The following is a 57,671-nucleotide window of genomic DNA, read 5'->3' as shown; positions in this document are numbered from 1 at the left end:
TTCTTTATCAAACTTATTCTGACCAATTTCGCTTTTTATATATTTAATGTACGTTTCCGCTTCATACGTACTTACTTTATTCTCACGTGTACTTAAAATCGTCGCAATACGTTGTGTATCATTATTCTTCACTGCATTCGCTAAGATTTTTGCTTGTGCTTCTGGTGTATTGAAATTTCTTAACAAGAAAAACAGAATAATCAATAAGATAACGATAAAAATACCGATACCCCACGGCACCATTTTACGTAGATTCTGATTTGTGCGCATACGTTGTTCACGCGTTTTGCGGCTTTCATTAGAATCCGGCTTTTCGGATTGCCCCATTGACAGTTCACCTCGTTTCAATACTTTCAAATTTTACTCACATTTCCCAGGAAATGTTGAAACTAACTTGATTTTCTATGTAAAGAATGTTTGTTTTTCTTAAATTTTATGTAACCCGCACAAATTTTACAGGTATTGCACAAAAAAGTAAAACTAAAACCGACATTTCTTCTGTAAAACTGTTGGATAGTTCTATTATAATAGACTACACAATAAAATTATATCAGTATTTAGCCTTATGTCCTTTTTTAACAGTAATTATGACAAAAATCGGTACACTTTGATAAGGTACCGATTTTTATCAATGCTATTTGATTTATCGAATTTTAGAAATATATTCTTTAATACGTTGATCGATAATTCTTAAGTTTTTAGCTGTTTCTTCTATTTGTGATTGTGATATATCTTGAAGCAAGTATGTAGAAACATCATTTACAATCACTTTAGTACGTTCTATATATTCGCGACCATTGTCAGTAAGTCTCACATACTTCAAACGTTGGTCTACGTTTTCATTTTGTTTTACAAGTTCAACTAATTCAAGATTAATTAACTTTTTAATTCGACGACTGATGGCAGCTTTATTGACACCTTGTTTTTCAGTAATTTCTGAAAGTGTCAAAGATTTATTATTGTCTAGTAAAAATAAAGCTTGAGATTGTTCAATCGAAATATGATATTCCTTGCGTAAACCTTCTAGCAAACTTGCCATGAGGGTATTAATATCTTCGATAAACATTGCCATAAACTGCGTGTGTTGCTCAATGTTTTCCATGATTTTCTCCTTCATAACTATAAAAATTTCTTATTGCATCTCAGTATGAGAACCTTTTTATTCTACATATTAAACAATCCGTATATCTAATCATATCATATCTAAAGTAACATAAGGCGAAATAGGGTAAGATTAGAAGAAGGAAATTTATTATATAGAGGTTAATTATGCTATTACTTTCACTCATATTAAGCCTATTGATTTTATGTAGTTATATCTATTTATACTTTAATCACTATCGCTTTTTAAATATACAATCCTTTTTCATTACTCTGGTCTTAGGATTCATCATATTATTTATTCATTTAATCACGCGTACATTGCCTTATGATTTAGCCAGCGTATCAATAATAGGTGCCTTACTTTTATTATTCAAGCATCGGGCTATTTTAGTTTGGAAAAGTGCACGTATGTTCTTCACAAGAATTTTGGGTCTGACTTTAGCTGTTACTTTCTTAGCATTGGCTTTAAATTTATTAAGTCATATTCCAGTACCCGTGCTGAATGCACTTTTCTTATGGATCGGTTGGATTACTATCAGTACACTCTTTGCCTTAGTCCACTATTTAAGTTGGTCTTCAGCATTTAGTATGGTCTTACTGCCAGAACCGATTGATGTAATCATTGTACTAGGCGCAGGTTTATATCGCAATCAAGTGACACAAATGCTGGCTTGGCGCTTAGATCGCGCAGTTGCTTTATATCAAAATCATCATGGCAATCCTTACATTGTAGTCAGCGGCGGGACTGGTGAAGGAGATAAAGTATCAGAGGCTGAAGCCATGCAAGCGTATTTAATTGAACAACACATTCCAGAAGATTGTATTATTTTAGAAGATCAATCACATAGCACTTTTGAAAACCTGAATAATACAAAAGCACTTATCAGCAATCAAGCTTTTGAACACATCGCTATTGTCACGAGTCAATTTCACATATTACGCGCCTTGCGTTTTGCACAAGTTCTTAAGATGAACGCAGTCGGTGCTGGTAGTCGCACACCTTATCCATTTTTTGATACAGCATTAATCAGAGACTTTTTTGCTTTGATGTATTGTTATAAACTGTTATTAACCATTTATTTCGGTGCTTTGTTCATTGGCAGTATGTTCATTAAGCACCCTATATTACTTGAATTCTTTTTATCTATGTTCTAACTCATATAATGCTATGTATATAAATAAAAAAGTTGGGGTCTCACCTATTTTAGGTTTGACCTCAACTTTTTTTACATTATTTCCCCTTAATAATGTTTCCCCAATTAACGCGATTAATCATTGGCTACTATTATGAGCGTTAATTATATTTGACTGTGTTTATACTTCTTCACTGTCATCTTTTTTATTAATAATTTTACCATCGAACAAGTCAATGACACGGTCTGCATAATCAAAGAGTCTTGTGTCATGTGTGATAAGAATTCCGACCATATCTTCATTTGTGATACGTTCTCTGATCATTTCAGTTACTTCTGTTGCACGGTGGGCATCTAAGCTTGCTGTTGGTTCGTCTGCTAAGATGATTTTTGGATTATTCATGAATGCACGCATAATCGCAACACGTTGTTTTTCACCGCCAGATAACATGAACGGATAAGCATCTAAACGATGTTTCAAACCGATTTGGTCTAATAATTGTTCTGCACGTGCTTTCGCATCTTTTTTAGACATGCCCGCTTCTTGTCCTACTAATGTCAATTGGTCTCTAACTGACAAGTAAGGTACTAAATGTGAAGCTTGGAAGATAAAGCCGATTTCAGTTAAACGCATATCTGAGTTTGTTTTTTCTTTTGAGAACAATGGCGCACCATTGTAGATAATTTTACCTGTATCTGGATTCTGTAGACCACCTAAAATTGTTAATAACGTTGATTTACCTGAACCTGAAGCACCGCTCAAGATAACGAATTCTCCAGTTTTAACTTCAAAGTTAACACCTTTTAAAACATCTGTTTTAGCTTGGCCAGTACCGAATGATTTTGTAATATCTTTAACTTCTAAACCCATTATCCTTCACCTCCGATTGCTTCAATTGGATTTACTTTAACGAGTTTAATGAATGATAATGCTGCACCGATAATTGCAACGACTACGAAGACGCCTACTACAAGTAACATGTTGCCTGCAGTTAAGTGGAACGGCATACTTACTGGCATTATCATACCTAAGCCACTAATAATCAGTAATGAAACAACCACACTAATCATTGTAACAAGTAAGATTTGGAATACTAATGATGATAACAAGTGTCTTGTTTTAATACCGATAGCTTTTAAAATACCGATTTCAGAGATTTTTTGAATTGTCATAACGTAGAAGAATGCACTTAAGACAATTGCTGAAATCACGTATAAGCTGACAATCATCATTGTTAATGGTGCTTGCTCTGCGTTGTAACTTGGAATATTGTCAGTTAAGTCTTTTTCAGTTACTACTTTTGCACCGTTAATGTCATTAATTTTTTTCTCATCTGCTTTAGATACATCTTTTAATGGATAGAATGTTGCTGCTTTTGGCACTAATTTTTCAAACGTATCGCCTGTTGTCATCACTGCAGATGTGTGTGAATACATTGTGTCTTCTAATAGACCTACAACTTTATAATCTTTGTCACCATTCTTGAATGTTACAGTGTCACCTTTTTTCACACCATCAGCTGTTAATTTTTTATTAATAACAACTTCATTATCAGCTTTTGGATAATGACCTTCTGATAAAGCTGGTTTGAAGTCTTTACCAGGGTTAATCAACATGATATCTAGGTCATTTGAATTCTCGCTTTTCATTGATTGCATTCCGATTTGGAATGGCTCTGCGTTGACTACATTCTCGATGTCTTTTTTCTCGTCTGGTTTAAGCGCTGATTTTTCAATCACCGGCTCTTTCATATCTTGTACGACGTATTTTTCAGCATTCATATTATCTAACATAGAAATGTTTTCGCGTCCAAGCCCTTGTGCGAGTCCGCTAATGAATAATACCATGCTAGCCAGTAACAAGATAATCAGCATTATTAAAATATATTTGAACTTATAGAATACGATCTCTTTCCATGCTAACTTCATATTATTGACTCCTTTTTCTTTTATGATACTTATATTGTAAGCAGACTTTATGAACTCAATATGAACAAACCGAAACTTTTGTTCATTTGATATATTTGTGTCACTCAGTTACTGAAAGGTATAATTAATCTAAATGATTACTAGGAGTGATAAGGATGACAACATGTCTCATTGTCGATGATGATTATCAAATCCTTCATTATGTATCTTCCTATTTAGAACGTGAAGGTTTTAAAACATCCACGCATTCCAATGCGCGTGATGCCTTAAACTATTTAGAAACACATCAAGCTGATATTGCGATTGTCGACATTATGATGGATGGCATGGATGGCTTTGAATTATGTAATGAAATAAAAGCTTCTTATGAAATGCCGGTCATTATGTTGACCGCACGTGATGCTTTAAGTGATAAAGAAGAAGCTTATTTAACGGGTACTGATGACTATGTAACCAAACCTTTTGAAGTACAAGAACTCATCTTCCGGATCAAAGCTGTTTTAAGACGCTATCAAATTAATGCGGAAAATGAATTAACCATTGGTAACTTAAAACTGAACCAATCTTATTTAGAAATTGCTTGCGATACAAAAACAATGACCTTACCGAATAAGGAATTTAACTTACTCTTCTTATTAGCAAGTCATGAGAAACAAGTTTTTTCACGAGAAGAATGTATTGAACGTGTATGGGGATTTGATTATGAAGGGGATGACCGTACGGTTGATGTGCATATCAGACGCTTACGTAACCGTTTAAAGAAAATCGGCAGTAATGTCACGATTGAAACGGTCAGAGGCTTAGGTTATAAGGTGGAAGTTCATGTTTAAATCACTTTATACACGGATTGCAGTCTACACAATTGTCATTTTATTACTCAGCGCTGTCGCAAGTTTTATTTTGACCAACGTTTTGTATCACGTTGCTTTGAAACCCTCAAATGACCATAAGATTATGACCACCTTACAAGAAGCTAAAAAGTACCAAAAAGAATCCCATACAACTAATATGAAAGCCTACTTCAAACATTTAAGCGAACTGAACTTCCAGCTTGTCACTGTCGATCAAAAAGGTCATAAAACTTTTTATGGCGCAAGTTTCAGACGCGATACACTGACTCAAGAGACCATTGATAGTGTATTAAAAGGACATAATTATCACGGAATTAAAAACCATCCCTACCAACTCTTTGTGACAGGTTTCTTTGATAATGAAACCAACAATACTGTCGGCACTCGCTTTAAGACACCAGAAGGTAATGTAGCAGTGTTTATGCGTCCTGATATCGGTAAATCATTCAGTGAGTTCCGTGTGTTCTTAGCAGTATTAATTGTGTTATTACTCATTATTGCGATGGTACTGATTATCAGTTCAACTTACACGTTAATCAAACCAATTACACAACTTAAAAATGCGACTAATCGTTTGATGGAGGGTAACTTTAGCACACCGATAGAAACGACACGTCACGATGAACTTGGTACACTGCAATATCGTTTCGAACAAATGCGTGTGTCACTTAAACAACTTGATGACATGCGTCAGCACTTTGTTCAAAATGTTTCGCATGAAATCAAAACACCTTTAACGCATATCCATCAGCTGTTAGATCGTCTCAGTCAAGCGAAAGACGACGAAACGAGACAGTATTATATAGATGAAATTCATGCGACAACGAGTCGTCTCAGTAATTTAACGCGAGCATTGTTATTGCTTGCAGAGTTAGATAACAACGACCACTTAGATTATGACGATGACGTTGAAATTACTCAGATGCTGCGTTTAATGGTGCGTCACGAACAGTATGCGATTGACGCCAAAGACTTATTAATTATGACTGATCTTGAACCAATTACAGTCAAAGGTAACTATCGTCTGCTTTATCAGGCATTTCATAATATATTGACCAACGCAATTAAATATACTAAACAAGAAGGCAGTATTGATATAGATGTATTCTCTGAAAATAATACAACTATGATTTGTCGTATTACAGATGATGGTCCAGGTATGTCAGAGGATGTACAAGCTCATCTTTTCGAACGTTTCTATAAAGGAAATTCTTCTGCGACAAGCAATGGCTTAGGTCTAGCCATCGCACAAATGATTATGCGTTTGCATGGTGGAGATATTAAAGTGGAAAGTACTCTAGGTGAAGGCAGTACCTTTATTTTAGGTATGCCGTTATCACAAGCAGATAACACACCTACTTTGGAACCATTAAATCAATAATAAACAAAAAGCGCTTCAGTATCAGAATTAAATCTGACTGAAGCGCTTTTTTTATGGCTTATTTTTGATTATTTAATTTCAAATAATGTTCAACATCCGCTTTAACTTCTTTATATAACTCTGGGTTTTCCGCAAGTTTTTGACCGAATGATGGAATCATTTCTTTAATTTTTGTTTCCCACTCTGGGAATTCATGTTTATAGCTGCGTTGTAAAATATCTAACATTACATCCACCGCTGTAGAAGCACCTGGTGATGCGCCAAGTAATGCGGCAAGCGAACCGTCTTCAGAACAAATAACTTCTGTACCGAATTGTAATGTACCTTTACCTTTGTCTGTATCTTTGATGACTTGAACACGTTGGCCTGCTACGACAATATCCCAATCTTCTTTCTTCGCATTCGGGATAAATTCACGTAACTCTTCAATACGTTCATCATCTGACAACATTAATTGTGAAATCAGATATTGTGTTAATTTCATTTCTTTCGCACCTGCAGATAACATCGTCAATAAGTTGTTGGGTTTAACTGACTTGAATAAGTCCATGTTTGAACCTGTTTTTAAGAACTTAGGTGAGAATCCTGCAAATGGACCGAATAATAATGACTGTTTACCGTCAATATAACGTGTATCTAAATGCGGAACTGACATCGGCGGTGCGCCTACTTTAGCTTTACCGTACACTTTCGCATTATGTTGACTTACAATTTCAGGATCTTGGCAGACTAAGAATAAACCGCTGACTGGGAATCCACCGATATGTTTCGATTCTGGCAGATGTGTTTTTTGAAGCAATGGCAAGCTAGCGCCTCCAGCTCCGATAAATACAAAGTCAGTAATATAAGTTGTTGTTTCTTCTGTTTTTAAGTCTTTCACTTTAACTTTCCAAGTACCATCTTTACGTTGTTTTAAGTCTGTAACTTGATGCTCATACTCTACATCGACTTGGTTTTGTTGTAAGAAGTCAAATAGTTTTTGTGTTAAAGCACCAAAGTTAACATCTGTACCTGTCTCATCACGGCTGACTGCAACAGGAATATTGTTATTTCTGCCTTCCATCATTAAAGGCAACCATTTTTCAATTTGGTTTTTATCTTCTGTCATTGTCATTTCATTAAATAATACATTTTCTTTCAATGCTTTGACACGACGTCTTAAGAAATCTACATTACGCACACCGATACAGAAACTCATATGCGGTACCGTATGAATGAATGCTTCTGGCTGTGTCAAATTACCGTGTTTTACTAAATAAGACCAGAATTCTTTAGAAACTTGGAACTGTTCATTAATTTTTAAGGCTTTAGAAATATCCAAAGAACCGTCAGGCATTTCTTTCGTATAGTTCATTTCGCATAGTGCAGAATGCCCTGTTCCCGCATTATTCCATGCATTTGAACTTTCTTGTGCAGATGCGTCCAACTTCTCAAATACTTTAATTTCTTTTTCTGGTGCAACTTTTTTTAGTAATGTACCCAATGTCGCACTCATGATTCCGCCACCAATTAAGATGACATCTGTTTTGCTATGTTGTGAACTCATAACAAATACAGCCCCCTTTTTCATAATGAAGATGACACCTTCTTAAGTATGTCGTTCTCTTCTCTCAACCCTCTCTTGAGAAAGCGCTTAATTAAACACTTAAAAAAATAACACACCTAAGTCATGCCTGGATATTGTTGCTAAATGATTTCGTTCTATTCCTTTATTATATACATAAACAGATTAAGACAAAAGGGGGAAGGTGCTTAAACACGAAAATACGATTCATTTTGTTTTAAGTGCAGGTTAAAAATATATTGCAAAGCATGTACCTTTGTATTGCATAGTTTGAATTATGCTATAATTAAACAGAAATATACAGGAGGGGTGACACCACGTGAAATCTATCACTTTTTTAATGCACAACATTTATTCAATGGGCGGTACTGTCAAGGCCGTAACACAACTCGCAAATGTGTTGGCAGTGAAAGGTCATAAAGTGGAAATTATATCAGTTTTCAAAGGAAGTAAAGCACCTTATTTCAAACTGCATCAAGATATAGAAGTCAAAGCATTGGCCGATTATAATTTAAAACCTCATAACTTAGTAGATATCTTGATGAATCGTCTACGTAAATGGACACCATTCCTCAAGCCGCAACTGATCACTCAAAATGAACCTGGCTTATCGCAATTTTCAAGTCATGTTGAAAAGAAAATCGTTCATGCGATTCAACATGTAGAAACAGATGTGTTAGTCGGTACACGTGCCAGCTATAATTTGCTGCTTGCAGATTATGCACCTGACCACGTCCTAACTGTCGGCATGGAACATATGAACTGGGAGGCTTACACTAAGAGTTATCAACAAGAAATTAAATCTGCTTATGAACGCTTAAATCGTATTACAGTCTTAACGGATGCTGATCGCAAAGCATTCAAATCAATCATTGACACCCCTGTCTATGTCGTTCCAAATATGATGAATGAACCTCGTATTGAAATTCCAAAGAAACCGCAAATTATTGCGGCCGGAAGATTAGAATATGAAAAAGGTTTCGATCTTTTATTACGCAGTGTAGAAATGATTCAAGACAGTTTACGTGAAATGAATTTCACTGTACATATCTATGGTGATGGTCAACAAAAACATGACCTCGAAGAATTCATTTCACAACATCAATTAAAAGATATTGTACAGTTGCATCCTGCTACATTGCATCTGCCATTACGTTTGGCTGAAAGTATGATTACAGTAGTACCATCTCGTAATGAAGGGTTTGGTTTAGTCATTTTAGAAGCCATGAATCAAGGCAGCATCGTAATCAGCTTTAAAGGTAATACAGGACCTGAAACTTTAATTCAATCTAACCAAAATGGATTCCTGGCTGAGTATCAAAATATATCTTCCCTTTCAGAACACATTTTAAATGTAATGTCTGCACCACCTTCTGAACAAGGAAAGATTATCGAAAATGCTTTTGCGACTGTTGAAACTTATTCAGCAGACAGTGTCTATCAAGATTTTGCGAAAGCATTAGAAACATCTGAATAATTAGTTATTGTGATAAATATAGAAGCGGAGCCGAAATAATTTCGACTCCGCTTCTTTTATTTTCATTGTTACCTATTACAAAATTAAAGATAAGATTAATGTCCAGATACAGATGAAGATTAACATGCCTACACTGTAACGTAATGACATTTTTAAGAGTTCAGACTCTTTACCTACTTGTTTAACGGCTGCTGTCGCAATCGCAATAGATTGTGGAGAAATAATTTTTGCTGCTACCCCACCTACTGTATTTGCTGCAACTAATAAGCCGCCGCTAACGCCAATTTGACTAGCAACTGAAGCTTGAATTGGTGTGAACAATGAGTTGTTGTTAACTACTGAACCTGTCATGAATACACCGATCCAACCTAACACTGGTGAGAATAATGGGAAGATACCGCCTGCTTTAGAAATACCTTGTCCCATTGCAGCACTTAAACCGCCATAAGTTGTTAATTTTGAAACAGCTAAGATGAAACAGATTGTGACAACTGAAATCCATAATTCTTTAAATGTTTCACCTAATAAACTAAATGCATCTTTAAAACCAGTTGTTTTAGATAACAATACAGTAATAATAATTGTTAATAAAATTGCTGTACCTGTATAACCTAAGATATTCAAGTTCAACACAATAGCTTTTTTAGTCACTTCACTATAAGTACCTGGCACTGTAAATTTAGCTGCTAAGAAGCTTAATGGTTTGCCCGGTAAGAATAAGCCTTTAAAGAATGGCATACTCCAAAACATAATTAAGATTGTCAAAATGTAGAATGGACTCCATGCATACATAATTTGTTTAAAGTTTAATTTTTGTGTAACCGGTGGTTTCACGTTTTCGTCAATACGGAAGATATGTTTCGGCTGCATTTTACGACTCATAATAGCTAAAGCACCCATTGCTGCTAAAGGTGGTAACACGTCTGCTAACTCTGGACCTTGGAAGAATGTTAACACACCTTGGAAACCAGCATATACCACTGAAACCGTTAAGATAAATGGTAGTGTTTCTTTAATACCTTTGAAACCATCAATGATAAAGACAATTAAAAACGGAACAAAGAAGTTGATGAATACTAAAGTTAATGTTGAATAAGTTGAAACTTCATGTGCAGTAATACCGCCATGTAAATTCAAAGTATCAATAACGGCAACAGGTAAACCAATAGCCCCGAATGCTCCTGCTGCTGAGTTAGCGACCAAACATAACATCGCTGCTTGTAATGGTTTAAAACCAAGATAAATTAATAAAATCGCACAGATTGCAATCGGTACACCGAAACCTGCAACTCCTTCTAAGAACGCGTTAAAACAAAAACCGATTAACAATAATTGCACACGTTGGTCTTGAGAGATTGTAGCGATACTATCTTGAATCATACTGAACTGACCAGTTTTTGTTGAGAGTTTATAAAGCCAAACTGCCATAATAACGATATAACCAATTGGGAACCAACCTTGGAAGAATCCCTCGATAACCGCCCCAGTGGCCATCGCTCCAGGAAGTTTAAAGATAAATACTGCAACAACCATTGTGATGATTAATGTTGTTAATGCAGCATAAATTCCTTTCATTTTGAAGATTGTCAAACATAGCAAGAATAAGATAATTGGCACACCTGCTACGAGACTTGAAATAAGTAAATTGTGGAATGGATCAAATGAAGATACTAACATTTCTGTCGCTTCTTTCTGTAGTTTATTTTGTGTTTATATTTATTTGCAAAATCAAATTCAGTCTTGTGATTTATTTCACATATAATATAACACGATTTATGGAGCTGTTCAATTAGTTTTTCATAATTTTTTCAAACTGTTTTTTGCTTGGAAACCCTTACATATCAATGTATTCGCTTACATCATAAAATGTTATGAATCATCTGTATTAGTCAAAATTTAAATTATAATAGTACAGTTTAATTAATAACGTATACGTCTTGTCATTCACAGTTTGCAGTCAAAATGTTAAAATATAGTTTAATATAATCAAACTGAGGTCATAATATGAAAATATTAACAACAGAATATCAATCAAATGAAAAAATGCGCATTAACCTTCAAGAAGCCTTAGCTAAAGGTTACACGCATTTTATTCCTTCTGATTTAAATATAGATATTTATCCTGATCAATTAGAAGCATTGAAACACCATGAAACACAAAACTCAATCGTTGTTGACTACACCATCGATCAGTACTATCAAAATGACTGTCGCTATTTTGGAGATCAGACAATCAACTTTAATACTTGGATGAATAATATTAATCACTTTCCTAATCTTATTTTCAGTATTCAGCAAGTATTAGACGTTATAGATGAAGTACACTGTGAAACGGCTTTTGATTTAGCAATTGGCCTGTTATTAAATCAAAACGTAGAAACAAATGGTCACGTAATCTTTGATTTTAAACATACAATCCGTACTTCCCAAACATTCTATCAAAGTATTAAACAACATGAATATAACGCAATTACACAATTTAATTTAAATAAATTAGCTTACTTACATCATCAAAAACCACCGTTTAAGTTCCGCAATTTAGCTTTACCTGAGCCTGAACGATTTGTCGATTCACTACTTTGGAAGACACATTTTATGTTGCCGCACTTTATAACACGTTCAGTACTCAGTCGCAGTATTGAAAAGCATCAAAGCATGAGCAATATTTATGAAAAACAAGCAGTGGAATTAAACGGTGCTGTCGTTTTCTTAGGATTTGATTATGGCTTTAGAGGCAACTCTCGCTATTTATTTAATTATTTTGCTAAGCATTACTCTAAATATCCTGCTTTCTTTATCACAAATGATGCCACAGGCCCGCACTTTGTATCACCAGAACATGAAGAAGCACAAGAACTAATTGAAAATGCGGAAGTTGTCGTCGCTGAAAGTTATATACCCGATCACATCAAACCGAACGGTACAATCATTCAATTGTGGCATGGCACGCCTTTAAAACAGTTATTCTTAGACAGCTCAGAACCTTATCAAAATAAAGAAATTTATAATTATCGTGCACGAAAATACAACAAGTGGCTACATCAAAATTACTTTATATGTGATAGTTCTCATGCAGCTGATTTGTTTAAATCAGCCTTCCCTATGCAATATACAGAAGTTGTCGCATGCGGTTACCCACGTGTCCGATACTTATTAGATAAATATAAAGAACAAACTTATGTTCAATATATGAAACAACAACTTAAATTAGACCCTAACAAACCGACGTTACTTTACTTGCCGACATGGAAAACAGATCCACAACCAAACGATATGTTACCACTTTCTGAGTCATTGCTTGACCATTATAATGTGATTTATCGTGGCCATATCGAAAGTAAAGAAGCTGAAACACAATTACCGCAAGCAGTCATTCAACCTGCTGCTCAAATTGAGACACAAGATTTATTACTTGCTTGTGATGTATTAGTCAGTGACTATTCGTCAGTTGTCTTTGATGCATTAACTATTGATAAAACCGTTGCGCTTTATACTCCAAACCTTAAACACTATCAAGCAGAACGCGGTTTATACCTAGAAGTTTGGCAAGACTTTGATAAAGTCACGTATCAAGATGCTGAATCATTAACCAAAGCACTCATAATCCAAGAAATTCCTCATATTGCAAGTGCATATATTAATCGAGATAATCATTCATTTGAAACTATCGCAAGCTTGATTGTGCAACATTTACCTAAACGTCAAAAAAGACGTAAAAACTAAAAAAAATATTAAAAAGGCTCAGCATATTTTGTGCTGAGCCTTTTGCATGATTATCTTATGTTCTAATTATTTGAACTTAAAACTAAATACTATATTATTGACCTGCTTGATACGCTGGATCTAAAATTGCTGCTTTACCTTGTTGGTCGACTCTAACTAATGCATATGTGCCAGGTTGTGCTTGATTTGCGAAACTGAACACATAAGAATAGCTGCCGTCACCATTATCTTGTACGCCAAAGTCATTGTAAGGGTTAGATTGACCATTTAAGTTGTTGATTTCATTTTGTGCAGTTTGTAGTGATTGCGGGAAGTTCGGCAATACTTTTAAAGTAGATTGATCTACTGGTGCTTTACCAATTGTACGTGCTGCAGGTGCTGTATTTTGACCTTGATAAGGTGCTACATAACCTGTTTGATTTGTACCTTGGTTTGATGCTTGGTTAGCATTTGTTTGATTTGATGTTTGCTGTGTTGCTTGTTGGTTATTGTTGCTATTTTGACCATCATTGGCACCTGATGTTTGAGAAGCTTGTTGATTGTTATTTGATTGTTCAGAAGTCGCATTTTGATTGCTGTCATTGTTTTGCGCATCTGTTGATTGTGACTCGTCTTGTTGCGCTTTGTCATTGTTTTGTTCATCATTTGCTTGTTCATTGTTTTCTTTTTCTTTATTGCTGTCTTTATCTTTGCTGCTTTCGTTGTCTTTGTTCTTTTCTTTGTCTTGATTAGATTTGCTTTCTTGTGTTGTTTGATCTTTGTCTTTGTTGTCTTCCTCTTTCTTGCTGTCATCATTTCCACAAGCTGCTAGCACTAAAGATAGCGTTAAAACGCTGGCAAATAACTTTTTCATTCTGTTCTCCTCCTTGAGTGGCTTTCAATCTTTTAAATGTATTATCCCTTAACTTATACACTTCCATTATATTCTATAAACATCAAAATTGTAAAAATTCTTTTAAGAAAATATTATTATGACAGATATTTATCATTTAGCTACAGCAACCTGTTTGTTGTTCTGGCTACTTCGTGATACTATCGCTTTAGTTTATTTATTTGAAAGGGTTGATAAAGATGCCTGAGACATTTAAAGCATATTATGCAGAAAAAGAAGGCAAAGAAATCCATACTGAACTTAAAGATTTACCCATGGATACAATAGATGAAGGGAATGTATTAATCAAAGTTGCTTACTCCAGCATCAACTATAAAGATGCGCTAGCAGCTAAAAAAGGTGCGGGAGTCGTTAAAAACTATCCGATTATTCCAGGTATAGATTTAGCAGGTACAGTTGTAGAGTCTGAAACTTCTACTTATAAAGAAGGCGATCAAGTTATTGTGACAAGCTATGATCTAGGTGTATCTCATCATGGAGGACTTAGTGAATACGCACGTGTCAAAGAAGAATGGATTGTACCGCTTCCTAAAGACTTAACATTAGAAGAAGCCATGATTTACGGTACTGCGGGCTATACTGCAGCGTTAGCCATCCAAAAATTAGAAGACAATGGCTTAACAGTAGAAGGTTCACCTGTACTGGTACGTGGCGCAAGTGGCGGTGTCGGCAGTTTAGCTGTCATGATGCTAAGTAATATCGGTTATAAAGTCATCGCAAGCACAGGCAATAAACAAAATGCAGATTACTTAAAATCTATCGGCGCAACAGATGTGGTCCCACGTGTCGAAGATACCTCAGACAAACCATTAAACAAAAGAGAATGGCAAGCAGTGATTGATCCTGTCGGCGGCAAACATGTCGGTGACATTGTGAAACGCCTGCAAAATAGAGGCAGTATTGCGTTAATCGGCAATACAGCAGGTCTGGCATTTGAGACGACAGTCTTACCATTCATTTTACGTGGTAACAGTATTTTAGGTGTGGATTCAGCAGAAACACCTATGAAAGTCCGCAAACAAATTTGGCGCAGATTAGCTACTGACTTAAAACCAGAAGCACTGCACTCTATTAAACAAATCATTGATTTCAATGACGTGCCAGAAGCAATGGATAATTTATTAAATAATCATAGTGCTGGTCGTTATCTCGTGAAGATTAACGAAAATTAATTTAAATACTCAATCAGACAACTCTTATTTTGGAGTTGTCTTTTTTTACTAAAATGGTAATTGCATTTAATTCTATTTTACTTTATTGTACTAATGGAAATATATTGATATTTACTTTAATTTTATGAAAGCGTATACTGAATTTACGATAAAAATAACCAGGAGGACTCATAATGAGTAAAACGTTTAACAAAAACCTCATCTTTTTCATTGGTGCACTAGGCGGATTACTATATGGCTATGATATGGGTATTATTTCAGGTGCCCTGCTTTATATTCCAGATGAAATCCCGCTAAACGGTACCACACAAGGACTTGTCGTTTCATCAATGCTGATTGGTGCAATCTTCGGTTCAGGGTTAAGTGGACCTTCATCAGATAAATTAGGTCGACGTCGCGTCGTCTTTATTATCGCAATTATTTACATAGTAGGTGCATTAGCTCTAGCACTTGCGCCTAACTTAACTATGTTAGTCATCGGTCGTTTAGTAATTGGTTTAGCAGTCGGCGGTTCAACAGCTATTGTGCCAGTTTATCTATCCGAAATGGCACCGACAGAATCACGTGGTTCTTTAAGTTCATTAAACCAATTAATGATTACAATCGGTATTTTAGCATCATACTTAACAAGTTACGCTTTCGCAGGTGTCGAAGGCTGGAGATGGATGTTAGGACTTGCGGTTGTCCCTTCTGTCATCTTATTAGTCGGTGTTATCTTTATGCCGGAAAGTCCAAGATGGCTGCTTGAACATCGCGGTGAAAATGCGGCACGTAAAGTAATGGCTTTAACGTTCCCTAAAAATGAGATTGATCATGAAATCTCAGAAATGAAAGAAATCAATGCGATTTCAGAAAGTACATGGAAAGTATTAAACTCACCATGGTTACGTCCAACGATTATCATCGGCTGTGTCTTCGCATTGTTCCAACAAATCATCGGTATTAACGCAATTATTTACTACGCACCGACTATTTTTGTTAAAGCAGGTTTAGGTGACTCTGCTTCTATCTTAGGTTCAGTCGGTATCGGTACAGTCAACGTACTTGTGACAATTGTAGCGATTATGATTATTGATAAAGTAGACCGTAAGAAATTATTAATTATCGGTAATATCGGTATGGTCGCCTCATTAGTCATTATGGCATTACTGATTTGGATCATGGGTATCCAATCAGCAGCTTGGATCAGCATTGTTTGTCTTACAATCTTTATTATTTTCTTCGGCTTCTCTTGGGGCCCTGTACTTTGGGTAATGTTGCCGGAATTATTCCCAATGCGTGCACGTGGTGCCGCAACAGGAATCGCTGCTTTAACACTTTCAATCGGAAGTTTAGCAGTCGCACAATTCTTCCCAATGTTAACTGATGTCTTACCAACACATGGTGTCTTCTTAATCTTCGCCGTAATTGGTGTGTTTGCTTTATTCTTCGTAGCAAAATACTTACCAGAAACTCGCGGACGCAGCTTAGAAGAAATTGAAGCAGAATTACGTGAACGTACTTCAGCTACAACACCAGATTTAAATAAATAGATATAAACATTTAAAGGGATGTCCTCTCACGTTCGAGAAGACATCCCTTTTCTACTGTTATGATTCATTATATTGTTTAATAATTTCTTTGTTTTCTTCTTTAAATGCCTCATTATGACTTGAGACATAGCCTTCTTTCGCTGCCTCAGGTTCAATATATTGTTTTGCGAGGTTTGCGGCGTTCCCTGCATCACTGAAGGCACTCGCAATCAAGTGTGCTTTGGCATCATGATGAATAATATCACCACAAGCAAAAATACCCGCTTCACTCGTTTGTGCGTTACCTTGTCCTTTAATTTGATAATCATTCATCATTTCTAGTTTAGTTGAAGCATCTTCTAACAATGGATTTTCAATATCAAAGCCATGACTGATAATGACATCATCGACTTCTAAAGTTTCCGCTTCTCCTGTCGCACTATTTTCAATGACTACTGAAGCAATACTCTCTTGTGCTTCATCCCCGATCAAAGCAGTGATTTGACTATTTGGATGTTGAATCACACCAAATGTTGCGAGCTTATCTTGCATCGCTTCAAAGCCTTTTAACTGATCCTTACGATATATCAAATGTACACTTTCTGCATATGGCGCTATTTCACACGCCCAATCTATCGCAGAATTGCCAGAGCCGGAAATTAATACACGTTTATTTCTAAAGCGTGATAATTTTTGTACGACATAATGCAAGTTTGAGATTTGATAACGACTCGCATCTTTAATATCTAAGGGTTTCGGATGGATAATTCCTCCACCAATAGCAATAATGACTGCTTTAGATTCATATACATTGCCTTGATCTGTTGTCACTTCAAAATGACGTTCTGCAACTTTATGAATATCCATCACACGCTCTTGTAAGCGTACTTCTGGATTGAAATGCAGGCCTTGATCAATAATATCTTTCGTAATTTCAAAACAAGGTTTCGGTGCGACACCACCGATATCCCAAATGATTTTTTCAGGATATAAACACATCTTGCCACCTAACTCTTGTTGTACATCTATTAAACACACACTCATGCCGCGCATACCTGCATAAAAGCTTGCATATAAACCGGCAGGTCCTCCGCCGATAATAGTTAAATCTTTCATAGTTATGCTTGCCTCCTAGTTTTTCTCTGTGCTGCATAATCATTAATTGAAAATTGTTCTCACTTATATTTTACATGATTTAGTTGTATGAGGAAAACTTTAGCTATTAAAAAAAGAGACACAACACAAATAGTCGTATCTCTTTTAAAAATAAAGATTAAAGTTTTTTATTTTGGTTGGTTTGTCCTTCAATCGGATGTGTTAAAATTGCTTTTTTCAATAGGAAGAACAAGATAATAAAGCCGGCTGATAACGTCATGTGACCTAGTCCTGCAATTCCAGCAATACCTGGTGAAACACTTGCGCCAGTCACTTGCATTGTCCCTTTAATGCCTTGTAGTGCGACTGTCACAATCAAGCCGATATTATAAACATAATAGAACCAGTTAAATAAGTAGTATTTACTGATTGAGAACAGTTTTTCAAAGACTAATAAGATTAGGAACATAAACATACCAAGCATTAGTATGTGTGTATGCACAATCGCAAGTTGTGTTTTGCCTGTAAACTCAAAGGCTTTTGTCAATTCACGATAATAAACACCTGATAATAAGCCTATAATTGTATAAGTTAAAAATGTATACAGAATTCTACGCATACCTAAAAACCCTCCTTTTTGCATCACTCATTATTATAACTGACAGCAACGCTTTCAGAAAGTATCGCGTTATTATTCACGAATTATACACAACTAGAATTCTTTATCTTCTTCATTTAAGGTATTTAGATTATCTTTCATTTTAAATAATATCTCTTTTAATGCCGCTTGGTCAGCTTTTGGAATGTCTAAAAATAAAGTAGATTCCACTTCATCTAAGATTTCAATAATTTCTCTGACATCTTTTTTTGCGACTGCAGTTAAGACGACATCTTTTTTACGTGTATCATTTTTGTCACTGATACGTTCTATTAAGTTTTTATTTTCTAAACTTCTCAATGCGCTGCTCACTGTTGGGCCTTTACGATTAAAAATATGAATTAAATCATTTTGCGGAATGACGCCTGTGTCACTTTCAAAAATATAACGTAACGTTTGCGCTTGTTCTAACGTAATATCGTATACACCTAACAATTGGTCAGCTTTTACTTTCATTTCATTTGTAATCATACGTAATAAGTATTGGATTGTCGTTGCCATGTGTCGCATCTCTCCTTATTTAGACTACACAAATCATTAAATTATGGTACTATAATTAAGCACATATCAAATAAATCGAGCAAAGCGTTCTCTATAGTTTTAACTTAAACGATAGATGTTAAACCTTGCATGTTTGATTTACACACAGAAAGGAAGCTTCAGAATGATTACAGCTTATAAACATAATGTTCATCAAGATATTCATATCACTTCCTTAGAGGAAGCTTTATGGATTAATATTACCGAGCCCTCGAGAGAAGAAGTAGAATCTTTGATTGAGCGCTTTAATATTCCAGAAGACTTCTTAAAAGACCCCTTGGATGCGGATGAAAGCGCACGTGTCGAATTTGATGACGAAACAGGTTATTCTTTAATCATCATCGACTTTCCAATCGTCAATAATACGAACAATAAAATTATTTCGTTTATGACAATTCCACTGGGTATTATTATTGGACACAGACGCATTATGACGATTTGCGATCATGAAGTTGATTTCTTAGATCACTTTGCGAAATCTAGTCAAAATCTGCATTATCGCAGTCAATTTGCGTTGAATATCTTATTAACCATTTCAAACCACTACAACCGTAATTTGCGTTTATTGAATAAATCAAGATTACGCATCGAACGTGAATTGAAGAAAAAAGTAACGAACAAACAACTTTATAACTTGATGGAAGTTGAAAAGAGTTTGGTTTATTTCTTAGCTGCATTGAAAGGTAATGAAGATGTCTTCAATAAACTTTTCAAACTGCCGCCGATTAAACGTTTCGAAGAAGATGAAGACTTGATTGAAGACTTATTTGTCGAAACAAACCAAGCCATTGAAACAACAGAGTTGCATACACGTATCTTAGAAAGTATCACGACTTCATATGAATCTCTGCTTTCAAATGATATGAACAATATCATGAAGACTTTAACACTCTTTACAGTCTTCTTGACGTTACCGACTTTAGTATTCAGTTTCTTCGGTATGAACGTACCGCTTCCGCTTAACGATCATAGCCCGACTTCTTGGATTGCGACACTCGGTATCTCTATGATTATCGTTGCGATTGTCTTTTTACTTTTATGGCGCAAAGGCAAAATCTGACCTAGTTTCAAACTAAAAGATAGACATCATGTATCAAAGTAATCATTATTTTGATACATGATGTCTATTTTATTTATATTGACGTATATGCGGTGGCTGATAGTCTCTCAAAAAGGCTGCTAATGTTTCAAAATCATTTGTGAATAAAATCAAATCTCTGTCTGCCTGACTTAAAAAACCTTCCTCAACCATTTGGTCATAAAACGCTTCGATTTTGTCATAATAACCATTCACGTTCCAAAAGATACATGGATTAGCATTTTGACCGATTCTTGCCCAAGAAACCATTTCCGTAATTTCTTCTAACGTTCCTGGTCCCCCAGGTAAAGCTAAACAAGCATCCCCTTTATCTAACATAGCTGCTTTACGCTCAGCCATGGTATCAACAATTATCAATTCATCTAAACCTTGATGTGCAATTTCTTTTTCCTCTAAGAATTTCGGCATGACACCTACCACATGGCCTTGATGTTGTTTAACCGTATCTGCGAGATGTCCCATCAAACCGACATTGCCGCCGCCATAGACTAAGCCATAATTGTGTTGTGCCATCCATGTACCTAACGCTTCTGCTACCTTTAAATACACTGGATTTTGTCCTGTGCTTGCACCGCAATAAACAATAATATGCATCGTGCTCTCTCCTTTTGACAAAGTTACACTTCATTATAACAAATATAACCATGTTGTTATTCATTGCTTTTTTTATCATTTTTCGGTATATCTATTAACAGATAAAGAAAGGAGTTTCACACATATGAAAAAGAATGGTAAAACATTAGGTATATCACTGATTGCACTTCTAACAATTGCATGTATCGTATTAGTTATTATGATCTTTGCTTCTGGTGAAAAAGAAACATATTACGGGATTATGAAAGATAATCAAACGGTTGAAAAAATGATCAGTGAAAAAGATAATCACATTGAGAAGAATGTTAAAGTTGATTCTGACGATCAATTCAAGCCTAAAAAAGGCGACTTTGTGGTACTTGTTAAAAAAGTAGGTACTGACGAGTTCAGTAAGAAAAAAGTGGTAGAACATGATGATATTCCACATGGTTTAATGATGAAGATTCATGATATGCATCATTAAGCATACGAAAACACCGACGTTTTTACGCCGGTGTTTTTTTAATAGTTTTACAAATATTATGTCAGAAAATTTAAATTTAGAGTCAGGTTTTAACAACCTCTCTATACGTGTGTATTGCTTAAATAGATTTTAAGTAGTCTTCAGATTTTTGTTTATCGAAGACATTTTCCCATTTCGCAATAACGACTGTTGATAATGCGTTACCGACTACGTTAACGCATGTACGAACCATATCCAGAATACGGTCCACACCGATGATTAATGCAAGACCAGCTGCTGGTAAGCCCATAGAACCTAATGTTGTTAAAAGTACAACGATTGAAGTTCCCGGCACCGCTGCCATACCTTTTGATGTAATCATCAATGTAAAGATTAATACAAGTTGTTCACCTAAACTTAAGTGAATACCATACATTTGTGCAACGAACAATGCGGCGATTGATTGATACAGTGCTGAACCATCTAAGTTGAATGTGTAGCCGATTGGAATTACAAATGATGTCACGTCTCTCGGAGAACCGAAGTTTTCCATTTTTTTCATCATAACTGGCAATACTGCTTCTGAACTTGAAGTTGAGAATGCCAATAAAATTTCACTTTTCAATACTTTTATAATATCAAATACACTGATGCCGCATAATTTAGCTACAATGCCCAATACTACTACTACAAAGAAGACCATTGCGCCGATAACAACAGCCACTAATTTCAATAGTGGAACCAATGCTGAAGCACCAAATGTCATAATTGTTACACAAATAAATGCGAATACGCCTAGAGGCGCGAGTTTCAAGATTTTATTGATCATCCAGAATGTCGCTTCTAACACTCCGCTTAAGAAAGCTTTAACAGGCTCTCCTTTTTCTCCGATAGCTGCAATTCCTAATCCAAAGAATACAGCGAAGAAGATAATCGGAAGCAATTCGCCTTTAGCTAATGCTTCGAAAAAGTTCGTCGGAATGATATTAACAATGGTATCAATAAAATGATTGCCATATGTAGAATGTTCAGCTGCATGTGCTGATGATTCATATTTAGTAATATCACCTTTTGGTAATTTGTTCGGATCTAGTCCCGTCCCCGGTTTAAAGATATTCGCGAACAAAACACCTAATGCAATTGCGATAGTTGTAATCACTTCAAAGTAAATAATTGTTTTAAGTCCATAACGTCCAACTGTTTTAGATTCACCTACACCTGAAATAGATAAGGCAAGCGAACAGAAAACGACTGGAATAACAATCATTTTAATTAAGTTTAAAAATATATCACCAAGCGGTTGTATATAATTCGCGATGTCTTTTTGTCCATAAAGCAATAGTCCTACAACAACACCAAGAACAAGCGCGATCATAACCTGCACTGGTAAACTTATTTTTCTCTTAAATATAGCCATTGATGCATCTCCCCTTTTTCTGACATTGTTTAATTATATCAGAAAATAAATAATTAGGATAGAAAAATTTAAAACTTCAAGATGATTTTACACTAAATGTTCAAAATTATATTAAATAACAGTGTAAAATAACATATTTTGAAGCAATTATCTTTCTATCCTAATTATACCGCTAGTCTTTGACGACTGCTAAGAAGATTACCATTAATACGATTAATGCGACACCCATAACTTGCCAAGCACCGAATGATACGCCTAACCATACAACAGATAATAAAATCGCTGTTAACGGTTCGATCGTACCAAGTACACTGGCTTCTTGCGGGAATAAGAATTTCAAGCTGGAAATAAATAGCCAGAATGCAAACATCGTACCAATAATCACTGAAATGAATAAATACACAATGACTTTTACATCCCAATTTGATGTATCAACTTTCCAAATCGGATGTAAGAAGTTTAAGAATATACCTGCGATTAACATCGCCCAGCCTACAACATTGACCGTTCCCCACTTAGCAAGCAATTGTACGGGGAAGATGGTATAGAATGCCATCGCAAAAGCTGACATTACACCCCAAATAATTGCTGGCATCGGAACAGATAATGTTGCAAGCGAACCATTCGTTAATAGGAAGAATGTACCACTTAGTGCCAATGTGACTGCGATACCTTCTTTCCATCTGAAACGGATGACTTTAGCTGCAACTAAATACAAGATAATAATGACAGGACCTAAATATTGGAGCAACGTCGCTACTGCTGCGTTACCATAATGAATGGTCGCCATAAAGCAGTATTGCACACCTAACATACCAATGAGTGAGTAAATAAATAATTTGAGCGTATCTTTTTTATCTGCCCAAATGGTGATTGTCTTCTTACCTTCTAAAAAGAATGACATTATAACTAAAAGTAATCCAGATACTAATAAACGAACACCCACGAACCACGTGACCGGTAATTGTTTATTTTCAAACAACCATTGTGATACTGTACCGCCGACGCCCCAGAATATAGAGCCAATAATCACGAGTACAAAGCCCGGCCAACGTTTTTGATTTCTGTGTGTCATGCCGTCCCTCCTATCATGTTTTTTCTCTATGCTGATACTAAAGGTGTTATATCCATTTTTGATGATAATAATCAATTTTTGATAAGTTGTGATAGAGTTTTCATACTCACACAACTATCCTTGTAACGCAAATAAGACACTAAACACTATTCATCGTGTTTAATGTCTTAATCACATTTATTCTAACATACTTAATCGGTTATTTAAGCTTATAATTGTCATCAAAGAAATTATGTTTAGCTTTTTTGATATGCTTTCTTGTTTGCGTATCAAATGCTTGTGCAAATAATCCCTTTGAAGTCCCCATCGGTTGAATCACATACGTTAATTGCGGTTCATCTTTAAAGACAACCTCTTTATAATAAACGCCGTCTTTCGCATTGAATTTTTTCTTTTTTGATTTGATATCATCTTGTAATTGATGTTCAGCAATATACTGATCCACCAATTTTAAATTTTGCTTACCTTGATAGGTTTTCAAACCAAAGAAGAATACTGTTGCGATAATTAAGGAACCGATAATAATTAAAATCAAATGAAAAACTCTTTTACTCATAGCCAGACTCCTTTAGCCTTTAAACTTCATCCATATAAAAATATATTATCTATATAATTATGAATGAAGTTTCCCTTACTTGTCACACATTTAATTACATTGTAACAAATTTGTCGATGATTACATTAGAAATAACGTCTGAAAGCATCTACATCTAAACGATACGTATGATGTGCTGCTTGATCTGCCTTACCTACAGCAACCACCATTACTGGAACATAGCGTTCAGGATCTAAACCTAAAATAGAAGCAATATTTTCTCTATCGAAACCGCCGATTGGATTAGTATCATAGCCATGCGCTTTTGCGACAAGCATGAACTGCATCGCAAACAAGCTACAGTCGATATTTACGATAGATGTCATTTGCGGCAAGCTTAACCCTTTATAAAATGGTAGAAACTTAGATAATAAGTCATCTTTAGTTTCTTGAGGCATATAGCCTTTATCAACGTTACCTTGATAGATTTGTTCACCATACTCGTAGTTGCGTAAATCACCAAAAATAACAACCATCGCAGCAGATGTATCATTTTGTCTTGTATTGAATTGCATAGCAGGACGGACTTTTTCTTTTCCTTCTTCACTATCTACTACAACAACTCGCCATGGCTGCATATTAATTGAAGAAGGTGCTAGTGCTGCTTTCCCTAACATTTCATCCATTTCTTCATGTGAAATCTTCACATTTGGGTCATAAACCTTTACTGATTTACGTGCTCTCAGCACATCATCAAACCATTGTTTTTCCATTATATTTTTTGCTCCTTTATCTATTATGTTTATTTTTCGAACAAAACGGAATCTATTTGAATATTTTCATACTACAAAGTTTAAACATAGTAAATTATAGGCACGAAATTTATTCTTGACAAGTGATTGCGTTCATAATATCGTTGTTTTAAATAAGGAGTGATTTAATTGCATGAACCTAACAACTTTTTAGATAAACAATTATGTTTTTTATTCTATGTGTCGTCTAAAGAGATAATTAAGCGTTACACCCCGCATCTTAAGAAATATGGGCTGACATATACTGGCTATATTGTTCTACTCGCTATAGAAGACGATGAATTTATCAACATCAAATCTTTAGGGGAAAGATTATATTTAGATTCTGGAACATTAACACCTATGATTAAAAAGTTAGAAAAACAAGGACTTGTCAAACGCCTTAGACAGCCATCAGACGAAAGAAATCTCCTTGTCTCTTTAACTGAAGAAGGTGTTAACACTCGCCACGAAATCTCACATATTGCGATGGAAGTTTTCAATGATTTAGACATTTCAATGGAAGATGCGAAAACAATTAAATCTATCCTATCGAAATTTATCGTTAATAACTTTTCTGAAGCCTAACACTACAATCCTCTGATTATCTATCAGCTCCTGGACGTGATATAATTAAAGTCAGAACTCGCTGAATACTCAGTAAGATTGCCTTACAAGAATTCGGGTATGAATGACTAAAGCGAGCTTTAATTAAACAATGAAAAGGAGCGATTTTATATGCCTTTCGAAAGTAAACCCACTGACATTTTCAAAGAATTCGGACGCCAATTTATAGATCAAATCCCAACAGTAAATGCTGTAAAAACAGATATTAAAGAAAAAGATAACCAATATATTGTTGAAGCAGATTTACCAGGATTTGATAAAAAGAATATCAACCTTTCTTATAATGAAGGTACACTGAAAATCAGCGCAAAACGCTCAATTGAAAGTAGTACTGAAAATGAAGAAGGTCGCGTAATCCAAAGAGAACGTAGCACTGACAGTGTCAGCCGTGAATTCTCTTTCAGTAATATCGACAGCGACAAGATTTCAGCATCTTACAAAGATGGTGTCTTAACTGTTGTATTGCCTAAGAAAGATGAACAAGACTTAGCAGGTTCTAATATCACAATCGATTAATAATTATTTTTCGCAGCATTCCTTTAAGGGATGCTGTTTTTTTACGTCAAAAAGCGAGTCCTCTTTAAGAACCCGCTTCTCTTATCAAAATGACATCTCATATTGATTTATAACATTTATTTTTAGTTACTACGTAATTCAGCTAACAATTTTTCCGCTTCAGCCATATTCGCAGTGTCTGCTTGTTTTAAAGCATCGGCTACCTGTTCAATTTCGTTACCTTTCGCACCTGCGACAATCGCCAATGATTTATACTGCAGACTCATATGACCTTCTTGAATACCTTCAGATACTAAAGCACGACACGCTGAGAAGTTTTGAGCCAAGCCGACTGCTGCCGCAACTTCACCTAATTCTTGTGCAGAATCCACATGCAAGATTTCTTGTGCTAAACGTGCAATCGGAACCACTTTTGTACCACCGCCGACAGTTGCGAGTGTCATCGGAATTTCAATCGTTCCTCTTAAACGACCTTTATCTTCTAAGTACTCCCATTTTGTCATACTGCGATACTGTCCTTCTTTACATGCATATGCGTGTGCGCTGGCTTCAGCACTGCGTGTGTCATTGCCTGTTGCTAATACTACTGCATGAATACCATTCATGACACCTTTATTATGTGTCACTGCACGGTATGGATCGACATAAGCTAAAACTGAAGCAGCTTCCAAACGTTTCGCAACTGTTTCACCGCTCATCTCACCACGTGCTAAAGCTGAAACATCAATTTCTCCTGAGACGCGCACAAGTGACGCTGTAGCGTGATTAGACAAAATACTCATTAGGACATTGATTTCTGGCCATTCGCCTTTCAGGAAGCCAGAAATGCCTTCTAAGATGGTATTCATCATATTAGCGCCCATCGCATCTTTCGTATCAACATAAACTTTTAAAGAAACTAGTTGTTCTTTTTCAAACGTATCGACATCAATTTTACGATAACCACCGCCACGTTTTAAAATCGATGGATAACTTGCATCTGCGACTTGATGAATTTGTGATTCTTTCTCAATTAATTGTTCAGCTAATTGTGCTGGATCTTCTACTTCCATAAAGACAATTTGTCCAATCATCAAACGTTCACTCGATTCAACTTTGAATCCGCCAGTTTGATTGACTAACTTCGAACCATAACTTGCGGCAGCTACGACTGATGGTTCTTCTACCATCATCGGCACCGCATAATGTTTACCGTCTACAATAATGTCTGGTAATAATCCGACAGGCAATGCACCTTGTGTAATCACATTTTCAATCAGACTATCAGCCACTTCTTCAGAAAGCAGCGGTATATCTAACAATTCTTGATGACTTTCTTGTGAAATCCAACCATTGTCTTCTAAACGCTGTAATTTATCTTGACGTGATAAGTGTCTGAAATCTTTCCCCAATGCTTTCATGTTGCTTACTCTCCTTTTTCAACTTCTAATGCGATACCTAAACCGCCGCCGATACATGCTGTTGCAATACCGTTGTGTTTATTTTCTTGATGCAGTTCATGAACTAATGATGTCACTAAACGCGCCCCTGAAGCACCGATTGGGTGACCGATTGCAACTGCGCCGCCATAGATGTTCAATTTCTCATCTGGAATGTTCAAATTCTCTTTAACCGCAATACTTTGAACTGAAAATGCTTCTGTCATTTCTACTAAATCAATATCATCAATTGTTTGATTTGTTTTCTCTAATAATTTAGATACAGCATAGTAAGGTGCGATACCCATAATTTCAGGATCACAACCGACTTCTGCATAATCACCTAAAATCCCCATAATTTCATAGCCGTTTTCACGTGCATAGTCTGCATCCATTAAGATTAAGGCTGATGCACCGTCATTGATACTTGAAGCATTTCCTGCTGTTACTGTACCGTCTTCTTTGAAGATAGTATCTAAAGTCGCAAGTTTCTCTACATTACTGTTACCGCGGATACCTTCGTCCATTGTCATTTCTTCGCCATCTGCATCTGTTAATGGAATCATTTCTGCTTGGTATTTACCAGCTTGAGATGCTTCGTACGCTTTTTGATGTGAATTGACCGCAAACGCATCTTGTTGTTCACGTGTCACTTCATATTTATCCGCAATACGTTCAGCCGTAATACCCATCGGTACATTTTCAAACGCATCTGTCAAACCGTCATGCATAAAGCTTGGTACAGGTTTTTCTTGTCCAGGTAATACCAGTTTCGGTGCATTTGTCATACTTTCAACACCGCCAACTGCGACAACTTTTGCTTCCCCTAATTGAATCAGTTGTTTACCTAAGATTACAGCTTTTAAACCAGATCCGCATACTTCGTTGATAGTCATTCCAGGAGTTGATGTCGGCAATCCGGCATTTACCAAGATTTGACGTGCTGGATTCTGTCCGTTGCCTGCTTGCAATACGTTACCAAAAATTACATTCTCGATTTTATCTTTCGGCAGATTGATAGCATCAATTGCTGCTTCTAAAGCGATGGTGCCAAGTTGTACTGCAGAATAATCTCTTAATTTCCCTCTGAATTTTCCTACTGGTGTACGTTTTGCACTAACAATTGCGATTTTGCTCATAATTTAGTCTCCTTTTTTATCACTAGCTACTAATTTAAAATTGTATTTTTGTACCCTCTTTTGATATGATTTAAAGTGATTTAACATATCAAGAAAGGATGTTGGTTATTTATGACAATTGGTATCGACCAACTTAATTTTTATATTCCGAACTTTTACGTAGATATGGCTGATTTAGCCGAAGCACGCAATGTAGATCCAAACAAGTTTCTGATTGGTATCGGTCAGACTGAAATGGCTGTAAGCCCAGTCAGTCAAGACATTGTAACAATGGGTGCGAACGCTGCTCAACCTATCTTGACAGAACAAGACAAGAAAGATATTACGATGGTTATTGTCGCAACTGAATCAGCAATTGATTCAGCGAAAGCGTCTGCTGTACAGATTCATCATCTACTAGGAATTCAACCTTTTGCACGCTGTTTCGAAATGAAAGAAGCATGCTATGCAGCGACTCCTGCGATTCAAATGGCAAAAGATTATTTAGTACCACGTCCTAATGAAAAAGTATTAGTTATCGCAAGTGATACTGCGCGTTACGGACTTAACAGTGGCGGTGAACCGACACAAGGTGCTGGTGCAGTCGCTATGGTAATCAGTCATAACCCGCGTATTGCTGAGTTGCATGATGATTCAGTTGCATTTACAGAAGACGTTTACGATTTCTGGAGACCATCTGGTGAAATTTATCCGCTTGTTGACGGTAAATTATCTAAAGATGCCTATATCCATTCTTTCCAAGAAAGTTGGAACGAATACGCGAAACGTTATCATAAATCATTGTCTGACTTTGCTGCGTTATGCTTCCATGTACCATTCACAAAGATGGGTCAAAAAGCACTTGATTCTATTTTAACAGATACAGCCTCAGAAGATACACAAGCAAGATTAAATGACAGTTACAAATCTGCTACGGATTATAACCGCTATGTCGGAAATATCTATACAGGTTCACTTTATTTAAGCTTGATTTCTTTACTTGAAAACCATGATTTAAATAGCGGAGACCGTATCGGTCTATTCAGCTATGGTTCTGGTTCAGTAGGTGAATTCTTCACAGCTACACTTGCAGACGGCTTCAAAGACGCACTTGATGTTAAAGCACATCAAGCAATGTTGAAAAACCGAAAAGCATTATCTGTTGAAGAGTACGAATCATTCTTCAAACGTTTCGATAACCTTGAATTTGATGCTGAAACTGAGTTAGCAGTTGAACCAAAAGGCAACTTCTACCTTAAAGAAATCTCAGACAACATTCGTTACTATGATACCGTAAAATAATAGATAAAGCTTGTGTGAAGCAATGCTTGATTTGGAAGTCTTGAAGTCATTTCAAGGCTTCTTTTTTTATTTGTGTTTCATTCAATTTTCTTTTACCTATAAAAGGTGGATAGTTGTAAACAAAATCTATATAATAGATATTTAATGCATTATATTTCACATCGCGTTTAAGGAAAAACAGACAATCGTAGAGGTGACTAGAATTGAAGAAATTTCTCAGAGCGTTGCGTAACGCAACTAAAGGTGTGGATCTGAGTTTGATCATAACCTTTATCCTGCTTGGTTTTATTGGGATTGTCATGGTTTATAGTGCTAGTATGGTACCCGCTTCAAAAGGTTCTTTAACAGGCGGCTACCCTGTCGCAAGCAACCATTTCATGAAACGCCAAGCTATTTATTTCGTGATTGGACTTATCATAATCTTTTTCTCTCTTTTTGTCAGAATCGATTTCTTTAAATCTCCAAATGTTCAATTGATCATGTTGTTAGTTACCTTTGGACTTTTAGCTTTAACCTTATTAATAGGTAAAGAAATCAACGGTTCCAAAAACTGGCTGAACTTAGGATTTTTCAGTCTCCAATCTTCCGAGTTTTTAAAACTCGCTTCTATATTTTATTTCTCATACATCATTGATCGACGATTAAGCAGACAGCGTGACTATCAAATTAATCATTTAATTCCACCGTTACTCTTATTAGGCTTTGGTCTGGTCCTTGTACTCTTACAAGGTGACTTAGGTGGAACCATGTTAACCGTCGTCATTATAGGATGCATTTTACTTTATTCTGATATCAAGAATAAAATTAAAGTGCAAATCTTTGGTATCGCACTCTTGCCTGTAGCAATGTATCTGATTTATACATTGCTCTTTGATACGAAGAACATTTACAGAATCAAACGTATTGCTGTTTTCTTAAATCCCTTCAAATATGAAAATAATGAAGGTTATCAGCTGACAAGTGCTTTAATTTCAATCGGTAATGGCGGTTTATTCGGTAAAGGACTCGGCAATGGAGTTTCAAAACTTGGGTACCTGCCAGAGCCGCATACAGACTTTATTTTCACTGTCTTGTCTGAAGAGTTAGGCTTAATCGGGGTCTTGATTGTCTTAGGACTCTATGGACTCATTGTGGTAAAAAGTTTAATCTATGCTAACCGTACTTCAAATCACTTCTACAAGCTGATATGTATCGGTATCGGCAGTTATATCTTTATCCAAGCCTTTGTTAATATCGGCGGTGTTTCAGGTACCATTCCTTTAACAGGTGTAACCTTACCGTTGCTCAGCTATGGCGGTTCATCGATGTTAAGTGTCAGTATTGCATTTGCGGCATTGATTATGACGACACGTAAAATTAATCGTGAACGTACCGCGCATACTAAACTTCAAGCAATTAAATAACATTCAAAGCAGGACAAATGTAAGTCTATCACCTTTCTCTTGTCCTGCTTTTTAATATGACTAAGGACCACTAACATTCATCTATTAGTGGTCCTTACGTCTTCAATATTTACATGTTCATTCATCCATACCGTTCTTATTTAGCTGCAAGTGAACGGTTTCTCTTGCCTAAATGCCACATTGTGATAAACGCAATCACTCCGAATAATGCTAAGAAGATGAAAGCTAAGTGGCTTGTTCCTGTTAAGCTTGTCACATACGTAATCACTAATGGCGGGAAGAATCCTCCAAGACCACCCATCATTGATACGATACCGTTTGCGACACCTGCTTCTTTGTGGAAGTAATGCGGTACTAATTTGAATACTAAACCGTTACCGATACCTGCACATGCACTGATTGTTAAGCATCCGATTGTAAATAATAAGATACCATCAGAAATACCTAATAAGACAGCACCGATAATCATAATAATAAAGTCGACTTTTAATGCCATCACCGCATCAATTTTGTCCCCGATGATACCACCAAGCGGTCTAAGTAATGTCGCAATCGCGATAAAGACCCCTGCTCTGATTCCTGCGTCTACTGAAGTCAAATTGAAATGATCAACTAAGTATTTAGGTAAGAAGATACCAAATGCTACGAAAGAACCGAACGTAATGAAATACCATAAGCTTAAGTAATATAAACGTAAGTCTTTTAATAAGTCTTTCGCTTGTGCTACAAATGGAACCTTAACTTTAGGTTCTTTAGCATCTCCTAAGAAGAACATTATGATTGCGAATACTGCCATTAAAATTAAGTATAATCTCACTGTTGATTGCCAACCGATAACACCTGCTAATGGTGGTGCTAAGAATGAAGATACGGCTGTCCCTAAGTTACCCATACCGTAAATACCATTCGCTAAACCAACTTTTTCTTTAGGGAAATATTTAGGTAATGACGTTACCCCAACTGAGAAAGTCGCACCTGCTACCCCTAAGAAGAAGCCTGCAATCATTAACATGTTAACTGATGTTGCTGAACTTAATAAAAAGATAGGTACTAATAGAATAATAAAACTTGCGAAGAAGACCCATTTTGCGCCAATAACGTTTGTTAAATAACCGAATGGGATACGAAGAATAGATCCTAAAATAACTGGTATTGCGAGTACAATTGAAACTTGTCCGCTCGTAATTTTAATGTCTTCTGAAATCAGCGGCATCAATGGTGCAATGATACTCCATACCATGAAGCCGGCAACCAAACTCAACGTTTGGATGGTTAACTGTAAACCGCCTCTAGATTTGTTCATTTTTTTCACCCTAACATTACATTTTCATATCATATTTAATAAGAGCAGCAGTATCCCCCTGATGTGTTTTTTGAGTCGAAGTTATTTTATTCATCAGTTAAAGATACTGCTTACACTTAATAGTGTATTATTTAGGTGAATTATTGAACATAAGGGCATTCCCTTAAAACATTCGGCTTTTCCCTAATCCCTCTATTTTAGTTAAAATCAGCATGTTAAAGGCTTTTTTCATCACAATTTTTTCACATATTAGTCACATACTATTCAAATTGTTCGACTTTAAATTAAAAAAAGAACTCATCTATTTTGATGAGTTCAATGTCATTCCTATTTAAAAATCAAGCAATTTTTTCTTTAAGGCATACTCCACTAATTCTGGTTTAGATTTTAATTCTAACTTCTGCATAATATGTGTTTTATGTGCTTCTACAGTTTTCACTGAAATAAATAATTTTTCTGCGATGTCTTTATTTCCATAACCTTTGGCAATCAAAGGCAATACTTCTAACTCGCGTTTAGATAAAATCCGAAACGGATCATTCGTATTTTTGCCATCTTGGTCAGAATTATTCACAAATTCATTGACCAATGATGTCGTCATTTTAGGGTCAATATAAGTGTCGCCGCGATAAACCGTACGCACAGCTGAAATTAATTGTTCATCTGGTGCGTTCTTTAAAATATAGCCTTTCGCGCCATTTCTTAAGACATGGAACAGATATTCATCATCATCATACATCGTTAAAATAAGTATTTTTGTTTCAGGAAAACTTTCCATAATTTTACTTGTCGCAATCAAACCTGACTCCCCTGGCGGCATGCTTAAATCCATAATTAACACGTCAGGGCGATGCTGCATCACTTTTTGGTATGCTTCAACACCCTCAGCAGCAGTATCTACGACTTCCATATCCTCTTGGAAATTCAAGATCATAGAGAAGCCCGTTCTCACCACTGCGTGATCATCTGCAATAACAATTCTCAACATCAAGTCTCCTATCGTTTATCAGTTATTGGAACTTCTAACGTCACTATTGTACCACGTCCCACTTGTGAATCAATATTAACTGAACCGTTGACTAATTCAGCACGTTCATTCATACCGAATAATCCTAGGCCGGTTCCTTTGGCTTTATCACCTATATTGAATCCTGTACCGTGATCGCTCACTTCAGCGATAATGGACGCTTCTCCTAAGTGTAAGGAAACGTAAACTGTGTCTACTTGTGCATATTTCAGCGCATTGAACAATGCTTCTTGTACCACACGATAAACTACCGTTTCGATTTCGCTGTCAAAACGTTGTGCCGAAAAATCAGTATGATACGCAATATGCACACCATAGTTCTTTTCGAACTGTTTAAAGTAAGAGCGGAAAGCAGCGTCTAGTCCTAAGTCATCTAATGAAGATGGGCGCAGCTCTACAGATAAATTACGGACATCATCGATTAAACGTGACATAATGCCTTCAATACGCTTAGAATTATCAACCATTTCATCTTTATCTTGTTGATACTTCAATAAACGTAATTCAACGTCTACATTAATCAATTCTTGGACAATACCATCATGTAATTCTCTGGAAATCCGCTTACGTTCATTTTCTTGTGCTGAAATTGTTTTTTGCATCATCAAACGTTGATAACGTTTATCTTGTCGTTCAATCTGAGGAGAAACAATGTGTAGTGTAAATGCATAGATTTCATTGGCTGTATCGATGATTTCGTATGAAGCAGTGTATGGTTCAATTTTATTGTCTCGTGTGCGCATAAAGACTTGGAAGCTGCCTTTGCCGATTTCTAACGCTTCTAAGAAACAGTTTTCACATGACATAATATCAAACTCATTTGAATAGCCTTCGCATCTTCTGCAAATCGCATTCGTCATTTGACTATAGTCATTTTCTTCAGAAAAGACCTCTTCCGCCGCTTCATTCAACGCGATCACTTGACCTTCCTTATTTAAAAACACCATTTTTTCATTGGTATTTAAATAATACTTGGTCAATAATTCTTGTAATTTTTCACGGTTATCAATTGATTTCATCTCTAAAACTCCCTAACCTGTGATTAATGCGAATCTCTTCACTGCCTTCAGGCAATGGACGCCCATTACGTTGACCTAGCAACAATGCGCCATACACACGATTATCATGCCATAAAGGAATGGCAACCATTGCTGTCAGTGATTCACTTAAAACAATCGGATAACTGAGCTTGTCGTTTGGACTCAGCACAGTATTGACATCATCGATAATCATTCTAGAGCCAGTTCGGATAACAAGACCAGCCAACCCCTTGCCAGGGCGCAAGACAATCAGCTGATAGCGGTTATTGAGATTGCCTGACGCATGTCTCCATTTGATGACTGCACTATGTGAGTCATCTTCAGGCAAAGCAATCGCCGCAAAATCAAACTGTTCTTCTTCTCTGATTTCTTCCAAAGCAGCTTGATAGTTAAAGTAACCCGTCGCAACTACACTATTCAAATTGTCTCCTCCTATCTATGTTTGACTTTGTTTCTGCGGTAAATAATGTAACTTCTGCTCGCATAAGTCAATGGTACACTCCACACATGAACCAATCTTGTGAATGGCCATAACGCAAAGATACCAAAACCAAGTAATACATGAAGTTTAAATGACCATGGCACATCTGTCATTAAATTTGCATCTGGTCCAAATGTGAATAATTGTCTGAACCATACAGAAATTGATGATCTATAATCAAAATCTGGCATAACCGCATTTGTTACTAACGTTGCATAGCACCCCATAAATACAAGAATCAACAAGAAAAAGTTTACAACCATATCTGATGCAGAACTAAGATGTCTGATGTTCTTAACTGATACACGGCGTGACGTTAATAAAAACATTCCAATTAATGTTATTATACCAAAAATACTACCGATATATACAGCCCCGAAATGGTACATCTCATGGCTGACTCCCATTGCGCTGATCCATGATGGCGGGATAACTAAACCCACAAAGTGTCCGATTGCTACCGGAATAATCCCTAAGTGGAATAATAAACTGCCCCATTTCAAACGTTTCTTTTCAATAAATTCACTGGACTTTGCTGTCCAAGAGAATTGGTCATATCTAAAGCGGGCAATATGACCGAGAATAAAAATGGCGATACATAAATATGGGTATATGACCCACAAAAATTGATTAAGCATGCGGTGTCACCTCTTCACTTGGTTGTAAACATAATTTGAGTGTTTCTCTTAAGCCTTTAATTAAAGGTGCATACGGACTATCCATTTCTCTTAATTGATTCAGCATCGCAAATGTTCCATCTTCAATTACCATAATAATGAATTCGATATTTCCTTCTGCACGATCATCGTTTTGCCATTGTGCAGCGTATAAGAATTCAAGCATTAACGGTAAGAAGTCTGAAAGTTCATTATCGACCATATCGAGTCCGAACATTTCATAGAGTACTTTGAGTTTCGCTAACATTTGTCCGCGTTCTTTCTGCGTATCAAATTTATTGTAAGTCATATACAGCGGTGCTTCTTTATTAAAATCAAATGTATCTGTATACAGTTGTTTAATTTCAGTCAACGGATAACTTAGAATACGTTCACGATATTCCACCATCTCAGCATATGCTGGATGGTGACTATCGAAAACATCTTCAAATGTCTTAGGATGGAAAGTTAACTTTTCTGGAAAGTTCAATTGTTGCGCAAAATAACCGATTGACTCTTGATATTTATAAAAGTTATTCAGGTTAATCACGGAAAATCCCTCCATAGAAGCTTTCGTTATAAGCTTCTTGTCCAGTTTGTCCCGGTTTCATTGCTACTGGTGCGCCACAGCCATCACAACCGCTTCCGCCGATTGTGTTATCGCTGAATTCATAACCTTGACTGCCTTGTGCAGCGTAAGTGTCCATATATTGTTCTTTGTGAGATGTTGGGATTACGAAACGATCTTCGTATTTCGCAATCGCTAATAAACGATACATATCTTTAGTTTGACGTTCTGTTAAACCAAGACGATCTAAACGATCTAAATCGAAGTCTTTACCTGTCACTTGTGCACGCATGTAACTTCTCATCATTGCCATACGTTGTAATGCTTCTTTAACTGCTTTTGTATCACCAGCAGTCAATAAGCTTGCAAGGTATTCAATCGGTAAACGCATTTCTTCAATTGCAGGGAAGATTGCATCTGGGTTCTTGATTGAATCTTTACCTTCGAAGTAGTTCATGATCGGACTTAATGGTGGGCAATACCAAACCATTGGTAATGTACGGTATTCAGGGTGTAATGGGAAAGCTAATTTGTACTCGATTGCCAATTTATAAACTGGTGAGTTTTGTGCAGCTTCGATCCATTCCATTGATACGCCGTCTTTTAACGCTTGTTCAATAACTTCTTCATCATATGGATTTAAGAATAAATCACATTGTTTTTCGTATAAATCTTGTTCATTTTCAGTTGATGCAACTTCATGTACACGGTCAGCGTCATACAGTAATACACCTAAATAACGCATACGGCCAGTACAAGTTTCTGAACATACTGTTGGTAAACCAGCTTCAACACGTGGGAAACAGAAAGTACATTTTTCAGCTTTGTTAGTTTTCCAGTTGAAGTAAACTTTTTTGTATGGGCATCCTGTCATACAGTAACGCCATCCACGACAAGCTTCTTGGTCAACAAGCACGATACCATCTTCGTCACGTTTGTACATTGCACCTGATGGACATGATGCTACACAGCTTGGGTTTAAGCAGTGTTCACATAAACGTGGTAAATACATCATGAATGTTTGGTCAAAGTCGAATTGGATTTTTTCTTCAATACGTTGGATGTTCGGATCTTCTGGCCCAGTTACGTGTCCGCCTGCTAAGTCATCTTCCCAGTTAGGACCCCAATGTAAATCCATTTTGTCACCAGAAATGACTGAGTGTGCAGTCGCAACTGGAGAATGTTTGCCTGCTTTTGCAGTTGTCAGATGTTCGTAGTTGTAAGTCCAAGGCTCGTAGTAATCTTTAATGACTGGCATATCTGGGTTGTAGAAGATTTTACCGAAAGCAATCTTAGACCAGCGGCTGCCCGCTTTAAGGTCTAATTTGCCTTTCTTGTTCAGTGTCCATCCACCTTTATATTTCTCTTGGTCTTCCCAGCGTTTCGGATAACCGACACCTGGTTTCGTTTCTACGTTATTAAACCAAATATATTCTGCACCCGGACGGTTTGTCCAAGTGTTCTTACAAGTGACACTACATGTGTGACACCCGATACATTTGTCTAAGTTCAATACCATGGCTACTTGTGCTTTAATCTTCAAGCCAATCTACCTCCTTCATCTTTCTCACTGCTACATAAACATCTCTTTGGTTACCAATTGGACCATAATAGTTAAAGCTATAGCTGATTTGGGCATAGCCCCCAACTACTTGCGTAGGTTTCAAGTGAATACGAGTCGGTGCGTTATGTGAACCGCCGCGCATTCCTGTAATTTCAGAACCCGGTGTTTGGATATGTTTATCTTGTGCGTGGTACATAAACATTGTTCCTTTCGGCATTCTGTGTGATGTAACGGCTCTTGCTGTAACAACACCATTACGGTTATATACTTCTAACCAATCGTTATCGTTAATATCGTGTGCTTCTGCATCTTCTTTAGAAATCCAAACAACCGGACCACCACGGAATAACGTCAACATGTGTTGATTATCTTGGTATGTTGAGTGGATATTCCATTTACCATGCGGTGTTAAATATCTTAAGACTAAGTTATCTTGACCGCCGATGACTTTCTTATCTTTTGTACCGAAGACCATCGGTGGTAATGTCGGTTTATAAACCGGTAAGCTTTCACCGAATTGCTGGAAGATTTCATGATCTAAATAGTAACTTTGACGTCCAGTCAATGTTCTGAACGGTACTAAACGTTCAATGTTTGTTGTGAATGGTGAATAACGTTTCTTACCTTTATTTGAACCAGAGAATACTGCAGTCGGAATCACTTCACGTGGTTGTGATGTAATGTTTAAGAATGTAATCTTTTCAGCACTGCGGTCACTAGAAATATCTGTTAAAGGCATACCTGTTTTATCTTCTAAGTCTTTATATGACGCTTGAGATAATTCACCGTTTGTTGCTGATGAAATATTTAAGATGACATCTGCAGCACGTCTTGCTGTATCAATACGTGGCAAGCCGTTTTTCACTGTATCGTCATTCCATGTACCAACGATATCTTTAGCTTCTTCGTATTGTTTTTTAACTGGGAAGCTGACACCGTGTGCACCTAACTTCGCATTTTCTAGTAAAGGTCCGACAGAAATGAATTTGTCATAGATTTCTGTATAGTTACGGTCTACAACTGAGAAGCCAGGCATTGTTTTACAAGGAATCGCTTCAACTTCGCCTTTTGTCCAGTCTTTAACTTTACCGTAAGGTGTCGCAATCTCTTGTTTAGAGTCATGCGCTAATGGTGAAGTCACCACATCTTTGAATGTACCTGGCATATGCACTTTCGCTAAATCAGAGAATGTCTTACTTAATGATTTGAAGATATCCCAGTCTGAACGTGATTCCCATAATGGGTCAATCGCTGGATTGAATGGGTGAACGAATGGGTGCATATCTGTTGATGATAAGTCGTGTTTTTCATACCAAGTTGCAGCTGGTAAGACGATATCTGCTTTTAATGGTGTTGAAGTCATACGGAAATCTAATGCGACAATCAAGTCTAATTTACCTTGTACTTCATCACGCCAAATCATTTCTTCAGGTTTATCTGTTTCGTTTGCTTCAGCAAGTAATCCAGAACTTGTTCCTAACATATGTTTCATGAAGTACTCTTGTCCTTTTGCTGAACTTGATAATAAGTTTGAACGCCAGATAAATAATGATTTCGGATGGTTCTTACGTAAATCCGGATCTTCAATCGCAAATTTCGTTTCGCGATTTTTCACAGAGTCAACAGCACGTTTTAAGATAGCTTCGTTGTTGAATTCTCCAGCATCTCTTGCTTCTTCACCGAACTTCAAGCTGTTTGTATCGAACTGCGGATAAGACGGTAACCATCCTAAACGTGCAGCTGTTACGTTATAGTCAGCTGGATGTTGGTGTTTAATATTTTCTGCTAATGGTGATGCTAATTTATCGACACCAGACTCTTCATATTTCCATTGGTCTGTTGTGAAGTAGAACCAGCTTGTACCGTTTTGTAAACGTGGCGGACCTTGCCAGTCTTTCGCGAAGGCAATTGTGCTCCAGCCTTCAATCGGACGACATTTTTCTTGTCCTACATAGTGTGCCCAGCCGCCTCCGTTTACACCTTGACAACCGCACAGCATAACTAAGTTTAAGACTGCACGATAAATTGTGTCTGAGTTGAACCAGTGGTTGATACCTGCACCCATGATAATCATTGAGCGGCCGCCTGTATCAATTGCGTTTTGGGCAAACTCTTCAGCAACTTGAGTGACTACTTTTTGTTTCACACCTGTTACTTTTTCTTGCCATGCTGGTGTGTATTCTGTATCCGCATCGTCATAACCTTTTGCTTCTAATTCATGTCCGAAACGACGTACACCGTATTGACTTGTCATTAAATCGAAAACAGTCGCCACATATGTTGTTTCGCCGTTTGCTAATGTTACTTTACGTGCTGCAATCGGACGTTCGAAAATGCTGTTGCCAGCGTTATCGAAGTAAGGGAATTTCATAATTTTAATTTCGTGTTCATCGTCAGCTACTGTTAACGCTGGATCGATTTTAGAACCATCTTCATTTTCAAGTTTCAAGTTCCATTGCTTGCCTTCTTCCCAACGTTGACCCATTGTGCCGTTAGGTACGATAATTTGACTTGATTCTTTATCAAATACAACAGGTTTCCATTCGTTGTTTTCTGATTCCATACCTAAGTCGCTTGCACGTAAGAAACGACCTGCTTTGAAGCCATCTTCATGTTTATCGAACATGATTAAGAATGGCATATCTGTATATTGTTTAGCGTAGTTAACGAACATTTCAGAAGGTTCATCTACGTAATATTTTTGCAAGATAACGTGTGTCATACCTTGTGCAATCGCTGCGTCTGAACCAGGGTTTGGTGCTAACCAGTTGTCAGCGAATTTCACGTTTTCAGCATAGTCAGGTGCAACTGAAACCACTTTTGTTCCTTTATAACGAACTTCTGTCATAAAGTGAGCATCTGGTGTACGTGTTAACGGTACGTTTGAACCCCACATAATGATGTAGCTTGAGTTGTACCAGTCACTTGATTCAGGTACGTCTGTTTGTTCACCCCAGATTTGCGGTGACGCTGGTGGTAAATCGGCATACCAATCATAGAAACTTAACATTTCTCCACCTAATAGGTTGATGAAACGTGCACCTGATGCATAACTGATCATTGACATCGCTGGAATCGGTGTGAAGCCTGCGATACGGTCAGGACCGTCTTTTTTGATTGTGTAAAGAAGTTGTGCTGCAATCAGTTGTAAAACATCTTTCCATGCGACACGGATGTGTCCACCTTTACCACGTGCACTTTTATAAATTTCTGCTTTTTCTTTGTCTTCAACGATAGAAGCCCAAGCTTTAATCATATTACCTTCATTTTCTTCTAATGCTGTTGTCCAAAGTTCCCATAATTTCCCTCTGATGTATGGGTAGCGTACGCGAAGCGGGCTGTATTCATACCAAGAGAATGAAGCACCACGAGGACATCCACGCGGTTCGAATTCCGGCATGTCTGGACCGCAGCTTGGGTAGTCGATTTGTTGGTTCTCCCAAGTAATGACACCGTTTTTGACGAATACTTTCCAAGAACATGAACCTGTACAGTTCACCCCATGAGTTGTTCTGACTACTTTATCGTGACTCCAACGTTCACGATACATTTTTTCCCATTCTCTACTTTTATCTTGTAAAACAGACCAATTACCATTAAATTTTTCAGTCGGCTTAAAGAAGTTTAATCCAAATTTTGCCATCTCTAACATCCTCTCATCTCAATTACTTTGCTCACTAGGCTGTTAACTTCGTAAATACTGTTTACTATTTTTTCAACTTACTCTTATTGTACGATTTCTATTATGTAAGATGTATTAGGGATTCACCTATAACCTAGAGGGGATTCCCTATGTTTTTTGAACAACACAAAAAAGCAGCACCCTCTTAGTAAGTGGCACTGCTTATACTTAAGATATTTTTTCTATGCTTTCACAATTTCTGTAATGTCATCCATCTGCATAAAGCGATAGATTAAATCTAATTGACTTTGATGATAAGTGTCTCCGCTATTCGGATCAATCATGGCCCAACCGCCAGCATCATAAATTTCAAATGCTTTTTCAATAGCCGCTTCTCTCTCACCTGTAACGATACATTGTTTACCGAAATACTCAGGCAAGTGATCAGACTCAATATATGTGGCACCTTCTGTTAAGCCCATCGCATCTCCGACTAGTAAAATACCTGGTGCATCTTCAGGTGCAGCATCTCGTACATCTTCTTCAATCGTAGACAGATGTCCACGAATAATCACTTGATTCGCATAAGAAACGTTGAAAATGGCACAAATCGGATAATCTTTGCCGACTTGTCGATAAATTTGTTCAATAATCTTATGAAGACGCTTGATACCCATGTAGATGGCTAAAGTTCCGCCATCAATCAATGAAGCAATATCAATTTCTTCTTCTTTTGAATCTTTAAAGCTTCCAGTTGTGAATGTCACACTCTTAGAGACGTTACGACTTGTTAAACCAATACCTAAAACAGCTGATGCTGCACTGGCTGTCGTAATCCCCGGAACAATTTCACAAGGAATATCATGCGCTTTTAAAGTTTCCACTTCTTCTTGTACACGCCCAAAAATCGCAGGGTCGCCTCCCTTTAGACGAACGACCCTTTGATGTTTGTATGCTGAATCTACAATGATGTCATTGATTTCACCTTGTTGAATATGTCGGCTGTACGGCTTTTTACCTACATCGACAATTTCAATACCAGGAGGTGCGAGTTGCAAGATAAAGGGATTAACTAATCGATCGTAAAGGACAATATCCGCAGTACGGATTAAATGTTCTGCTTTACGTGTCAATAAATTAGGATTCCCTGGCCCAGCACCGACCAAGTACACATGCCCGGTCGTGCTTACAGCCATAAATACACATCTCCATCTTCCACTTCTACTGTATAGACCTCAACGCAACCTTCATCAGGGTCTTGGACAAGACCAGTTTTTAGGTCGATTTGAGAGTCATGAAGCGGACAGAATACAGTATGACCTGCTACTGTCCCTTCAGATAATGGTCCTTGTTTATGCGGACACACATTATTAATCGCATGAATTGTACCGTCTTCTGTTAAGAACAATCCAATTTGTTTATCTTTCACAATGACTTTTTTACCGATTAAGGGTGTTAAGTCATCTAACGCCGCTACTTTAATTTTTTCTAACGTATGCATACTTACACCTTCTCTACTTCAAAGATTTTTTGATCTTCGCGATCATTTACAATTTCAGACCATGGCTCTTGTTCAACTGCACGTTTTGCTTCCATGATACGTTCATATAATGCATCTTGGTTTTCAGGGTTTAAGACATATTCTTTAACCACATCGAAGCCCATTCTTTCTAACCAAGGTGCTGTACGTTCAGTATAAATACCTGTTTCACGGTAATACTGCATGTACGCGCCGCATAGTTTGATTACATCGTCTTCAGTTTCTACTGTAGTTAAGAATTGACCTTTCACAACTTCAGTACCGCCGTTACCGCCGACATAGATTTGGAATCCATTTTCTACACCGATAACACCGAAGTCTTTTACGCCTGATTCTACACAGCTTCTTGGACAACCAGATACACCCATTTTGAATTTGTGCGGTGTATCGATATATTCGAATGTTTTCTCTAAGCGGATACCAAGACGTGTTGTATATTGTGTACCGAAACGACAGAATTCTTTACCGACACAGCTCTTAACAGAACGTGTTTTCTTCGCGTATGCTGATGCTGAACGCATGCCTAAATCTTTCCATACTTTCGGTAAGTCTTCTTTCTTAATACCATATAAGCCAATACGTTGTGAACCTGTTACTTTAACTAGAGGTACATCATATTTCTTCGCAACTTCACCTAAACGGATTAATTGATCAGGGTTAGTCACACCACCACGCATTTGTGGGATAACTGAGAATGTACCGTCATTTTGGATATTTGCGTGGTAACGTTCGTTTGCGAAACGAGATGCTTTTTCATCTTCGTGTTCATTTGGATAAATCATATTTAAGTAGTAGTTGACTGCTGGACGACACTTAGGACAACCGCCTTCAGTTTTCCATCCAAGCACATTACGTACTTCTTTAGATGTTTTCAGACCTTTAGCACGGATTTGAGTCACGATTTGATCACGTGTTAAATCTGTACACTCACAAATACCAGCAGGTCTTGATGCGACAAACGCGCCGCCTAATGTATGTTCTAATAATTCACCGATTTGCGGTTTACATTTACCACAAGAGTTACCTGCTTTTGTAGCTTTAGTCACTTCCGCAACAGATGTTAAACCGTCTTCTACAATCGCATTGACGATTGTACCTTTAGTTACACCATTACAGCCACAGATTGTTTCTTCATTATCCATGTCCGCAACAGATAAACCTTCTTCTTCGCCAGCTTTGCTTAATAATGAAACTAATGTGTAGTCTTCGATAGATTCACGTTTTTTCATCATATTGAAGAAACGCGTACCATCATCTGTATCACCGTATAATACCGCACCTACAACACGTTCACCTTTTAAGAAGATTTTTTTGTAGATATGATCTTGACTGTTGTAGATTTCAACACCTTCAACTTCTTCATCTTCTTGAATTTGACCCGCACTGTATAAGTCACAGCCTGATACTTTCAATGATGTGAATGTTGTTGAACCTTTATAGCCGTCTGTATCACGGTCAGTTAAGTAGTCAGCTAATACTTTACCTTGTTCATATAAAGGAGCGACTAAACCATAAACTCTGCCGTTATGTTGCGCACATTCACCTACTGCGTAAATGTTTTCATCACTTGTACGCATGAAGTCATCCACAACAATACCGCGTTCTACATCTAAACCAGAGTCTTTCGCTTCTTGAACGAATGGACGAATACCAACAGCCATAACAACTAAGTCAGCTGGTAATTCTCTGCCGTCTGCTAAACGGATACCTTCAACGTCGTTTTCACCTAGAATTTCTTTTGTATTCGCACCTAATTCAAAGCGCATGCCTTGTTTTTCTAAGTCTTCACGTAACATTTCACCTGCTTGACGGTCTAACTGCATTTCCATTAACCATTCAGCTAAGTGAACAACAGTAACGTTCATACCTTGGTCAAGTAAACCTCTTGCACATTCCAAACCAAGCAAGCCGCCACCGATAACGATTGCTTCTTTTTTCGTTTGCGCAATTTCAATCATACGTTCTGTGTCTTCAATCGTACGCCATCCGATTACACTTGGTAATTCATGACCTGGAATCGGTAAGACAAACGCATTTGAACCTGTCGCAAAGATACAAATATCATATGGAATCTCTTGTCCTGATTCAGTTTCCACTAATTTTTGTTCACGATTAACGCGTGTTGCACGTTCTCCTGTAATAAGTGAAATGTTATTTTCCTCATACCATGAATAAGGATTCATGATTGTTTCATCAACCGACATTTTCTTTTGCAAAATGTTTGATAACATAATGCGGTTATAGTTTGGATAAGGTTCTTTCCCTATAATTGTGATTTCATATTTATCTTTATCTCTCTCTAAAATCTCTTCAATTGTTCTGACGCCGGCCATACCGTTACCGATCATGACTAACTTAGTTTTTGGCATCCTTATTCCCTCCCGTATTCTTCAGATAAAAATTGTTGAATCGCTTGTGCCACATGTTTCGCTTTTTTATAATCTCCGCCATTTGAACGGACACTGATGGATAAATCTTCAAACTCAAATTCTTTCATATTAAAAAAGTCAGATCTTTCTTTATCCCCTGTATGGTTAACCAACTGTGTCGGTTTAGTATCTTTCTTGATCTGATCATTGATTTCTGGTGAGTCTGTTGCAATAATCACGACATCTGCGTTTTCAATATCTTCCTTCGCATAGTCTTTTGTGATTAATTTCATATTGGGGTAAGACTCTTCAAAAAATTCTGGCAAAAAAGATTTGGAAATAACTGTAACATCTCCGCAATTGGCTTTTGCCAGTTGTTTAAACTTACGGTATCCGATTCTGCCTCCGCCGACTAATACTGCATGTTTCTTTGACAAATCCAGTTGTATAGGATACATATCAAACCGCCTCTTTCTGATTCAATCTATCAATTAACATCTCATCTAACTCCGGTTCAAAATTCAACGCTGAAGCGATTGTAATATTGGATTCTCCTTTTATTTTCTCGATTTTTTTCTTAATCTTATTGACCAAGAAACCATCATAAAAGAAAATTGGAATCACATAGATTTGGTCATAATCCTCTTTTATTTCAGGGAGTAACCCCTCAAATTGTTTATCCCCATAAAACATCATGGTGTAGACCGGTAAATCTGTAGTGATTCGTGTCGCAATATCATCGATTTCAGCATCAGGCTCTGTCACAATCGGACTGCCGTGCCCAATCAAAACAATTGCGGAACCAGGTGTATGTGCATCTGGCCATGCTTCGATACGTTGATTGATCCATTTAGTTAAACTTGGATGGTCGCAAAGGGGCTGACGTATTTCATACGTAATACTTGGAAACATCAGTTGCATCTGACGCATCACTTCAGGCAAATCTTGTAAGTAATGTCTGCCAGAAAATAATAAAAGCGGCACAATCACAAAGGAAGTTTCACCCTCCCATAAATGTTTACGTATTACCTGAGGTAATGAAAGTTCATCACTCTCGATAAACGCAACATCAAATGTACCTTCTATTTGTTGTGCAACACTGTCAAGCTCCTCCATCAATAATTGATTTTGTTTGCCACGTCTCATTCCATGCATAACGACAATAGTTTGTGTCATATGCATTTCCCCCCTTTAATTGCATTGTACCTTAAATTTTGAATTAATGTGAATGCATTCACATAATTAATATAAAAATAGGGAATCCCCTTAGCTCTATCTTGAGGGGATTCCCTGACGTATTCAACTATTTATATGTGAAAACATAAAAATTAAAAAACATTACATCATCTGCTACATATTCTTTTATTATTTTTGTTGATCTAAGTAGTGATTACGTTTTCCGTTAAAGAATGCATAAAGCAGACCTACGAAAATACCGCCGCCGATATAGTTTCCGATAAATGCGAAAACAATATTTTTTAAGACATCTAACCAAGCTAATGCGCCGATATTGTAGAACATCATACCTGAGAATAAGTTAGCGTTGTAAACAACGTGTTCATAGCCCATGAATACGAAGACTACAACACCACATGCGATAAAGAAGCCTTTTGATAAGCCGTCTTTAAACTGCATAGATACGTAAATACCGATATTGATAAAGAAGTTTGCGAAGATGGCTTTCACTAAAATACCATCCCAAGTGCCAAGGATTGTTTTCTTATCGACAATACCTGTCAACGCTTTAACCATTTCTGGAGTCATAACGCTTGTGAATTTCATTAAACCGAATAACACAAAGCCTCCGACAATGTTTCCTAGGAAACATACGAAAAACAACCATAAAATTTTACCGATTGGCACTGATTTATAATAAGCACCAGCAGTCATAAACATAAAGTTACTTGTTAAAAGTTCTGAATGCGTTAACACTATTAATACTAAGGCTAAACTGAATGAAACAGCTCCGATAAAGTTGATTGTTCCTTCATTTAAACCGGTATGTTGTGTTTTCATCGCAAGCATAAATACAGCTACAATTGATAATAAAAAACCAGACATCATAGATTTTAAAAAGTAACGTGCAGGGGTTTTGCTTAACATTACTGATTTCATTTGAGATGAACTGACTACACCATCCATTGTTTGGCGTGAAGCATATGTATCTTCAACCGTTTTATGATTTTGCATAACCATAAAAATCTTTCCCTCCCATAATCTAAATAAGATGTATCTAGTATATTATTAATTTAAGCCGATGCCTACCCTTTATTTAAATTTTCCTATATCTAATATTTAAATAATCTGTTAAGACCAATCAATTTTAAAATTAACGTAAATCTTTCTTTGAAATTATGGGAAATTAGAAAAGAAAAAATACTGGAACAAAAACGCTCCAGTATTTCCATATCAATTATTCAGCTTGTTTTTGTGTTTTACGTTTAACCATCCATTTTAAGCCAGCTGAGAAAATACCACAGCCTGCGATTGTTCTTAATGTCCATTTCAATCCGCTATTTGAAACGCATTTTGAAGGGAAAATTAAGGATGGAAGTAATGTACTGATAACGTAAAGAATCACAACTTTTACGTAACGCTCGTTCATTCATCTCACCTCTTTTGTGTTAACAATTATAGTTTAACACTTTCAAATGAGATTGAATATCACTTAGCGCAGAAATCGGGGAATCCCCTATCACTGTTTCAGGAGTTCTTCTAACTGATCCAATGTACTCTCCATACCTTGTTCGACACCCATTTCCATCAGTTGTTTCGCTGCTTCTTCTGAAGGCATCACTGACACAGAACGTACTTCTGTCTGATGAGTTCCTTGTGATGTTAAATAGATTTCCACACGCATACCATGCATCTTTGTATCCACATGACCTTTTTCATCTGCGAAATAATCACGATAAATAATTTTGTGTGGATCTTCTATCATTTCATAGTGTTGTACAGTATAACTTTGAGCGTCTGGCATCGTTATTTTAAAGAAATTCTTTCCACCTGCTTTTGGATTAAATTCAAAGACTTGTATCTCTCCGCCTTTAGGAAAGAACCATTGTTCAAATTTTTCTTTTGTAGTATAAGCATTGAATACCTGTTGTATCGGCGCATCAAATGTACGCTTGCCGATAATTTCATTACCTTCTCTTGTGACTGTCACATTTACACTTCCTTTAACGTTGATTTGAATGTCTTGATAATCTTTTCCCAAATAACAGGCATATCATACCATTTCAAAAGCAAAAAATGCGCATAAAAAAACTGGAATACAGCATTCCGCCATATTCCAGTGAGTAGGAAAAGATTAGTCTTCTACGATAAATTCTACGTCAGCTTCGAATTTAACGTCTTTACCGATTAATACGCCGCCAGTTTCTAATGTTTGGTTGAATGTCATACCGTATTTTTCACGGTCAACTTTACCTGAAACTGTGAAGCCAGCTACGTTAGTATCGTTTAATGGGTTTTTACTTACGCCTTCAAAGTCAACATCGAAAGTTTCTTCGTGTGTTTCGCCTTTGATTGTTAAGTCTCCTGTTACTTTGTCTTCAGAAGCTTCTTTGATTACGAATTTGATTTCTGGGTGCTCATCCGCTGCGAAGAAATCATTTGTGCGTAAGTGGTTGTCTCTGTCTTCTTGGTTAGTGTTGATTGATTTTACATCGATTGTTGCTTCACCTTTAAGTGTGCTGAAATCGTTTAAATCACCTGATAGTTCTACGTTAAATTGATCGAATGCACCTTTCACTTTAGAAACCATTAAGTGTTTCACTTGGAAAGCTAAAGATGAATGTGCTGCGTCAAAAGTAAATTTAGTCATAAAACAAACCTCCAATTTTTATTTGTATACTTAGTATACTACATATATTTAATATATCAACAGTTTTGTCTAAATATTTTTGTTCTATTTTTCACCTACCCGATTTCTATTAAGATATCCTTAACTTTAAAATAAAAAAACACGCTATTCGATGTGAATAGCGTGACGTTTTAAAACTGTGGCACTTTGATTTTATCTAATTGACTGCCGATAACCACAAGATATTGTTCTGTCTGATTTTGTAAATCTATCGGTTCTATTTCCAATTGACCTTCGGCATATTGTACTAATTGTAATTGAGGATGTTCTGCAAGTTGTATAAAGCCTTTTGCGCGATACGTCGATTGAGGTAAAGTTTCAAACCATTTAACTAAATCTTCAAGTTTAACCGAATGTTTAAACGCAAAATAACGATGACCGATACCAGAATGTGCATGACCTAAGTCACAAGGTTGAGGTATAGTTTCTGCTTTAACTTGTACTTCATTAGAAAAGACTGTGTTAGTTTCAAATTGACCAAAACTGCCGACAGATATTTCTGCATCTTGATTAAGAATCGTTAAATCAGAAAGTATAGGGGCAATATCTTCAGGGTCACATCGATCGATTTTGTTGATAAAGAGATGTGAGCAATACGACAATTGATCATAATACAGCTTTTGCATATCGCCTGGATAACTTTCAACACGTTGATATAACGTCGCATCTACTACACCGATCACACTGCGGATAGTAGAAATAGGTGCAAGCACAGGCGTCAAACAGGCATCTATCACTGACTGTGTATGCGCAATACCGCTACATTCCACAAAAACTACATCTGGCTGATAATCTAAATAAATCTGATGTAATTGTTTTGATACATCTGCTTTCATCGCACAACAGATACAACCTTCAATAATTTCGTCCATCGGTACTGAACCTTCAACCAGTTGACTGTCGACACTGGCTTGACCGAAATCATTCATAATCACAGCAGGTTGCAACTCTTGTTGAAGTGCAGCTTTAATTAAATGATTTAAAGTGGTTGTCTTACCGCCGCCTAGAAATCCGCCAATAATAATAATATCCATGTAATTGCCTCTTTCCATTTAAAGATAGAAATTAAATTAAAACACCTGCTAATAAAGCAATGGCTAATGTTAAAACGATTGATGTGACCATTTGTTTACCAATAATCGCTCCGCCTTGTTTTAAACCTAAATGTTTCGCCATCATTGAAACAGTCACCATACATGATGAAAATGTAGAACTGAAGAAAACTAAAACCAATAAACTGGCTGGTGATAATGATTGTAAAACTGCACCATTACCAAAATTAAATAACAACATACCGTCTTTTCGTATCATTGAGAATAAGATCCCTGGTGCCATACTATCTGGAATATGAAGTAAGTAAAGTAATGGCGTGAAGATTGTAGAAATCACCGTCAAAATTGGTGTCAAAGCTAATAAGCTCACAACAATACAGATACCAATAAAGATCGGTAATGCCTGCATCAGGAACATCTCAATCGTACCCCAAATTTGTTTCAGCAAGGGTTTTAGACTCGGCCACTTCAATTGATTGCGATAAACCGGTGGTGTTACATGAAAACTATTTTGTTTACGATACCATAATTTATTATGAAGAATACCTCCTGCAAAGACGAGCAATAAATAAGGTGCAAACAACCATGAATGTTGGGCAGCGCTAAAGATAGATAGTGTCGCACCAATTTGATAACTGCACGATGAACCAAAACTGATAATACTCATACAGCTTGTTTTAGTACAAGCGCTACATTGACTATTTGCTTGTGTAATAGCTGCCGCATTACAACCAAAACCTTCTAAAACTGGAATTATATCTTGACCATCCAACCCTACTTTACGCATCGTGGGTTCAATCGACCACACCACAAACTGTTTTAATTGTGTTTGATCAATCACCGCAGTGGAAATTCCAATCATTACGACCACAGGCAATGCCCATACTAAGGAATAAATACCTAATGACAACACACCGTAATCACCGTACAGTACTTGGTTCAACCATTGAAATGATGTGTGCGCATGCGTGGTCATCATTTCTATCCAATGGGAAACATATTGATTTTGAAGCCAATCCGAAAAGTGATACGCCAAATAAATCGGTAAAGCAAACATAAGGAAGATAATTAACCAACCTAGTAAAGTATCATGGAACTTTGGATGATGTTGACGACTAGCTTCTACATACGCTTTTAATTTCTGTATATCGTATTGTGTTTGTGTATTGTCTGAAACGACCGCTTGATATGGTGAAGCGTGAATATGTTCCTTCGTAATAAACTGGCGCAGCAAAAATTGCTGCGCAGTTGTTAAATGTTTAAAGCCGATCAACTTCAACTGATGTGTGCCATCTGGTATATCAGTGGTTTGCCCGTTTGCTAAGTTGAATTTGACTTCTAGCATGAGCAGTCCACTTCACAGCAGCTGTAGTCGTCTAAATACATATTATTGTTTTTATAAACTTCAACCGCTTCCTCATTAATTTCTAATGCTTCTCTTTCTAACACTGTTGTCGCAAGCACCGCAAAACGTGCACGGAATTTATAGATATAACATAAAATCGCATCCGCATGACGTACAGTTGGGCCGATTAAGAAGACATTTGGATAGCGTGTTGATTCATCATTATCTGTTAACTCAATGTCACCATCTTGTGTACTGAATAGTTGTTGGACTAATGGATTCGTTGTCGCATCAAAACCAGTTGCTAAAATCGGTTCATTTTTTGATGTTGCTTGCTTACCATTATTAAACTGGATCACATATTTACGGTCTACATCAGAAAATGAAATTTTAGATGCAGTGTAACCCACATTCAATTCAATCATAGCACCTTGTTGGACTGCTTTACGTAAGCGTTGATGCGTATATGGTGATAAACGAATACTTGGATCAGCATGTTCATCTTCTAAACCTGTTGAATGCGTATAGATAGAAACTTGCTTTCCTTGTTCAGCCATACAAATCGCCGCGTCAAAGGCACTTTCATTACCGCCGATAATGATATATTCATCACCCGGCATTTTCGTAAAGTCTTCTACTTCGCTATAATGCTGACCATACTTAAATGGTTTACGCGCAAATGAGAAATCTCCTGTCGCTACAAAGATATATTCACTTGTGATTAAACCTTGATTTGTTTCAATTTCATAATGTCCGTCGACAAACTCAACTTTTTCAACGGCAGTATCTTCTTGTATCGGAAGTTCATAGTGTTGGGCTACTGTTTGTAAGTAATCTGCGTACGTTTCACCTGAAACGTGTTCTTCATTAAATGTATAAGCTGGAGAAGTTTCAGTAGACACGGCATTAATGTCCGGCATACCAAAACCATTTGTTGTGAATGAAGGGGTAATTGTTCTTGTAGACTTCGGCCAATTTAAGAAAGATTGTCCGACCTTACCTTTATCAATCACAATCATATCATTATCATCTAAACCTATTTGTTGGAACGCAATTGCCATGCCGACACCTGCTGCACCTGCACCTATAATTGCTACACGGTAATGTTGCATTATTTATTACTTCCTTTCCTTATCTCTCTATCAATCTCTATATAAACCTAAATCGTAATCGTTACGTTTTATATCAAAGTATTTTATCACTTACACATACTAAAGACAAGAATAGGAAATCAAATTAAATATAAAAAGACAGTTTGCATCGTGACGCCTCACCACACAAACTGTCTTTTGAACTTATTCTTCTAGTAATTTTTTATAGTCTTTAAATTGATAGGGGTCTTTTACAATCTGTCCATCAATATAAACTACTGGTACTGTGTCTATCTTTTTCTCTTTCGCTAAAGCTTTATCTTTTTCAGCTGCTTTATATGACTTGCTGTCTTTGGTTTTATAATCTTTTTTAATCTCTGCTTTTGTTTGTTTTGAGATATTGAGTTCATCAATCAGACCATCTAGTAATTTTTCATTAATCCATGGTTTTTTATGATCTTTTGTTTCAGGTTGTTCTGTATAGATTTTTTGTTGGAAATTTAAATATTGTTTCGGCGCATAAATTTTAACCGCATGTCCCGCACGTGAACCGATAATTGAATCCTTACCTAAGAAAGCCACATTAACCATTTGATAATCAGTTTTACCTTTATCGATATAATCTTTCTTCAGTGTCGGCATGATATGGTCTTCTACTTTCTTGCAGTAAGGACATTTATAGTCCGCGAATTCTACAATTTTAATTTTATCGCCTTTACCTGCTAAATCAGGATCTTTTTGAGAACAGCCTTGAACAATGACTGCCAAAATAACAGTACTAATAAATAATAACCATTTTTTCATTTCATTTACGCCTCGATTCATGAGTTTTACTTCTTTGATGCGAATCGACTTCTTGTCTTATATTTTTTCTACTCACTCTATTTTTATACTCACAAACCTCATCATACACCTGAAAGCATCACCTTTCTAGTTTGAAACGACTTAAATAAAAATAAAAAGCCTTCGATTATGAATTAACCGAAGACTTCCTATTATTATTGTTCTTGAATTACATTTAAGAAGCGTTGTAATGCTTCTGTTTTAGGATGTTCAAACAACTCAGATGGAGGACCTTGTTCACCAATCTGACCTTCATTGATAAAGACAGTTTTATCTGAGACTTCCTTCGCAAATCTCATTTCATGCGTGACGATAACCATCGTCATACCTTCTTGAGCAAGTTCTTTGATAACACGTAAGACTTCAACCACTAACTCTGGATCCAATGCTGAAGTCGGTTCATCAAACAACATCACTTTAGGGTTCATCGCTAATGCTCTCGCAATCGCCACACGTTGTTGTTGACCACCAGATAAAGCAATAGGATACTGATCTTTCACATGCGTCAAACCCACTTTTTCTAGTAAGTGTTCAGCACGGGCTTTCGCTTCACTTTTAGCCATTTTCTTTACGACAATCAAGCCTTCCATGACATTTTCAACTGCTGTTTTATGGGGGAATAAATTATAGTTTTGGAATACCATGCCAGATTGTTTACGTACACGAATTTGTGATTTCTTATCCTCATTCGTATAGGTTTCACCATTTACAAAGACTTGACCTTCTGTCGGTAATTCGAGCGCATTCATCATACGTAATAAAGTTGTCTTTCCTGAACCAGAACGTCCGATTAATGTTACAACTTCACCTTCAGCGACTTCTAAGTCGACACCTTTAATCACTGTTTTATCTCCAAATGCCTTTTTGATTCCTTTTAATTCAATCATGCGCGATACCCTCTTTCTAAGTAAGCTTCATAGTATGACTGAATCACTGAGATAATAAAACATACTACCCAGTACATTAAAGCAACCAGAATATAAATTGTTAAATATTCATAGGTTGTTGATGCAACTTCTTGTGCTTTTCTGAACATTTCAGCTACTAAGATAAACCCAACTAATGATGTATCTTTCAATAAATTTAAGAAAGTATTACCTAATGACGGTACCGACACTCTGATTGCTTGAGGCAAAATAATACGTCTGATTGTTTGACTGTAATTCATACCAATTGAATATGCCGCTTCTGTCTGACCTTTCGGAATAGACATAATACCACCACGAATTATCTCAGATGCATAAGCACCTACATTTAAAGATAATCCTATAATCGCAGCCACAACTGAAGGCAGTGTCCACTGGGTATCTGGATTATTCGTAATCAATCTGCCAAGTTCCGGCAAACCATAGAATATGATAAAGAGTTGTACAATCATCGGTGTGCCTCGAATAATTGAAACATAAACACGTGCAATACTACGCAATATCTTACTTGTAGAAATACGCATTAAAGCTGTAAATAATGCGATAAGTAAACCTAATACAAACGTTACCAGCGTGATGGGAATAGAATATTTTAATAAACCGCCAAGCATCGGCAAGAATGCTTGTTGTGCTGCGTCCCATGCGTGTTGCTGCTGGTCATTTAGCACAATCGCATTAAGGTTTAGAAACATCTTGACCAAACCATTTCTTACCTATTTTAGCTAACTCACCATTTTTCTCTAATTTATCTAAAGCTTTGTTAACTTCTTTGATCGTTTTGTCATCTGTTTTCTTAGAGAACGTGAATGCTGTTTTACTTTTTTCTGCATTGCCTTCAATCACTTTAATTTTCGCATTAGGTTTTTGCTTAATATAGTCTAAGTAAGATAAATTATCGTTAAATGTACCGTCTGCACGATGAGACTGAATCAAATCTACAGATTGGTTAAAACCATCTACTTTTACTAATTCAGCACCTTTTTTCTTCGCTAACTCACCGAAGTTAGATGTGAATGTTTGTGCCATTTTCTTACCTTTGACATCATCAAAACTTTTGATGTCTGTATTATCTTTGTTCACAACCAAAACACCTTTAGAGAATGTGTATGGTTTCGAGAATTTATATTTTTGTTCTCTTTCTTTATTAATTCCGACTTGGTTTGCGATCACATCAAAACGACCTGAATCTAGTCCAGCAAACATTGAGTCCCATTGTGTTTCTTTAAATTTAACTTTATAACCCATTTCTTTCGCTACTGCTTTAGTAACATCAATATCATAGCCAGTCAGCTTACCTTCTTTATCATGGAAAGTAAAAGGTGCATATGTACCTTCTGTCCCAACTACAAATGTTTTATCATCTTTATCTGATGACTTTTTATCATTTGAACCATTGCCGCATGCTGCGAGTGCCACCGCAATAACTAGTGTGAATACTGCTAACAAAATTTTCTTCATAACATTTCTCCTTTTATCCTTATCAATCTAATCGGAATACTTAATATTTTAAGTCAAGTCATAACTTCCGTCAATACAAATTACTCAGACTTAACCGATTTAAAATGTGACGATATTGAGAACGTTTCTCAATTAATTTTATAAATCGTAATCATTCCTATTTACAAACATGTTTTTTTCATGCATAATAAGAAATACGATTAGGAGGCGAAAGAAAATGAAACAAGATTTAGCAACAGCAAGACGTAATTTAAGTAGCCCGAATATCAAAACGCGTAAACGTGCGTTAAAGATTATCAAGGCACATAAACGTAATAATAAATAACGTTTTCCATATACTTTGCAAATGATCCTTTAACATTAATTTTCACAGATTTTATGTCCAAGATGTTTTTCACAAACACTTATTTGTGCTCTACCCATTAAGCACACCTCTGCAGCTGGATATAAACAGTATTTCAAAAAACATTCCCTTAACTTTTTATTCCTAGACAATTAATAGTTGTAGTCTATTAAACGCGATTGGTCATTTGCAAAATTATAGCCTGAGCACCCTACTTCCAAGGTTGCTCAGGCTTTTTACATATATGAAAAAAACAGCGGTAAAATAACCGCTGCTCTTTCATGATTCATCTATTACTTTATAAATATCTTTTAGAAACAAAGTTCAAGTTGTCATCTAATTCATAGATTAAAGGTGAACCTGTTTTAATTTCATAACCTACGATATCTTCATCAGATACCCCTTCAATATGTTTGATTAACGCACGTAATGAGTTACCGTGTGCTGAAACTAATACTGTTTTACCAGTTAAAAGTTCAGGCGCAATTTGATCATCCCAATAAGGAATAACGCGTGTTAATGTATCTTTTAAACTTTCTGAAGTCGGTACAACACGTGCATCTAAATCACTGTATTTACGATCAGCTAAATCTGCTTCACGTTGTTCTGCTGTAGCTTCTGGAGGTGCGATGTCATAAGAACGACGCCAAATATGCACTTGTTCTTCACCGAATTCTTGACGTGCAGCATCTTTGTTTAAACCTTGTAATCCACCGTAGTGTCTTTCATTTAATCTCCAAGTTTTATGAACTGGAATAAATAATTGATCAGAGCGTTCAAGTAAATAGTAAGTTGTTTTGATAGCTCTTTTTAATACGGATGTGAAGGCAACATCAATTTTGATTCCTTCTGCTTTTAAGCGATCACCTGAAGTCGTTGCTTCTTCTTTACCTTGGTCAGATAAATCAACATCTGTCCATCCAGTAAATAAATTTTCTGCGTTCCAAATACTTTGACCATGTCGGCATAATATTAATTGAGGCATATATACCCTTCCTTTCTTCTAAGAAAAGCGCTCAATTTGATATACATCACTTTTCATCTCATATTTTACCACTTTTTTATACAACATCTCATAATTTTTAGCTTAAAATGAAAAGATAGAAAATTTGTCACATTTTTACTCTATAAAAACAAAATGATGAACATATGTCGCTTGATGTTAAATCTCTTCAAATAAAAGGGGCTGGGACATAAATACAGTCCAAAAT

Annotated in this window: 56 protein-coding genes (1 of these 56 running past the window's edge); 14 read left to right on the top strand and 42 right to left on the bottom strand. The window is 36.6% G+C overall.

The features are described from left to right. Together HMPREF2937_RS01140 and HMPREF2937_RS01135 are read right to left on the bottom strand one after the other, a co-directional pair. On the bottom strand, positions 1–327 hold the 5' end (the start) of the coding sequence (locus HMPREF2937_RS01140; protein ID WP_023015049.1) for a TcaA second domain-containing protein. Its footprint begins 1,017 nt before the window's first position; the window shows 327 of its 1,344 coding nt (coding positions 1–327); the start codon lies at positions 325–327; its stop codon lies beyond the left edge, outside the window. Between the two features lie 316 nt (positions 328–643). Beyond that, positions 644–1,102, bottom strand: a complete 459-nt coding sequence (locus HMPREF2937_RS01135) for a MarR family transcriptional regulator TcaR (RefSeq protein ID WP_002479696.1) — start codon at positions 1,100–1,102, stop codon at positions 644–646. A gap of 167 nt (positions 1,103–1,269) precedes the next feature. Between HMPREF2937_RS01135 and HMPREF2937_RS01130 the strand changes: the two genes are divergently transcribed. Continuing rightward, positions 1,270–2,259 carry a YdcF family protein gene (locus HMPREF2937_RS01130; protein WP_070863847.1) on the top strand — a complete coding sequence of 330 codons (990 nt, stop codon included), beginning with the start codon at positions 1,270–1,272 and terminating at the stop codon, positions 2,257–2,259. A gap of 159 nt (positions 2,260–2,418) precedes the next feature. On the opposite strand, the gene HMPREF2937_RS01125 is transcribed toward HMPREF2937_RS01130, so the two are convergent. Together HMPREF2937_RS01125 and HMPREF2937_RS01120 are read right to left on the bottom strand one after the other, a co-directional pair. Next, positions 2,419–3,108, bottom strand: a complete 690-nt coding sequence (locus HMPREF2937_RS01125; protein ID WP_070863846.1) for an ABC transporter ATP-binding protein — start codon at positions 3,106–3,108, stop codon at positions 2,419–2,421. Beyond that, positions 3,108–4,166: an ABC transporter permease gene (locus HMPREF2937_RS01120; RefSeq protein ID WP_023015052.1), complete on the bottom strand. Its 1,059-nt coding sequence runs from the start codon at positions 4,164–4,166 to the stop codon at positions 3,108–3,110. The genes HMPREF2937_RS01125 and HMPREF2937_RS01120 overlap by 1 nt, the downstream gene beginning before the upstream one ends. Before the next feature lie 155 nt (positions 4,167–4,321). Between HMPREF2937_RS01120 and HMPREF2937_RS01115 the strand changes: the two genes are divergently transcribed. Continuing rightward, positions 4,322–4,996 carry a response regulator transcription factor gene (locus HMPREF2937_RS01115; protein ID WP_002479700.1) on the top strand — a complete coding sequence of 225 codons (675 nt, stop codon included), beginning with the start codon at positions 4,322–4,324 and terminating at the stop codon, positions 4,994–4,996. Further along, positions 4,989–6,398 (top strand): sensor histidine kinase, encoded by a 1,410-nt coding sequence (locus HMPREF2937_RS01110; protein ID WP_070863845.1) that lies wholly within the window; start codon positions 4,989–4,991, stop codon positions 6,396–6,398. The genes HMPREF2937_RS01115 and HMPREF2937_RS01110 overlap by 8 nt, the downstream gene beginning before the upstream one ends. Positions 6,399–6,456: 58 nt before the next feature. On the opposite strand, the gene mqo is transcribed toward HMPREF2937_RS01110, so the two are convergent. Continuing rightward, entirely contained in the window at positions 6,457–7,944 is a 1,488-nt protein-coding gene (gene mqo / locus HMPREF2937_RS01105; RefSeq protein WP_070863844.1) for a malate dehydrogenase (quinone), read from the bottom strand. 337 nt (positions 7,945–8,281) lie between these two features. On the opposite strand from mqo, the gene HMPREF2937_RS01100 reads away from it, so the two are divergent. Next, positions 8,282–9,439: a glycosyltransferase gene (locus HMPREF2937_RS01100; RefSeq protein WP_070863843.1), complete on the top strand. Its 1,158-nt coding sequence runs from the start codon at positions 8,282–8,284 to the stop codon at positions 9,437–9,439. 75 nt (positions 9,440–9,514) lie between these two features. Here the strand turns inward: HMPREF2937_RS01100 and HMPREF2937_RS01095 are convergent, their stop codons facing one another. Further along, positions 9,515–11,116 carry an L-lactate permease gene (locus HMPREF2937_RS01095; protein ID WP_002479704.1) on the bottom strand — a complete coding sequence of 534 codons (1,602 nt, stop codon included), beginning with the start codon at positions 11,114–11,116 and terminating at the stop codon, positions 9,515–9,517. 327 nt (positions 11,117–11,443) lie between these two features. Here HMPREF2937_RS01095 and HMPREF2937_RS01090 point away from each other — a divergent pair, with 327 nt between their 5' ends. Beyond that, positions 11,444–13,162, top strand: a complete 1,719-nt coding sequence (locus HMPREF2937_RS01090) for a CDP-glycerol glycerophosphotransferase family protein (protein WP_070863842.1) — start codon at positions 11,444–11,446, stop codon at positions 13,160–13,162. A gap of 94 nt (positions 13,163–13,256) precedes the next feature. On the opposite strand, the gene HMPREF2937_RS01085 is transcribed toward HMPREF2937_RS01090, so the two are convergent. Further along, positions 13,257–14,015, bottom strand: coding sequence for a hypothetical protein (locus tag HMPREF2937_RS01085; protein ID WP_070626533.1), 759 nt, complete (start codon positions 14,013–14,015; stop codon positions 13,257–13,259). Between the two features lie 218 nt (positions 14,016–14,233). On the opposite strand from HMPREF2937_RS01085, the gene HMPREF2937_RS01080 reads away from it, so the two are divergent. Together HMPREF2937_RS01080 and HMPREF2937_RS01075 are read left to right on the top strand one after the other, a co-directional pair. After that, positions 14,234–15,226 carry an acrylyl-CoA reductase family protein gene (locus HMPREF2937_RS01080; RefSeq protein WP_070863841.1) on the top strand — a complete coding sequence of 331 codons (993 nt, stop codon included), beginning with the start codon at positions 14,234–14,236 and terminating at the stop codon, positions 15,224–15,226. A 173-nt stretch (positions 15,227–15,399) separates the two neighbouring features. Then, on the top strand, positions 15,400–16,758 hold the full coding sequence (locus tag HMPREF2937_RS01075) for a glucose transporter GlcP (RefSeq protein ID WP_002479708.1): 1,359 nt from the start codon (positions 15,400–15,402) through the stop codon (positions 16,756–16,758). Between the two features lie 57 nt (positions 16,759–16,815). On the opposite strand, the gene HMPREF2937_RS01070 is transcribed toward HMPREF2937_RS01075, so the two are convergent. The 3 genes from HMPREF2937_RS01070 to HMPREF2937_RS01060 form a co-directional block, all read right to left on the bottom strand. Next, the gene (locus HMPREF2937_RS01070) at positions 16,816–17,853 is read right to left on the bottom strand and encodes an NAD(P)/FAD-dependent oxidoreductase (RefSeq protein WP_070863840.1); all 1,038 of its coding nucleotides are present in this window, start codon (positions 17,851–17,853) and stop codon (positions 16,816–16,818) included. Positions 17,854–18,010: 157 nt separating this feature from the next. After that, a complete protein-coding gene (locus tag HMPREF2937_RS01065; RefSeq protein WP_002479710.1) occupies positions 18,011–18,451 on the bottom strand; it encodes a DUF2871 domain-containing protein in 441 nt (146 codons plus the stop codon). A gap of 93 nt (positions 18,452–18,544) precedes the next feature. Continuing rightward, positions 18,545–18,991 (bottom strand): MarR family winged helix-turn-helix transcriptional regulator, encoded by a 447-nt coding sequence (locus HMPREF2937_RS01060; protein WP_002479711.1) that lies wholly within the window; start codon positions 18,989–18,991, stop codon positions 18,545–18,547. A gap of 163 nt (positions 18,992–19,154) precedes the next feature. On the opposite strand from HMPREF2937_RS01060, the gene HMPREF2937_RS01055 reads away from it, so the two are divergent. Further along, positions 19,155–20,090, top strand: coding sequence for a magnesium transporter CorA family protein (locus HMPREF2937_RS01055; protein ID WP_070863839.1), 936 nt, complete (start codon positions 19,155–19,157; stop codon positions 20,088–20,090). A 69-nt stretch (positions 20,091–20,159) separates the two neighbouring features. Here HMPREF2937_RS01055 and HMPREF2937_RS01050 read toward each other — a convergent pair whose 3' ends face one another. After that, complete coding sequence (locus HMPREF2937_RS01050) at positions 20,160–20,723, bottom strand: LOG family protein (protein WP_070863838.1); 564 nt, start codon at positions 20,721–20,723, stop codon at positions 20,160–20,162. Positions 20,724–20,847: 124 nt separating this feature from the next. Between HMPREF2937_RS01050 and HMPREF2937_RS01045 the strand changes: the two genes are divergently transcribed. Continuing rightward, on the top strand, positions 20,848–21,186 hold the full coding sequence (locus tag HMPREF2937_RS01045; RefSeq protein ID WP_002479714.1) for a DUF4889 domain-containing protein: 339 nt from the start codon (positions 20,848–20,850) through the stop codon (positions 21,184–21,186). Positions 21,187–21,304: 118 nt separating this feature from the next. On the opposite strand, the gene HMPREF2937_RS01040 is transcribed toward HMPREF2937_RS01045, so the two are convergent. From HMPREF2937_RS01040 to HMPREF2937_RS01025, 4 genes are all read right to left on the bottom strand, one after another. Then, complete coding sequence (locus tag HMPREF2937_RS01040; protein ID WP_023015060.1) at positions 21,305–22,582, bottom strand: cation:dicarboxylate symporter family transporter; 1,278 nt, start codon at positions 22,580–22,582, stop codon at positions 21,305–21,307. A 172-nt stretch (positions 22,583–22,754) separates the two neighbouring features. Further along, on the bottom strand, positions 22,755–23,657 hold the full coding sequence (locus HMPREF2937_RS01035) for an EamA family transporter (protein ID WP_002479716.1): 903 nt from the start codon (positions 23,655–23,657) through the stop codon (positions 22,755–22,757). A 199-nt stretch (positions 23,658–23,856) separates the two neighbouring features. Continuing rightward, positions 23,857–24,213 carry a DUF3139 domain-containing protein gene (locus HMPREF2937_RS01030; RefSeq protein ID WP_070863837.1) on the bottom strand — a complete coding sequence of 119 codons (357 nt, stop codon included), beginning with the start codon at positions 24,211–24,213 and terminating at the stop codon, positions 23,857–23,859. A gap of 125 nt (positions 24,214–24,338) precedes the next feature. Continuing rightward, positions 24,339–24,965 carry a nitroreductase family protein gene (locus HMPREF2937_RS01025; protein ID WP_023015062.1) on the bottom strand — a complete coding sequence of 209 codons (627 nt, stop codon included), beginning with the start codon at positions 24,963–24,965 and terminating at the stop codon, positions 24,339–24,341. 168 nt (positions 24,966–25,133) lie between these two features. Here HMPREF2937_RS01025 and HMPREF2937_RS01020 point away from each other — a divergent pair, with 168 nt between their 5' ends. Further along, entirely contained in the window at positions 25,134–25,571 is a 438-nt protein-coding gene (locus HMPREF2937_RS01020) for a MarR family winged helix-turn-helix transcriptional regulator (protein WP_070863836.1), read from the top strand. 150 nt (positions 25,572–25,721) lie between these two features. Then, positions 25,722–26,126, top strand: coding sequence for an Hsp20/alpha crystallin family protein (locus tag HMPREF2937_RS01015; protein ID WP_070863835.1), 405 nt, complete (start codon positions 25,722–25,724; stop codon positions 26,124–26,126). A gap of 122 nt (positions 26,127–26,248) precedes the next feature. Here HMPREF2937_RS01015 and HMPREF2937_RS01010 read toward each other — a convergent pair whose 3' ends face one another. Both HMPREF2937_RS01010 and HMPREF2937_RS01005 read right to left on the bottom strand, forming a co-directional pair. After that, positions 26,249–27,526 carry a hydroxymethylglutaryl-CoA reductase, degradative gene (locus tag HMPREF2937_RS01010; RefSeq protein WP_070848144.1) on the bottom strand — a complete coding sequence of 426 codons (1,278 nt, stop codon included), beginning with the start codon at positions 27,524–27,526 and terminating at the stop codon, positions 26,249–26,251. Between the two features lie 5 nt (positions 27,527–27,531). Beyond that, positions 27,532–28,683 (bottom strand): thiolase family protein, encoded by a 1,152-nt coding sequence (locus HMPREF2937_RS01005; protein ID WP_002479722.1) that lies wholly within the window; start codon positions 28,681–28,683, stop codon positions 27,532–27,534. 111 nt (positions 28,684–28,794) lie between these two features. Here HMPREF2937_RS01005 and HMPREF2937_RS01000 point away from each other — a divergent pair, with 111 nt between their 5' ends. Then, the gene (locus HMPREF2937_RS01000) at positions 28,795–29,964 is read left to right on the top strand and encodes a hydroxymethylglutaryl-CoA synthase (RefSeq protein ID WP_070848146.1); all 1,170 of its coding nucleotides are present in this window, start codon (positions 28,795–28,797) and stop codon (positions 29,962–29,964) included. 203 nt (positions 29,965–30,167) lie between these two features. Beyond that, entirely contained in the window at positions 30,168–31,367 is a 1,200-nt protein-coding gene (locus HMPREF2937_RS00995; protein WP_070863834.1) for an FtsW/RodA/SpoVE family cell cycle protein, read from the top strand. Positions 31,368–31,503: 136 nt separating this feature from the next. On the opposite strand, the gene HMPREF2937_RS00990 is transcribed toward HMPREF2937_RS00995, so the two are convergent. The 24 genes from HMPREF2937_RS00990 to HMPREF2937_RS00875 form a co-directional block, all read right to left on the bottom strand. Then, on the bottom strand, positions 31,504–32,670 hold the full coding sequence (locus HMPREF2937_RS00990) for a nitrate/nitrite transporter (protein WP_002479725.1): 1,167 nt from the start codon (positions 32,668–32,670) through the stop codon (positions 31,504–31,506). Between the two features lie 331 nt (positions 32,671–33,001). Then, positions 33,002–33,655, bottom strand: a complete 654-nt coding sequence (nreC, locus tag HMPREF2937_RS00985; protein WP_031262458.1) for a nitrate respiration regulation response regulator NreC — start codon at positions 33,653–33,655, stop codon at positions 33,002–33,004. Between the two features lie 11 nt (positions 33,656–33,666). Beyond that, complete coding sequence (gene nreB, locus HMPREF2937_RS00980; protein WP_070863833.1) at positions 33,667–34,716, bottom strand: nitrate respiration regulation sensor histidine kinase NreB; 1,050 nt, start codon at positions 34,714–34,716, stop codon at positions 33,667–33,669. Beyond that, positions 34,703–35,158: a nitrate respiration regulation accessory nitrate sensor NreA gene (gene nreA, locus HMPREF2937_RS00975; protein ID WP_002479728.1), complete on the bottom strand. Its 456-nt coding sequence runs from the start codon at positions 35,156–35,158 to the stop codon at positions 34,703–34,705. The genes nreB and nreA overlap by 14 nt, the downstream gene beginning before the upstream one ends. Positions 35,159–35,169: 11 nt before the next feature. Next, positions 35,170–35,856: a respiratory nitrate reductase subunit gamma gene (gene narI, locus HMPREF2937_RS00970; RefSeq protein WP_002479729.1), complete on the bottom strand. Its 687-nt coding sequence runs from the start codon at positions 35,854–35,856 to the stop codon at positions 35,170–35,172. Next, positions 35,849–36,424, bottom strand: coding sequence for a nitrate reductase molybdenum cofactor assembly chaperone (locus HMPREF2937_RS00965; RefSeq protein WP_002479730.1), 576 nt, complete (start codon positions 36,422–36,424; stop codon positions 35,849–35,851). The genes narI and HMPREF2937_RS00965 overlap by 8 nt, the downstream gene beginning before the upstream one ends. Next, positions 36,417–37,985 carry a nitrate reductase subunit beta gene (gene narH, locus HMPREF2937_RS00960; RefSeq protein WP_002479731.1) on the bottom strand — a complete coding sequence of 523 codons (1,569 nt, stop codon included), beginning with the start codon at positions 37,983–37,985 and terminating at the stop codon, positions 36,417–36,419. The genes HMPREF2937_RS00965 and narH overlap by 8 nt, the downstream gene beginning before the upstream one ends. Further along, a complete protein-coding gene (locus HMPREF2937_RS00955) occupies positions 37,975–41,649 on the bottom strand; it encodes a nitrate reductase subunit alpha (protein ID WP_070863832.1) in 3,675 nt (1,224 codons plus the stop codon). Before HMPREF2937_RS00955 ends, narH begins: the two co-directional genes overlap by 11 nt. A gap of 221 nt (positions 41,650–41,870) precedes the next feature. Continuing rightward, complete coding sequence (gene cobA, locus HMPREF2937_RS00950; protein WP_057509960.1) at positions 41,871–42,824, bottom strand: uroporphyrinogen-III C-methyltransferase; 954 nt, start codon at positions 42,822–42,824, stop codon at positions 41,871–41,873. Next, on the bottom strand, positions 42,815–43,129 hold the full coding sequence (gene nirD / locus HMPREF2937_RS00945) for a nitrite reductase small subunit NirD (RefSeq protein WP_002479734.1): 315 nt from the start codon (positions 43,127–43,129) through the stop codon (positions 42,815–42,817). The genes cobA and nirD overlap by 10 nt, the downstream gene beginning before the upstream one ends. Positions 43,130–43,131: 2 nt before the next feature. Next, complete coding sequence (nirB, locus tag HMPREF2937_RS00940; protein ID WP_070863831.1) at positions 43,132–45,537, bottom strand: nitrite reductase large subunit NirB; 2,406 nt, start codon at positions 45,535–45,537, stop codon at positions 43,132–43,134. Positions 45,538–45,539: 2 nt separating this feature from the next. Further along, positions 45,540–45,995, bottom strand: a complete 456-nt coding sequence (locus HMPREF2937_RS00935; RefSeq protein WP_070863830.1) for a precorrin-2 dehydrogenase/sirohydrochlorin ferrochelatase family protein — start codon at positions 45,993–45,995, stop codon at positions 45,540–45,542. Position 45,996: 1 nt separating this feature from the next. After that, the gene (locus HMPREF2937_RS00930) at positions 45,997–46,713 is read right to left on the bottom strand and encodes a sirohydrochlorin chelatase (RefSeq protein ID WP_002479737.1); all 717 of its coding nucleotides are present in this window, start codon (positions 46,711–46,713) and stop codon (positions 45,997–45,999) included. Positions 46,714–46,902: 189 nt separating this feature from the next. Then, the gene (locus HMPREF2937_RS00925; RefSeq protein WP_070863829.1) at positions 46,903–47,733 is read right to left on the bottom strand and encodes a formate/nitrite transporter family protein; all 831 of its coding nucleotides are present in this window, start codon (positions 47,731–47,733) and stop codon (positions 46,903–46,905) included. 217 nt (positions 47,734–47,950) lie between these two features. Continuing rightward, positions 47,951–48,142, bottom strand: a complete 192-nt coding sequence (locus HMPREF2937_RS00920) for a hypothetical protein (protein WP_023015069.1) — start codon at positions 48,140–48,142, stop codon at positions 47,951–47,953. Between the two features lie 90 nt (positions 48,143–48,232). Then, entirely contained in the window at positions 48,233–48,703 is a 471-nt protein-coding gene (locus HMPREF2937_RS00915) for an SRPBCC family protein (protein WP_070863828.1), read from the bottom strand. Positions 48,704–48,847: 144 nt separating this feature from the next. Beyond that, positions 48,848–49,363 carry a YceI family protein gene (locus HMPREF2937_RS00910; RefSeq protein WP_070863827.1) on the bottom strand — a complete coding sequence of 172 codons (516 nt, stop codon included), beginning with the start codon at positions 49,361–49,363 and terminating at the stop codon, positions 48,848–48,850. A 170-nt stretch (positions 49,364–49,533) separates the two neighbouring features. Continuing rightward, a complete protein-coding gene (locus tag HMPREF2937_RS00905) occupies positions 49,534–50,436 on the bottom strand; it encodes a CobW family GTP-binding protein (RefSeq protein WP_070863826.1) in 903 nt (300 codons plus the stop codon). A gap of 31 nt (positions 50,437–50,467) precedes the next feature. Next, positions 50,468–51,799, bottom strand: a complete 1,332-nt coding sequence (locus tag HMPREF2937_RS00900) for a nucleoside recognition domain-containing protein (protein WP_070863825.1) — start codon at positions 51,797–51,799, stop codon at positions 50,468–50,470. Then, a complete protein-coding gene (locus HMPREF2937_RS00895; protein WP_002479744.1) occupies positions 51,793–52,911 on the bottom strand; it encodes an NAD(P)/FAD-dependent oxidoreductase in 1,119 nt (372 codons plus the stop codon). The genes HMPREF2937_RS00900 and HMPREF2937_RS00895 overlap by 7 nt, the downstream gene beginning before the upstream one ends. Before the next feature lie 183 nt (positions 52,912–53,094). Further along, complete coding sequence (locus HMPREF2937_RS00890; protein ID WP_070863939.1) at positions 53,095–53,694, bottom strand: DsbA family protein; 600 nt, start codon at positions 53,692–53,694, stop codon at positions 53,095–53,097. Between the two features lie 194 nt (positions 53,695–53,888). Then, positions 53,889–54,620, bottom strand: a complete 732-nt coding sequence (locus HMPREF2937_RS00885; protein ID WP_002479746.1) for an amino acid ABC transporter ATP-binding protein — start codon at positions 54,618–54,620, stop codon at positions 53,889–53,891. Continuing rightward, complete coding sequence (locus tag HMPREF2937_RS00880; protein ID WP_023015074.1) at positions 54,617–55,351, bottom strand: amino acid ABC transporter permease; 735 nt, start codon at positions 55,349–55,351, stop codon at positions 54,617–54,619. The genes HMPREF2937_RS00885 and HMPREF2937_RS00880 overlap by 4 nt, the downstream gene beginning before the upstream one ends. Next, complete coding sequence (locus HMPREF2937_RS00875; RefSeq protein ID WP_002479748.1) at positions 55,335–56,117, bottom strand: amino acid ABC transporter substrate-binding protein; 783 nt, start codon at positions 56,115–56,117, stop codon at positions 55,335–55,337. The genes HMPREF2937_RS00880 and HMPREF2937_RS00875 overlap by 17 nt, the downstream gene beginning before the upstream one ends. A 217-nt stretch (positions 56,118–56,334) precedes the next feature. Between HMPREF2937_RS00875 and HMPREF2937_RS13410 the strand changes: the two genes are divergently transcribed. Continuing rightward, positions 56,335–56,442 (top strand): putative metal homeostasis protein, encoded by a 108-nt coding sequence (locus HMPREF2937_RS13410; RefSeq protein WP_002479749.1) that lies wholly within the window; start codon positions 56,335–56,337, stop codon positions 56,440–56,442. 316 nt (positions 56,443–56,758) lie between these two features. Here the strand turns inward: HMPREF2937_RS13410 and HMPREF2937_RS00870 are convergent, their stop codons facing one another. Next, on the bottom strand, positions 56,759–57,445 hold the full coding sequence (locus tag HMPREF2937_RS00870) for a 2,3-diphosphoglycerate-dependent phosphoglycerate mutase (RefSeq protein ID WP_002479750.1): 687 nt from the start codon (positions 57,443–57,445) through the stop codon (positions 56,759–56,761). Between the last annotated feature and the right edge of the window lie 226 nt (positions 57,446–57,671).

Source organism: Staphylococcus sp. HMSC061G12, assembly GCF_001838465.1.
In the GTDB taxonomy this organism is placed as follows: domain Bacteria; phylum Bacillota; class Bacilli; order Staphylococcales; family Staphylococcaceae; genus Staphylococcus; species Staphylococcus simulans.
This window is presented reverse-complemented; position numbering and strand designations above follow the sequence as displayed.

Excerpts from the sequence above, each read along its gene's own strand:
- HMPREF2937_RS01135 (WP_002479696.1), bottom strand. The coding sequence starts at position 1,102 with ATGGAAAACATTGAGCAACACACGCAGTTTATGGCAATGTTTATCGAA.
- HMPREF2937_RS01130 (WP_070863847.1), top strand. The coding sequence starts at position 1,270 with ATGCTATTACTTTCACTCATATTAAGCCTATTGATTTTATGTAGTTAT.
- HMPREF2937_RS01125 (WP_070863846.1), bottom strand. The coding sequence starts at position 3,108 with ATGGGTTTAGAAGTTAAAGATATTACAAAATCATTCGGTACTGGCCAA.
- HMPREF2937_RS01120 (WP_023015052.1), bottom strand. The coding sequence starts at position 4,166 with ATGAAGTTAGCATGGAAAGAGATCGTATTCTATAAGTTCAAATATATT.
- HMPREF2937_RS01115 (WP_002479700.1), top strand. The coding sequence starts at position 4,322 with ATGACAACATGTCTCATTGTCGATGATGATTATCAAATCCTTCATTAT.
- HMPREF2937_RS01110 (WP_070863845.1), top strand. The coding sequence starts at position 4,989 with ATGTTTAAATCACTTTATACACGGATTGCAGTCTACACAATTGTCATT.
- mqo (WP_070863844.1), bottom strand. The coding sequence starts at position 7,944 with ATGAGTTCACAACATAGCAAAACAGATGTCATCTTAATTGGTGGCGGA.
- HMPREF2937_RS01095 (WP_002479704.1), bottom strand. The coding sequence starts at position 11,116 with ATGTTAGTATCTTCATTTGATCCATTCCACAATTTACTTATTTCAAGT.
- HMPREF2937_RS01090 (WP_070863842.1), top strand. The coding sequence starts at position 11,444 with ATGAAAATATTAACAACAGAATATCAATCAAATGAAAAAATGCGCATT.
- HMPREF2937_RS01085 (WP_070626533.1), bottom strand. The coding sequence starts at position 14,015 with ATGAAAAAGTTATTTGCCAGCGTTTTAACGCTATCTTTAGTGCTAGCA.
- HMPREF2937_RS01080 (WP_070863841.1), top strand. The coding sequence starts at position 14,234 with ATGCCTGAGACATTTAAAGCATATTATGCAGAAAAAGAAGGCAAAGAA.
- HMPREF2937_RS01075 (WP_002479708.1), top strand. The coding sequence starts at position 15,400 with ATGAGTAAAACGTTTAACAAAAACCTCATCTTTTTCATTGGTGCACTA.
- HMPREF2937_RS01070 (WP_070863840.1), bottom strand. The coding sequence starts at position 17,853 with ATGAAAGATTTAACTATTATCGGCGGAGGACCTGCCGGTTTATATGCA.
- HMPREF2937_RS01065 (WP_002479710.1), bottom strand. The coding sequence starts at position 18,451 with ATGCGTAGAATTCTGTATACATTTTTAACTTATACAATTATAGGCTTA.
- HMPREF2937_RS01060 (WP_002479711.1), bottom strand. The coding sequence starts at position 18,991 with ATGGCAACGACAATCCAATACTTATTACGTATGATTACAAATGAAATG.
- HMPREF2937_RS01055 (WP_070863839.1), top strand. The coding sequence starts at position 19,155 with ATGATTACAGCTTATAAACATAATGTTCATCAAGATATTCATATCACT.
- HMPREF2937_RS01050 (WP_070863838.1), bottom strand. The coding sequence starts at position 20,723 with ATGCATATTATTGTTTATTGCGGTGCAAGCACAGGACAAAATCCAGTG.
- HMPREF2937_RS01045 (WP_002479714.1), top strand. The coding sequence starts at position 20,848 with ATGAAAAAGAATGGTAAAACATTAGGTATATCACTGATTGCACTTCTA.
- HMPREF2937_RS01040 (WP_023015060.1), bottom strand. The coding sequence starts at position 22,582 with ATGGCTATATTTAAGAGAAAAATAAGTTTACCAGTGCAGGTTATGATC.
- HMPREF2937_RS01035 (WP_002479716.1), bottom strand. The coding sequence starts at position 23,657 with ATGACACACAGAAATCAAAAACGTTGGCCGGGCTTTGTACTCGTGATT.
- HMPREF2937_RS01030 (WP_070863837.1), bottom strand. The coding sequence starts at position 24,213 with ATGAGTAAAAGAGTTTTTCATTTGATTTTAATTATTATCGGTTCCTTA.
- HMPREF2937_RS01025 (WP_023015062.1), bottom strand. The coding sequence starts at position 24,965 with ATGGAAAAACAATGGTTTGATGATGTGCTGAGAGCACGTAAATCAGTA.
- HMPREF2937_RS01015 (WP_070863835.1), top strand. The coding sequence starts at position 25,722 with ATGCCTTTCGAAAGTAAACCCACTGACATTTTCAAAGAATTCGGACGC.
- HMPREF2937_RS01010 (WP_070848144.1), bottom strand. The coding sequence starts at position 27,526 with ATGAAAGCATTGGGGAAAGATTTCAGACACTTATCACGTCAAGATAAA.
- HMPREF2937_RS01005 (WP_002479722.1), bottom strand. The coding sequence starts at position 28,683 with ATGAGCAAAATCGCAATTGTTAGTGCAAAACGTACACCAGTAGGAAAA.
- HMPREF2937_RS01000 (WP_070848146.1), top strand. The coding sequence starts at position 28,795 with ATGACAATTGGTATCGACCAACTTAATTTTTATATTCCGAACTTTTAC.
- HMPREF2937_RS00990 (WP_002479725.1), bottom strand. The coding sequence starts at position 32,670 with ATGAACAAATCTAGAGGCGGTTTACAGTTAACCATCCAAACGTTGAGT.
- nreB (WP_070863833.1), bottom strand. The coding sequence starts at position 34,716 with ATGAAATCAATTGATAACCGTGAAAAATTACAAGAATTATTGACCAAG.
- narI (WP_002479729.1), bottom strand. The coding sequence starts at position 35,856 with ATGCTTAATCAATTTTTGTGGGTCATATACCCATATTTATGTATCGCC.
- HMPREF2937_RS00955 (WP_070863832.1), bottom strand. The coding sequence starts at position 41,649 with ATGGCAAAATTTGGATTAAACTTCTTTAAGCCGACTGAAAAATTTAAT.
- cobA (WP_057509960.1), bottom strand. The coding sequence starts at position 42,824 with ATGGCTGTAAGCACGACCGGGCATGTGTACTTGGTCGGTGCTGGGCCA.
- nirD (WP_002479734.1), bottom strand. The coding sequence starts at position 43,129 with ATGCATACGTTAGAAAAAATTAAAGTAGCGGCGTTAGATGACTTAACA.
- nirB (WP_070863831.1), bottom strand. The coding sequence starts at position 45,537 with ATGCCAAAAACTAAGTTAGTCATGATCGGTAACGGTATGGCCGGCGTC.
- HMPREF2937_RS00935 (WP_070863830.1), bottom strand. The coding sequence starts at position 45,995 with ATGTATCCTATACAACTGGATTTGTCAAAGAAACATGCAGTATTAGTC.
- HMPREF2937_RS00930 (WP_002479737.1), bottom strand. The coding sequence starts at position 46,713 with ATGACACAAACTATTGTCGTTATGCATGGAATGAGACGTGGCAAACAA.
- HMPREF2937_RS00925 (WP_070863829.1), bottom strand. The coding sequence starts at position 47,733 with ATGGTTATGCAAAATCATAAAACGGTTGAAGATACATATGCTTCACGC.
- HMPREF2937_RS00920 (WP_023015069.1), bottom strand. The coding sequence starts at position 48,142 with ATGAACGAGCGTTACGTAAAAGTTGTGATTCTTTACGTTATCAGTACA.
- HMPREF2937_RS00910 (WP_070863827.1), bottom strand. The coding sequence starts at position 49,363 with ATGACTAAATTTACTTTTGACGCAGCACATTCATCTTTAGCTTTCCAA.
- HMPREF2937_RS00905 (WP_070863826.1), bottom strand. The coding sequence starts at position 50,436 with ATGGATATTATTATTATTGGCGGATTTCTAGGCGGCGGTAAGACAACC.
- HMPREF2937_RS00900 (WP_070863825.1), bottom strand. The coding sequence starts at position 51,799 with ATGCTAGAAGTCAAATTCAACTTAGCAAACGGGCAAACCACTGATATA.
- HMPREF2937_RS00895 (WP_002479744.1), bottom strand. The coding sequence starts at position 52,911 with ATGCAACATTACCGTGTAGCAATTATAGGTGCAGGTGCAGCAGGTGTC.
- HMPREF2937_RS00890 (WP_070863939.1), bottom strand. The coding sequence starts at position 53,694 with ATGAAAAAATGGTTATTATTTATTAGTACTGTTATTTTGGCAGTCATT.
- HMPREF2937_RS00885 (WP_002479746.1), bottom strand. The coding sequence starts at position 54,620 with ATGATTGAATTAAAAGGAATCAAAAAGGCATTTGGAGATAAAACAGTG.
- HMPREF2937_RS00880 (WP_023015074.1), bottom strand. The coding sequence starts at position 55,351 with ATGTTTCTAAACCTTAATGCGATTGTGCTAAATGACCAGCAGCAACAC.
- HMPREF2937_RS00875 (WP_002479748.1), bottom strand. The coding sequence starts at position 56,117 with ATGAAGAAAATTTTGTTAGCAGTATTCACACTAGTTATTGCGGTGGCA.
- HMPREF2937_RS13410 (WP_002479749.1), top strand. The coding sequence starts at position 56,335 with ATGAAACAAGATTTAGCAACAGCAAGACGTAATTTAAGTAGCCCGAAT.
- HMPREF2937_RS00870 (WP_002479750.1), bottom strand. The coding sequence starts at position 57,445 with ATGCCTCAATTAATATTATGCCGACATGGTCAAAGTATTTGGAACGCA.